This is a genomic window from Saccharothrix syringae, from assembly GCF_009498035.1.
Taxonomy (GTDB): domain Bacteria; phylum Actinomycetota; class Actinomycetes; order Mycobacteriales; family Pseudonocardiaceae; genus Actinosynnema; species Actinosynnema syringae.
Genome location: NZ_CP034550.1, coordinates 1,988,455 through 2,046,125 on the forward strand (window position 1 = coordinate 1,988,455; position 57,671 = coordinate 2,046,125).

At 71.6% G+C, this 57,671-nt stretch carries 54 protein-coding genes, 1 tRNA gene and 1 pseudogene (2 of these 56 only partly in view); 37 read left to right on the forward strand and 19 right to left on the reverse strand.

From position 1 onward, the window contains the following. Positions 1–452, forward strand: partial view of a helix-turn-helix domain-containing protein gene (locus tag EKG83_RS09445; protein ID WP_033433612.1) — the 3' portion only. It extends 1,402 nt beyond the left edge of the window; the window shows 452 of its 1,854 coding nt (coding positions 1,403–1,854); the start codon falls outside the window, past its left edge; its stop codon occupies positions 450–452. Positions 453–500: 48 nt separating this feature from the next. Here the strand turns inward: EKG83_RS09445 and EKG83_RS09450 are convergent, their stop codons facing one another. Further along, on the reverse strand, positions 501–1,808 hold the full coding sequence (locus tag EKG83_RS09450) for an alpha/beta hydrolase family protein (protein ID WP_051766517.1): 1,308 nt from the start codon (positions 1,806–1,808) through the stop codon (positions 501–503). Between the two features lie 342 nt (positions 1,809–2,150). Between EKG83_RS09450 and EKG83_RS09455 the strand changes: the two genes are divergently transcribed. Beyond that, positions 2,151–2,417, forward strand: a complete 267-nt coding sequence (locus EKG83_RS09455; protein ID WP_033433614.1) for a hypothetical protein — start codon at positions 2,151–2,153, stop codon at positions 2,415–2,417. A 329-nt stretch (positions 2,418–2,746) separates the two neighbouring features. On the opposite strand, the gene secA2 is transcribed toward EKG83_RS09455, so the two are convergent. Then, positions 2,747–5,065, reverse strand: a complete 2,319-nt coding sequence (gene secA2, locus EKG83_RS09460; protein ID WP_084716856.1) for an accessory Sec system translocase SecA2 — start codon at positions 5,063–5,065, stop codon at positions 2,747–2,749. A 234-nt stretch (positions 5,066–5,299) separates the two neighbouring features. On the opposite strand from secA2, the gene EKG83_RS09465 reads away from it, so the two are divergent. Beyond that, positions 5,300–6,184: a hypothetical protein gene (locus EKG83_RS09465; protein ID WP_033433615.1), complete on the forward strand. Its 885-nt coding sequence runs from the start codon at positions 5,300–5,302 to the stop codon at positions 6,182–6,184. A 159-nt stretch (positions 6,185–6,343) separates the two neighbouring features. Here EKG83_RS09465 and EKG83_RS09470 read toward each other — a convergent pair whose 3' ends face one another. Both EKG83_RS09470 and EKG83_RS09475 read right to left on the reverse strand, forming a co-directional pair. Beyond that, complete coding sequence (locus EKG83_RS09470) at positions 6,344–7,639, reverse strand: MFS transporter (RefSeq protein ID WP_033433616.1); 1,296 nt, start codon at positions 7,637–7,639, stop codon at positions 6,344–6,346. Positions 7,640–7,650: 11 nt separating this feature from the next. After that, positions 7,651–10,620, reverse strand: coding sequence for an acetyl-CoA carboxylase family protein (locus tag EKG83_RS09475; protein WP_033433617.1), 2,970 nt, complete (start codon positions 10,618–10,620; stop codon positions 7,651–7,653). A 147-nt stretch (positions 10,621–10,767) separates the two neighbouring features. Here EKG83_RS09475 and EKG83_RS09480 point away from each other — a divergent pair, with 147 nt between their 5' ends. Genes EKG83_RS09480 through EKG83_RS09490 form a run of 3 tightly spaced genes read left to right on the forward strand, consistent with a single transcriptional unit; the run spans position 10,768 to position 13,185 of the window. Beyond that, complete coding sequence (locus tag EKG83_RS09480) at positions 10,768–11,688, forward strand: sporulation protein (RefSeq protein WP_033433618.1); 921 nt, start codon at positions 10,768–10,770, stop codon at positions 11,686–11,688. Between the two features lie 11 nt (positions 11,689–11,699). Continuing rightward, entirely contained in the window at positions 11,700–11,972 is a 273-nt protein-coding gene (locus EKG83_RS09485) for a GlsB/YeaQ/YmgE family stress response membrane protein (protein ID WP_033433677.1), read from the forward strand. Positions 11,973–12,006: 34 nt separating this feature from the next. Then, positions 12,007–13,185 (forward strand): PIN-like domain-containing protein, encoded by a 1,179-nt coding sequence (locus tag EKG83_RS09490; protein ID WP_033433619.1) that lies wholly within the window; start codon positions 12,007–12,009, stop codon positions 13,183–13,185. Here EKG83_RS09490 and EKG83_RS09495 read toward each other — a convergent pair. Beyond that, on the reverse strand, positions 13,182–13,799 hold the full coding sequence (locus EKG83_RS09495; RefSeq protein ID WP_051766518.1) for a TetR/AcrR family transcriptional regulator: 618 nt from the start codon (positions 13,797–13,799) through the stop codon (positions 13,182–13,184). The genes EKG83_RS09490 and EKG83_RS09495 overlap by 4 nt on opposite strands. Before the next feature lie 76 nt (positions 13,800–13,875). Here EKG83_RS09495 and EKG83_RS09500 point away from each other — a divergent pair, with 76 nt between their 5' ends. The 8 genes from EKG83_RS09500 (at position 13,876) to EKG83_RS09535 (ending at position 21,682) form a co-directional block, all read left to right on the forward strand. Further along, positions 13,876–15,021 (forward strand): acyl-CoA dehydrogenase family protein, encoded by a 1,146-nt coding sequence (locus tag EKG83_RS09500; protein WP_033433620.1) that lies wholly within the window; start codon positions 13,876–13,878, stop codon positions 15,019–15,021. 23 nt (positions 15,022–15,044) lie between these two features. After that, the gene (locus EKG83_RS09505; RefSeq protein ID WP_033433621.1) at positions 15,045–16,247 is read left to right on the forward strand and encodes an acetyl-CoA C-acetyltransferase; all 1,203 of its coding nucleotides are present in this window, start codon (positions 15,045–15,047) and stop codon (positions 16,245–16,247) included. After that, positions 16,247–17,008, forward strand: coding sequence for an SDR family NAD(P)-dependent oxidoreductase (locus EKG83_RS09510; protein ID WP_033433622.1), 762 nt, complete (start codon positions 16,247–16,249; stop codon positions 17,006–17,008). The genes EKG83_RS09505 and EKG83_RS09510 overlap by 1 nt, the downstream gene beginning before the upstream one ends. An 86-nt stretch (positions 17,009–17,094) precedes the next feature. Continuing rightward, positions 17,095–18,300 (forward strand): hypothetical protein, encoded by a 1,206-nt coding sequence (locus EKG83_RS09515; RefSeq protein WP_033433623.1) that lies wholly within the window; start codon positions 17,095–17,097, stop codon positions 18,298–18,300. Next, a complete protein-coding gene (locus EKG83_RS09520) occupies positions 18,297–19,760 on the forward strand; it encodes a vWA domain-containing protein (RefSeq protein ID WP_033433624.1) in 1,464 nt (487 codons plus the stop codon). Before EKG83_RS09515 ends, EKG83_RS09520 begins: the two co-directional genes overlap by 4 nt. Continuing rightward, positions 19,747–20,496, forward strand: a complete 750-nt coding sequence (locus tag EKG83_RS09525) for a hypothetical protein (protein ID WP_033433625.1) — start codon at positions 19,747–19,749, stop codon at positions 20,494–20,496. The genes EKG83_RS09520 and EKG83_RS09525 overlap by 14 nt, the downstream gene beginning before the upstream one ends. A 23-nt stretch (positions 20,497–20,519) precedes the next feature. Continuing rightward, complete coding sequence (locus tag EKG83_RS09530; protein WP_033433626.1) at positions 20,520–21,104, forward strand: TetR/AcrR family transcriptional regulator; 585 nt, start codon at positions 20,520–20,522, stop codon at positions 21,102–21,104. Beyond that, the gene (locus tag EKG83_RS09535) at positions 21,101–21,682 is read left to right on the forward strand and encodes a DinB family protein (RefSeq protein ID WP_033433627.1); all 582 of its coding nucleotides are present in this window, start codon (positions 21,101–21,103) and stop codon (positions 21,680–21,682) included. The genes EKG83_RS09530 and EKG83_RS09535 overlap by 4 nt, the downstream gene beginning before the upstream one ends. Positions 21,683–21,773: 91 nt before the next feature. Here the strand turns inward: EKG83_RS09535 and EKG83_RS09540 are convergent, their stop codons facing one another. Beyond that, entirely contained in the window at positions 21,774–22,355 is a 582-nt protein-coding gene (locus tag EKG83_RS09540) for a TetR/AcrR family transcriptional regulator (RefSeq protein WP_033433628.1), read from the reverse strand. Positions 22,356–22,456: 101 nt separating this feature from the next. Here EKG83_RS09540 and EKG83_RS09545 point away from each other — a divergent pair, with 101 nt between their 5' ends. Further along, a complete protein-coding gene (locus tag EKG83_RS09545; protein WP_033433629.1) occupies positions 22,457–23,380 on the forward strand; it encodes an NmrA/HSCARG family protein in 924 nt (307 codons plus the stop codon). A gap of 49 nt (positions 23,381–23,429) precedes the next feature. Here EKG83_RS09545 and EKG83_RS09550 read toward each other — a convergent pair whose 3' ends face one another. Both EKG83_RS09550 and fabG read right to left on the reverse strand, forming a co-directional pair. Then, positions 23,430–23,882: a MaoC family dehydratase gene (locus EKG83_RS09550; protein ID WP_033433630.1), complete on the reverse strand. Its 453-nt coding sequence runs from the start codon at positions 23,880–23,882 to the stop codon at positions 23,430–23,432. 6 nt (positions 23,883–23,888) lie between these two features. Beyond that, on the reverse strand, positions 23,889–24,650 hold the full coding sequence (gene fabG / locus EKG83_RS09555; protein ID WP_033433631.1) for a 3-oxoacyl-ACP reductase FabG: 762 nt from the start codon (positions 24,648–24,650) through the stop codon (positions 23,889–23,891). A 105-nt stretch (positions 24,651–24,755) separates the two neighbouring features. Here fabG and EKG83_RS09560 point away from each other — a divergent pair, with 105 nt between their 5' ends. Together EKG83_RS09560 and EKG83_RS09565 are read left to right on the forward strand one after the other, a co-directional pair. After that, positions 24,756–25,589, forward strand: a complete 834-nt coding sequence (locus EKG83_RS09560; RefSeq protein WP_051766519.1) for an SDR family NAD(P)-dependent oxidoreductase — start codon at positions 24,756–24,758, stop codon at positions 25,587–25,589. Positions 25,590–25,594: 5 nt separating this feature from the next. Next, positions 25,595–26,551: a quinone oxidoreductase family protein gene (locus tag EKG83_RS09565; protein WP_033433632.1), complete on the forward strand. Its 957-nt coding sequence runs from the start codon at positions 25,595–25,597 to the stop codon at positions 26,549–26,551. Positions 26,552–26,588: 37 nt separating this feature from the next. Here EKG83_RS09565 and EKG83_RS09570 read toward each other — a convergent pair whose 3' ends face one another. Continuing rightward, positions 26,589–27,071, reverse strand: coding sequence for a DUF6319 family protein (locus EKG83_RS09570; protein WP_084716857.1), 483 nt, complete (start codon positions 27,069–27,071; stop codon positions 26,589–26,591). A 104-nt stretch (positions 27,072–27,175) separates the two neighbouring features. Here EKG83_RS09570 and EKG83_RS09575 point away from each other — a divergent pair, with 104 nt between their 5' ends. Further along, complete coding sequence (locus tag EKG83_RS09575) at positions 27,176–27,511, forward strand: DUF6401 family natural product biosynthesis protein (protein WP_033433633.1); 336 nt, start codon at positions 27,176–27,178, stop codon at positions 27,509–27,511. Positions 27,512–28,132: 621 nt separating this feature from the next. Further along, positions 28,133–28,699 (forward strand): hypothetical protein, encoded by a 567-nt coding sequence (locus EKG83_RS09580; protein ID WP_033433634.1) that lies wholly within the window; start codon positions 28,133–28,135, stop codon positions 28,697–28,699. Positions 28,700–29,600: 901 nt separating this feature from the next. On the opposite strand, the gene EKG83_RS09585 is transcribed toward EKG83_RS09580, so the two are convergent. The 5 genes from EKG83_RS09585 to EKG83_RS09605 all read right to left on the reverse strand — a co-directional run bounded on the left by EKG83_RS09585 (position 29,601) and on the right by EKG83_RS09605 (position 33,793). Beyond that, positions 29,601–30,458, reverse strand: coding sequence for a mechanosensitive ion channel family protein (locus tag EKG83_RS09585; RefSeq protein ID WP_084716858.1), 858 nt, complete (start codon positions 30,456–30,458; stop codon positions 29,601–29,603). Positions 30,459–30,549: 91 nt separating this feature from the next. Further along, a complete protein-coding gene (locus EKG83_RS09590) occupies positions 30,550–30,783 on the reverse strand; it encodes a hypothetical protein (protein ID WP_033433682.1) in 234 nt (77 codons plus the stop codon). Between the two features lie 19 nt (positions 30,784–30,802). Further along, positions 30,803–31,984 (reverse strand): S8 family serine peptidase, encoded by a 1,182-nt coding sequence (locus EKG83_RS09595; protein WP_033433635.1) that lies wholly within the window; start codon positions 31,982–31,984, stop codon positions 30,803–30,805. Positions 31,985–32,123: 139 nt separating this feature from the next. Continuing rightward, positions 32,124–33,305 carry a cation:proton antiporter gene (locus tag EKG83_RS09600; protein ID WP_033433636.1) on the reverse strand — a complete coding sequence of 394 codons (1,182 nt, stop codon included), beginning with the start codon at positions 33,303–33,305 and terminating at the stop codon, positions 32,124–32,126. A gap of 5 nt (positions 33,306–33,310) precedes the next feature. After that, positions 33,311–33,793 (reverse strand): cation:proton antiporter regulatory subunit, encoded by a 483-nt coding sequence (locus tag EKG83_RS09605; RefSeq protein WP_033433637.1) that lies wholly within the window; start codon positions 33,791–33,793, stop codon positions 33,311–33,313. 17 nt (positions 33,794–33,810) lie between these two features. Here EKG83_RS09605 and EKG83_RS09610 point away from each other — a divergent pair. From EKG83_RS09610 to EKG83_RS09640, 7 genes and pseudogenes are all read left to right on the forward strand, one after another. Continuing rightward, a pseudogene (locus EKG83_RS09610) lies at positions 33,811–34,905 on the forward strand (DUF1015 family protein); the annotation flags it as partial. Positions 34,906–34,992: 87 nt separating this feature from the next. Then, positions 34,993–35,721, forward strand: coding sequence for a (d)CMP kinase (gene cmk / locus EKG83_RS09615; protein ID WP_084716871.1), 729 nt, complete (start codon positions 34,993–34,995; stop codon positions 35,719–35,721). Next, positions 35,718–36,365, forward strand: coding sequence for a lysophospholipid acyltransferase family protein (locus EKG83_RS09620; protein ID WP_033433638.1), 648 nt, complete (start codon positions 35,718–35,720; stop codon positions 36,363–36,365). The genes cmk and EKG83_RS09620 overlap by 4 nt, the downstream gene beginning before the upstream one ends. After that, complete coding sequence (der, locus tag EKG83_RS09625) at positions 36,362–37,771, forward strand: ribosome biogenesis GTPase Der (RefSeq protein WP_033433639.1); 1,410 nt, start codon at positions 36,362–36,364, stop codon at positions 37,769–37,771. Before EKG83_RS09620 ends, der begins: the two co-directional genes overlap by 4 nt. Positions 37,772–37,792: 21 nt before the next feature. Beyond that, entirely contained in the window at positions 37,793–38,449 is a 657-nt protein-coding gene (locus tag EKG83_RS09630; protein ID WP_033433640.1) for a response regulator, read from the forward strand. Beyond that, entirely contained in the window at positions 38,443–39,549 is a 1,107-nt protein-coding gene (locus tag EKG83_RS09635) for a sensor histidine kinase (RefSeq protein ID WP_033433641.1), read from the forward strand. The genes EKG83_RS09630 and EKG83_RS09635 overlap by 7 nt, the downstream gene beginning before the upstream one ends. Positions 39,550–39,728: 179 nt before the next feature. After that, positions 39,729–39,802: transfer RNA gene (locus EKG83_RS09640), tRNA-Pro, on the forward strand. Between the two features lie 119 nt (positions 39,803–39,921). On the opposite strand, the gene EKG83_RS09645 is transcribed toward EKG83_RS09640, so the two are convergent. Beyond that, complete coding sequence (locus EKG83_RS09645) at positions 39,922–41,091, reverse strand: tyrosine-type recombinase/integrase (protein WP_033433642.1); 1,170 nt, start codon at positions 41,089–41,091, stop codon at positions 39,922–39,924. Positions 41,092–41,110: 19 nt separating this feature from the next. Further along, positions 41,111–41,698, reverse strand: a complete 588-nt coding sequence (locus EKG83_RS09650) for a hypothetical protein (protein WP_051766520.1) — start codon at positions 41,696–41,698, stop codon at positions 41,111–41,113. A 40-nt stretch (positions 41,699–41,738) separates the two neighbouring features. Between EKG83_RS09650 and EKG83_RS09655 the strand changes: the two genes are divergently transcribed. From EKG83_RS09655 to EKG83_RS09685, 7 genes are all read left to right on the forward strand, one after another. After that, positions 41,739–42,065, forward strand: a complete 327-nt coding sequence (locus tag EKG83_RS09655; protein WP_084716859.1) for a helix-turn-helix transcriptional regulator — start codon at positions 41,739–41,741, stop codon at positions 42,063–42,065. Further along, positions 42,055–42,282, forward strand: coding sequence for a helix-turn-helix transcriptional regulator (locus tag EKG83_RS09660; protein ID WP_033433685.1), 228 nt, complete (start codon positions 42,055–42,057; stop codon positions 42,280–42,282). Before EKG83_RS09655 ends, EKG83_RS09660 begins: the two co-directional genes overlap by 11 nt. Positions 42,283–42,361: 79 nt before the next feature. Then, positions 42,362–43,468, forward strand: coding sequence for an AAA family ATPase (locus tag EKG83_RS09665; RefSeq protein ID WP_170191915.1), 1,107 nt, complete (start codon positions 42,362–42,364; stop codon positions 43,466–43,468). 377 nt (positions 43,469–43,845) lie between these two features. After that, a complete protein-coding gene (locus EKG83_RS09670; protein WP_033433645.1) occupies positions 43,846–44,208 on the forward strand; it encodes a hypothetical protein in 363 nt (120 codons plus the stop codon). Then, a complete protein-coding gene (locus tag EKG83_RS09675; RefSeq protein ID WP_051766521.1) occupies positions 44,205–45,911 on the forward strand; it encodes a relaxase/mobilization nuclease domain-containing protein in 1,707 nt (568 codons plus the stop codon). Before EKG83_RS09670 ends, EKG83_RS09675 begins: the two co-directional genes overlap by 4 nt. Positions 45,912–46,262: 351 nt before the next feature. After that, positions 46,263–48,146, forward strand: a complete 1,884-nt coding sequence (locus EKG83_RS09680; RefSeq protein ID WP_033433648.1) for a KAP family P-loop NTPase fold protein — start codon at positions 46,263–46,265, stop codon at positions 48,144–48,146. Continuing rightward, the gene (locus EKG83_RS09685; protein WP_033433649.1) at positions 48,146–48,901 is read left to right on the forward strand and encodes a hypothetical protein; all 756 of its coding nucleotides are present in this window, start codon (positions 48,146–48,148) and stop codon (positions 48,899–48,901) included. Before EKG83_RS09680 ends, EKG83_RS09685 begins: the two co-directional genes overlap by 1 nt. 101 nt (positions 48,902–49,002) lie before the next feature. On the opposite strand, the gene EKG83_RS09690 is transcribed toward EKG83_RS09685, so the two are convergent. Then, positions 49,003–49,506, reverse strand: a complete 504-nt coding sequence (locus EKG83_RS09690) for a hypothetical protein (RefSeq protein ID WP_033433650.1) — start codon at positions 49,504–49,506, stop codon at positions 49,003–49,005. Positions 49,507–50,192: 686 nt separating this feature from the next. Here EKG83_RS09690 and EKG83_RS09695 point away from each other — a divergent pair. Beyond that, on the forward strand, positions 50,193–50,960 hold the full coding sequence (locus EKG83_RS09695; RefSeq protein ID WP_033433651.1) for a TatD family hydrolase: 768 nt from the start codon (positions 50,193–50,195) through the stop codon (positions 50,958–50,960). Between the two features lie 50 nt (positions 50,961–51,010). Here the strand turns inward: EKG83_RS09695 and EKG83_RS09700 are convergent, their stop codons facing one another. Together EKG83_RS09700 and EKG83_RS09705 are read right to left on the reverse strand one after the other, a co-directional pair. Next, entirely contained in the window at positions 51,011–51,889 is an 879-nt protein-coding gene (locus EKG83_RS09700; RefSeq protein ID WP_033433652.1) for a phosphotransferase family protein, read from the reverse strand. After that, positions 51,886–52,905 (reverse strand): XRE family transcriptional regulator, encoded by a 1,020-nt coding sequence (locus tag EKG83_RS09705; protein ID WP_228122545.1) that lies wholly within the window; start codon positions 52,903–52,905, stop codon positions 51,886–51,888. The genes EKG83_RS09700 and EKG83_RS09705 overlap by 4 nt, the downstream gene beginning before the upstream one ends. A 459-nt stretch (positions 52,906–53,364) precedes the next feature. Between EKG83_RS09705 and EKG83_RS09710 the strand changes: the two genes are divergently transcribed. The 3 genes from EKG83_RS09710 to EKG83_RS09720 form a co-directional block, all read left to right on the forward strand. Beyond that, on the forward strand, positions 53,365–53,919 hold the full coding sequence (locus EKG83_RS09710; protein ID WP_051766523.1) for a DUF4254 domain-containing protein: 555 nt from the start codon (positions 53,365–53,367) through the stop codon (positions 53,917–53,919). 618 nt (positions 53,920–54,537) lie between these two features. Then, positions 54,538–54,720 (forward strand): FxLD family lanthipeptide, encoded by a 183-nt coding sequence (locus EKG83_RS09715; RefSeq protein ID WP_033433654.1) that lies wholly within the window; start codon positions 54,538–54,540, stop codon positions 54,718–54,720. A gap of 64 nt (positions 54,721–54,784) precedes the next feature. Continuing rightward, on the forward strand, positions 54,785–57,671 hold the 5' portion of the coding sequence (locus EKG83_RS09720; RefSeq protein ID WP_033433688.1) for a lantibiotic dehydratase. 170 nt of this gene lie beyond the right edge of the window; 2,887 of the gene's 3,057 nt are visible here — the first part of the coding sequence; its start codon is at positions 54,785–54,787; its stop codon lies beyond the right edge, outside the window.

Here is a 57,671-nt window from a genome sequence, read left to right on the forward strand (position 1 = left end):
TCGGCAAGGCGGTCGGCGCGCCGGTGACCGTGGGGTCCGGCGGACCGGCCGACGGGCCCGGCCGGGTGGCCGCCGCGCACGCCGAGGCGGTGCGGTGCCTGCTGGCGCTGCTGCGGCTGGGCAGGCGCGGCACCGGCGGCACGCTCGCCGACCTGGGGTTCGTCGGCGTGCTGCTGGGCGACCGGGCGGACGTGGCCGGGTACGTGCGGTCCACCCTGGGGCCCCTGCTGGACTACGACGCGAGCCGCGGCACCGAGCTGGTGCGCACGGTGACCGCCTACTTCGCCTGCGGCGCGAACCTCAGCCGCGCCAAGGACGAGCTGCACGTGCACGTGAACACCGTGGTGCAGCGGCTGGACCGGGTGGCCAGCCTGCTGGGGGAGGACTGGCAGTCACCGGACCGCGTGCTGGAGGTGCAGCTCGCGCTGAGGCTGATGCGGGTGCTCGGGTAGCCCCGCCGCTCGGCCCCCGGTGCGGGTCGAGCGGCGGGGCACCGGATTTCAGGCGAGCGCGCACTCCGCGGAGCTCACCGCCGCCGGTCGGCCGACGGTCGCCGACGCCGGCGGGCGGTGACCCGAGAGCCACCCCTCCAGCGCGGCGAACGCCGCCCGGTGGCACGGCGCCAGCGGCCGCAGCCGGTCCGGGAACGCGTCGAACAGCGAGTCCACGTGCGTGCCCCCCTCGATCCGGTAGTAGCGGAACAGCGCGCCGCGGCCCGCGCGCCGCACCATGTCCGCGTACACGTCGGAATCGCGGGAGATGGGGAGCAACACGTCCAAGGTGCCGTGGAGGGTGAGCAGCGGGCGGCCGATGCGCCCGGTGAGCGCGATCCGCTCGACCGCCCGCTGGGCCTGCGGGCGGGTGGCGTAGTCGTAGTCGGCGTCGCAGGCGGGGGTGCCGGGTGCGCAGAACGGCGTGCCCGCCTCCAGGTCGCCGTCCCACGCCGGGTCCAGCTCCTCGCGGTAGATGCGCTGGGTGAGGTCCCAGTAGACCTGGTGGTGGAAGTCCCACAGGAACTCGGACCCGGCCGGGAAACCGGCGGCGACGACCTGCTGCCGGTCGCCGGTGCGGTAGCCGGCGAGGGCGGGCGGCAGGAACGTCAGCAGGTTCGGGCCGCGGGCGGTCCAGAGGGTGCCCTCCCAGTCGACGCCGCCGTCGTACAGCTCGGGGTGGTTCTCCAGCTGCCAGCGCACCAGGTAGCCGCCGTTGGAGATGCCCGTGGCGATGGTCCGCGCCGGCGGGCGGCAGTAGCGCTGCGCGACGACCGCCCGGGCCGCCCGGGTCAGCTGGGTGACCCGGTGGTTCCACTCGGCGATCGCGTCGCCGGGGCGCGTGCCGTCGCGGTGGAACGCGACGCCGGTGTTGCCCTTGTCGGTGGCGGCGAAGGCGTAGCCGCGGGCCAGGGCGAAGTCGCTGATGGCGCGGTCGTTGGCGTACTGCTCGCGCACGCCGGGCGAGCCCGCGACGACCAGGCCGCCGTTCCAGCGCTCGGGCAGGCGGATCACGAACTGCGAGTCGTGCGCCCAGCCGTGGTTGGTGTTGGTGGTGGAGGTGTCGGGGAAGTAGCCGTCGAGCTGGGTGCCCGCCACGGGGGTGGGCGCGGGCAGGTCGGCGGCGGTGAGCCCGGCCCAGTCGGCGGGGTCGGTGCGACCGCCCGCGGTGGACAGGTCGTCGAGGCGGGTGAGTTCCTGGTGCTCGGCACCGGGGACGCGCAGGGGGCCGCACCCCGCGGCGTGCGCGGGTACCGCCTGCACCGTGGTGGCGAGGAGCGCTGCGATCAGCGGAACGGCGATGTTCACCCGTGGCACCGTAGGTCCGTTCGCGGTGCGGGGTAATGGGTCGCGCCGCCATGACGGGGGTCACCGGTGTGGTGCGGGCAGCCACTCGGGCGGGGTGGGTTCGACGACGGTGGGTCAGGGCGTTGTGCCGTCACCTGTACGGGTTACGGCCAGGCGGGGGTGGTTCCGGATCAACTTCGGTCCGAAGGCGTTTGGCCTGGGGCCGAAGTGGTTACTCGCCCGCGCGTGGCGGCCTTGAGTCCCACGAACGGGGTGTTTTGGCCCCTCTGCGCGGGGTAGCTGAGTTGACGCAGTGAAGTTCGCACCTCCAGGTGATTTACGTTCACCCGGCGTGAGGTGTCTGCTTCCGGGGTGACTGAGCAACGGCGCTCTACGCGCACTGACCAGGAGTGGGACCTGATCCGGCGCATCCAGAACCTCGCGTCGCGAGCCGAACGCACCGCGTTCGACCACTCGAACCTCGTGGGCCCGCCACCGTCCCAGCAGCACCTGGACATCCTGGCGGAGATCCGCGCGCTCACCGAGCAGGCGGTGGCGCAGCGGATGCCGAGAGCGGCGGGCCTGCCCCGCCAGGCCGATCCCGTCGAGGACTCCCAGCTGACCGCCCCCCTCACCTGAGGCGGGGCAGCTTCCCCGGTCCGCTGGAACCCGACCGCCGAGGACCCGCCCGCAGCGGGTCGGCTCACCCCGTCCCCACCTCCCATCCCCGACCCCCTCGCCCCCGACCCCGCCGCCCGACCCCGTGCCCGCCCGCAGCGGGCCCGTCCGGATCACCGGGTGCCCGCCCGCGGCGGGTCCCGTCCCCGGTCGCGGGAACCGCCCGGGCCGTCCGGCGCCGATGACCGCCCCTCCCGGACGACGAAGGGCGCGAGCCCCGCGGCGGTCCGACCGCCGCAGGACCCGCGCCCCGCCCCTCGTGCCCCGTCGCCCGGCGCCCCGCGCCCGCCTCAGCGGCGGCGCACCAGCTTCACCAGGCCCTTGAACGTCTCCTCCAGCCCGGACGAGAACGGGTTGTCGTTGACCAGGTAGGTCCACGTCGTGTTCGGCCGGTGCACGCCCGCCTCCGCCAGGTGCACCCCGTCCTCGTCGATCTGGACCTTGGCGAAGGTCTCCTCCGCCTCGTCCCACGCGTCCGGCACGATCTTGTGGTAGGCCGGGATCGCCTCGCGGTGGAACTCGTCGAGCGGGTTCTGCCGGGCCAGCGCCCGCAGGTGGATGCCCTCCCGCAGGTCGGTCAGGAACACCAGGTGGTCGCTCCACCGCTGGTCGAGGTGGTGCAGCGCGATCAGCCGCGCCGCGGAGACCTTCAGCTCCTCGGGCAGCTCCGCCAGCTCCTCGGCCCGCTCCGGCCGGCGCTTGGACAGCTCGTGCCACGCGGCGTCGGTGCGCAGCACGTTGTCCCGGAACTCCAGGATCAGCTCGCGCTGGTGCTCGATCAGCTTGTTGTACCGCCACGTGTTGCGGTGGATCTCCAGCTGCACGCCCTCGGCCACGCGCTGCGCGTGCTCGACCGTGTGCAGGGTGCCCGCGTCGGTGACGCGGCCGTCGTCGTCGATCTCGGTCGGCTCCTCGTGGTCGGGCACGTACTGCGTGACCAGGTCGTCCTGGAGCGAGGAGAAGAACACCGAACCGCCGGGGTCGCCCTGGCGGCCCGCGCGGCCGCGCAGCTGGTCGTCCAGCCTGCTGCTGGAGTGCCGCCCGGTGCCGATGACGTAGAGGCCGCCCAGCTCGGCGATGCGCTCGCGGTCGGTCGACTCGTGCCCGCCGAGGCGGATGTCCGTGCCGCGGCCCGCCATCTGGGTGGACACCGTGATGCGCTCGAACGAGCCCGCGTCCGCGATGATCGCGGCCTCCTCGGCGTCGTTCTTGGCGTTGAGGACCACGCACTCCAGGCCCGCCTCGGCGAGCTTGCGGGACAGCCGCTCGGACTCGGCCACGTCCAGCGTGCCGACCAGGATCGGGCGGCCCGTGGCGTGGACCTCCTCGATCTCCTTGACGATGGCGGCTTCCTTCTGCTCCAGCGTCGCGTACAGCCGGGGCGCCTCGTCCTCGCGGACGGTCGGCACGTTCGGCGGGATGACCAGCACTTCCAGCTTGTAGAAGTCCCGCAGCTGCTCGGCGACGGCCACCGCGGTGCCGGTCATGCCGCACACCGTGGGGTAGCGGCTGAGCAGGGCCTGGACGGTGATCGAGTCCAGCACCTCGCCCGCGTCGGTGGTGGCCACGTTCTCCTTCGCCTCGACCGCGGCCTGGAGGCCGTCGGGCCAGCGCTGGAGCTTCGCGATCCGGCCGCGGGTGTCGTTGATCAGGTGCACCTTGCCGTCGCGGACGATGTAGTCCACGTCGCGGTGCAGCAGGACCTGCGCGTGCAGGGCCACGTTGACCTTGGACAGCGTGGTGGAGACGTGCTCGTCGGAGTACAGGTCGATGCCGCCGAGGGCGCGCTCGACCAGCTCGCTGCCCGCGCCGGTCAGGTAGACGTTGCGCTCCTCGTCGTCGATCTCGAAGTGCAGGTCGCGGCGCAGCCGCTTGACCAGGTCGGCCAGCGCCGGGTCGACCGCCGGGCCGGCGGTGGAGCCCGCGAGCACCAGCGGCACGCGCGCCTCGTCGACCAGGACCGAGTCGGCCTCGTCGACCAGCGCGACCCGCGGTTCGGGCACGATCAGGTCCGCCACGTCGGTGACCAGCCGGTCGCGCAGCACGTCGAAGCCGATCTCGCTGACCGGGGCGTAGGTGACCTCGGCCTGGTAGGCGGCGCGGCGCTCCTCGGGCTTGGAGCTCTGGTTGATCCAGCCGACGCTGACCCCCAGCAGCTCGTAGAGCGGGCCCATCCACTCGGCGTCGCGCTGGGCGAGGTAGTCGTTGACCGAGACGACGTGGACCCGGTCGCCGCGCAGCGCGAAGCCGGCGGCGGCGATGGCGCCGGAGAGCGTCTTGCCCTCACCGGTCGCCATCTCGACGACGTGGCCTTCGAGCAGCCCGAGCGCGCCGAGGACCTGCACGTCGAACGGCCGCAGGCCCAGGGCGCGGTCCGCGGCCTCGCGCCCGAGCGCGCAGACCTCCACCAGCTCGGGACGGCCGAACTCGGACCTGCCGCGCAGCTCGGCGGCCGCGGCGGTCAGTTCCTCGTCGCTCAGCTGTTTCACGCGCTCGGCCCGCTCGTTCACCTCGTCGAGCAGCTTGCGGTAGGGCGTGAGGTCGGCGGAGCCGGGCTTCTGCGCGAACCGGCGCATCCGCTGCTTGAACCGTCCCAGGAGAGTGGTCACGGCACGGCAACGTACGGCAAGCCCGCAACGTTCCGCACGTCACCCGGTTGACCGTTCACTCGGGGGAGGGCGTTGATCTTGCCGGGCAGGTCCGTAGAAGTGCGGGCGGTGTTGCGGCCGAGCGGGCGAAATTCGGGCGTTCCCGGACGAGGCGGTCCGCTCGGCACTGCGCACGGTGACTACAGATCGATACCCTCTGGCTCCATCGGGTGACTGCGTCTCCCAGGGGGCGAGGTGCTGGACCGGTTCGTGCAGTGGCTGGACGACCTGCTGGCCGAAGAAGGCGCGGCGGCTGTGGTCAGGGCGGTGCTCGGCTTGATGTCCTTCGCCATGCTGCTGGCCGCGGTGTTCGGGAACGCCGCCGTCAAGGCCGGCGCGTTCGTCGTCACGACGCTCGTGGTGCTCTCGCTCGGCCTTGTCCTGCTCTCCAGGCAGCGGGTGCTGAAGAGGCGGGTCGAGGAGAACGTCGCCCTGGTGGCCAAGTACTCCAAGATGGTCGCGGACGACCGCCACCCGTCCTATCAGGTGATCAAGTGGGAAGAGCACCTCGTCGTCGAGGCCAACGGTGACGCGCGCAAGTCGCTCACCATCCGCGCCAAGGTGGTCAACGACCTCCAGGTCCTGCGCCTGGTCGAGGGCTGCCGCTGGCCGCAGCCCGCCCGCTACCGGTCGCGGGTGCGGGTTGACGTGCGGAAATTGCTGGTCGGAGACCTGCCGGGGGCGAGTTTGAGCACCACCAAAGCCTGGGTCGAGGACGGCAAGTTGGTGCTGATCGTGCACTTCCCGCGCCCACCGCGACTGGGTAGCGAGATCAACATCGCGATCGGGTTCGAGTGGCCGGGGCGATGTGAGCCGTTGGTGCGCAACAGGGTTCCCGAGGACTTCGTCATGCGCTTCCAGACGCCCGTGGTCTACGCGTCCTACAAGGTGGTCCTGCCCCGTGGTACCGATGCTTACGTGGAGCCCGTCGGTTTCGACGAGAACGAGAACGGCTTCTTCGCCGGGCCGAGTGCTGAGGAGAACGGCCGGCCGGTGTTCCTCTTCGACGGTTTCGACCTGCCCGAGCGGCGCACCATCGGAATGCGGCTGGAACTCAAAGGGCGGGGCGTCACAGTGTGACGCCCCGCCCTTTCGAGTGACCCACTACCGATTATTGACCGTCATTGCCGCTTTCACCGCCGGGGAAATCCTCGGTGAAATAATTTTCATTTTTCTGCATCGTCGACACGGGTGCGCAGATTAGTTCCAGGTGGTGTCGAATAGCAAATCGAGTCTAAGTCACTTCTTGTCTCCCCGGTGCGTCTCCGGCAACCCGAGCACGGAGGCCAGCGTCACCAGCCCCATCACCAGCAGGAACGCCGACACCGACAGCGACGACCCGGTGGCCGCCAGCAGCGCCGCCATGATCACCGGCGTCCCACCGCTGACCAGGATCGACGCCAACTGGTACGCCAGCGACGCCCCCGAGTACCGCAGGTGCGGCGCGAACAGCTCGGCCAGGTACGCGGCCACCGGCCCGTACACCAGGCTCGACCCGATCCCCGACACCGTCAGCGCCACGAACAGCAGCCCCAGCGACGCCGTGTCCACCAGCCAGAAGTACGGGAACGCCCACACCGTCATCGCCACCGCGCCGACCACGATCAGCGGCCGCCGGCCGTGGCGGTCGGACCAGCGGCCCGCCAGCAGGATCACCGGCACGGACAGCAGCGACGACAGCAGCGTCACCACCAGCACCGGGTTGCGCGCCAGCCCCAGCTCCCGGGTCGCGTAGTCCAGCACCCCGGCGATGCTGACGTAGAACACCGCGTTGGACGCGAACATCAGCCCGGCGCCCAGCAGCACGGGCCGCTTGTGGGTGCGCAGCACCTCCGACAGCGGCGCGACCGGCGCCTCGCCCCGCCGCTCCTTGATCTCCCGGAACACCGGGCTGTCCTCGACCTTCAGCTGGATGAACAGCACCACGGGGAACAGCAGCGCGCTGGCCAGGAACGGCACCCGCCAGCCCCAGGTGGCGAACGACGCGGCGGGCACCACCGCGCCGACCACCAGGAACGCCACGTTGCCCAGGATGACCCCCAGCGGCACCCCGGCCTGGCCGAAGGTCCCGGCGAACCCGCGCCGCGCCGGACCCGCGGTCTCGGTCAGCAGCAGCACCACGCCGCCCCACTGCCCGCCGACGGCGATGCCCTGGAGGAACCGCAGCAGCACCAGCAGCACCGGCGCGCCCACGCCGATCGACGCGCTGGTCGGCAGCAGCCCGATCAGGAACGTCGCGGTCGCCATCAGCGCCAGGCACGTCACCAGCGCGGGCTTGCGGCCGAGCCGGTCGCCGACGTGCCCGAACACCAGCCCGCCCAGCGGCCGGGCGACGAACCCGGCCCAGAACGTGCTGAACGACAGCAGCAGCCCGACCAGCGGCGACGCCTCCGGGAAGAACAGCTTGGGGAACACCAGCGCCGCGGCGGTCGCGTAGATGAAGAAGTCGTACCACTCCAAGGAGGATCCGACGAGCCCGGCGGCCATGAGCTTGCGCAACGTGCGGCGCTGGTCGGGCGGGGCGGTCGTGACCATGCTTATCCCTCTCACCAGGTGTCCACGAAGGGACGTTTCTTGCCGGTCCGCGCGGGCACGGGCCCGCAGGTCAGCAGCGAACTGATCCAGCGCCGGGTGTCGGCGGGGTCGATGACGTCGTCGATCTCGAACGCGGACGCCACGTTCAGCGCCTTGCCGTGCTCGTAGGCGGCGGCGACCATCGCCTCGAACGCCTCGCGGCGCTGCGCGGGGTCGTCGATGGCGTCCAGCTCCCGCCGGTAGCCCAGCCGCACGGCGCCCTCCAGCCCCATCGGGCCGAACTCGCCGCTGGGCCACGCCACGGCGAACCGGGGCGCCCGCAGGCTGCCCGCGGCCATCGCCTGCGCGCCCAGCCCGTAAGCCTTGCGCAGCGCCACGAAGCCGAACGGCACGTCGAGGTTCGCGCCCGCCACGAGCAGGCGGGTCAGGTGCCGCACGGTGGCCGTGCGCTCGGCGTCCGGCCCGACCATGAACCCCGGCGTGTCGCACAGCGACACCACCGGCAGGTCGAACGCGTCGCACAGGCGCAGGAACCGCGCGCCCTTGTCGGCGGAGTCGGAGTCGATGGCGCCGCCCAGCCACGCCGGGTCGTTGGCGATCAGCCCCAGCGGCCTGCCCTCGACGCGCACCAGGGCGGTGACGATCCCGCGCCCGAACGCCGGGCGCAGCTCCAGCACCGACCCGGTGTCGGCCAGCGCGTGCACCACGGTGCGCACGTCGTAGGCGCGCACCCGGTTCTCCGGCACGGCGTGCCGCAGCACCCGCTGGTCGCCGCACTCCCAGGCGGGAACCGGGCCCTGGAAGTAGGACAGGTACTTCTTGGCCACCGCGACGGCCTCGGCGTCGTCGGACACCAGCACGTCGACCACGCCGTTGGGCACCTGGACGTCGACCGGGCCGACCTCCTCGGGCCGGAACACGCCCAGCCCGCCGCCCTCGATCATCGCCGGGCCGCCCATGCCGATGGTGGCGTCGCGGGTCGCGATGACCACGTCGCACGTGCCCAGCAGCACCGCGTTGCCCGCGAAGCAGCGGCCCGAGGCCACGCCGACCAGCGGCACCAGCCCGGACAGCTTGGCGAACAGGTGGAACGCCTGGCAGTCCAGCCAGCTGACCCCGCCGTGGTCGGTGTCGCCGGGCCGCCCGCCGCCGCCCTCGGCGAACAGCACCACGGGCAGCCGCTGGTCCCGGGCCAGCGCGAACATCCGGTCCTTCTTGGCGTGGTTGCGGATGCCCTGCGTGCCCGCGAGCACCATGTAGTCGTAGGACATGGCCACGACCTGCCGGCCGTTCACCCGGCCCACGCCCGCCACCAGCCCGTCCGCGGGGGTGCGCTCGACCAGCTCGTCCAGCGACCGCCGGCGGCGCTGCGCGGCGATCGCCAGGCCGCCGTACTCGACGAAGTCGGTGCACAGGTCGGCGATGTTCTCCCGGGCGGTGCGCCGCCCGGCCGCGTGGCGCCTGGCCTCGGCCTCCGGGCGGGCGAAGTCGTGCCGGGCCAGCACCTCGGCCAGGTCCGGCCGCACCTCGTCCGGGTCGACCTCGCCCGCCTTCTCCTCCACGGCCACGTCCACGCCCTCGGCCAGCAGGGCGCCCTCGGCGACGGTGTCGCCGACCGACACCAGCACCCGCGCGTCGCCGACCCGCACGACGTGCTGCATCTTCATCGCCTCGACGACGACGGTGCCGTCCTCGACCGCCACGACCGTGCCCTGCACGGGGGCGCGCGCCCCGGTGTCCTCGCGCGGCAGCGAGTCCACCAGCCCGGTGTGCGCCCGCCAGAAGTCCGGGTGGTCCAGCAGGTCGCGCAGGAACGCGATGTTGGTCCGCGCTCCCTCCACGGCGAACTCGTCCAGCGCCCGCCGGGCCCGCTTGAGCAGGGTGTCCCGGTCGTCGGCGTGCACCACGACCTTGGCCAGCAGCGGGTCGAAGCCCAGGCCCGCGCGGTAGCCGACCGAGGCGTGCGTGTCGACCCGCACGCCCGGCCCGGTGGGCGGCGTGAACGTCGTCAGCCGGCCGGTCGAGGCCAGGCCCACCCGCAGCTGCAGGGCCCAGCCGCGCGGGGTGTGCGCGAGGTCGGGCTCCACCTCGGCGGCCAGCAGGAGCTGCGCGCGGACCAGGTCGAGCCCGGTGACCTGCTCGGTGACGGTGTGCTCGACCTGGAGCCGCGGGTTGGCCTCCAGGAACGCGAACCGCCCGTCCGGCGCCACCAGGAACTCCACCGTGCCCAGGCCCGTGTACCGCACGGCGCGCGCGATCGTGGCGGCCGCGTCGTGCAGCGCGCTCCGCAGCCCGGGGGACAGGTGCGGCGCGGGCGCGACCTCGACCAGCTTCTGGTGGCGGGCCTGGAGCGAGCAGTCGCGGTCGCCGAGCACGGTCGTGCCGACGAGCTGCACCTCGACGTGCCGGGCGGGTTCCAGCAGCTCCTCCGCGTACACCGCGTCGTCGCCGAACGCGGCCAGCGCCTCGGCCCGGCACCGCTGCACCGCGGCGTCGAGGTCGGCCAGGTGCCGCACCACGCGCACGCCCTTGCCGCCACCGCCGGCCGCGGCCTTCACCACCACCGCGCCGTGCGCGCGGAAGAACTCCTCGAACCCGTCGCCGGCGCCCGCCAGGACCGGCACGCCGACCTCGGCGGCCAGCTCCCGGGCCCGCCGCTTGTCGCCCAGCAGCTCCAGCACCTCGGGCGGCGGGCCGACGAAGGTCAGGCCGGCCTCGGCGCACCGCCGGGCGAAGCGGGCGTTCTCGGCCAGGAAGCCGTAGCCGGGGTGCACCAGGTCGCAGCCCGCGGCGGCGGCGACCACCGCGTCGACGTCGAGGTACGCGCGCCCGTCGGGCAGCCGCACCGCGCGGTCGGCGAACCGGGCGTGCGCGTCGTCGGAGTCGGTGACCAGCGCGACGGTGCCCCAGCCCAGGTCGGCGGCGGCCCGCAGCACGCGGACGGCGATCTCACCCCGGTTGGCGACGAACAGCGTGGGCACTTCGACCTCCTGAGCGACCGCTTAGTATGTGACCCCGGTCGCATACTGACACCTGGACTTAGCGTTAGTCCAGAGGGAACCGATCCACCCACCGAGGCGTCCTTGGGGCATTCGGGTCGCAGGGCGTGGAGTTCAGGAGGCACCACCGTGGTTTTCAAGAGGATGTTGCGCGCGTTCGGGGTCGGCGGTCCCACGGTCGACACGGTGCTGGCCAACCCGAACGTCCGGCCGGGCGAGCTGCTCGGCGGCGAGGTCCGCATCGCGGGCGGTGACCACCCGGCCGACATCGACCAGGTGAAGCTCTCGCTGGTCACCCGCGTCGAGGTGGAGAGCGGCGACAACGAGCACAACCGCACCGTCGAGTTCGCCCGCGTCGTGGTGGGCCAGCGCATCACCGTCGGACCGGGCCAGAACCTCGTGCTGCCGTTCCGGTTCCCGGTGCCGCTGGAGACCCCGCTGACCGTCGTGCACGGCCGGCCCCTGCACGGGATGACCATGGGCGTGCGCACCGAGCTGGAGGTGCGCGGCGCCGTCGACCCGGGCGACCTCGACGCGTTCAACGTGCACCCGCTGCCGTCGCAGGAGCACGTGCTCAACGCGTTCGGCGCCCTCGGCTTCGGCTTCCAGCGGGCCGACTGCGAGCAGGGGCGCATCCACGGCGTGCCGCAGCAGCTGCCGTTCTACCAGGAGATCGAGTTCCGGCCCCCGGCCCAGTTCGCGCACCGGATCAGCCAGCTGGAGCTGACCTTCGTGACCGACCCGCACCACCTGTACGTGGTGCTGGAGGCCGACCGCCGCGGCGGGCTGTTCCGGCAGGGCGGCGACACGTTCGGCCACTTCGCCATGTCCCACGACGAGGCGCTGCGCACCGACTGGGCCGCGTTGCTGCACCAGTGGACGGACCAGGTCGCCCACCGCCGCGGCGGCCACCACGGCGGTGGCCACGGCGGTCACCACGGTGGGATCGGGGCCGGCGGGGTGGTCGCGGGTGCCGCGGCGGGCGTGTTCGGTGGGATGATGATCGGTGAGGTCCTGGACGAGGTCGGGGACTTCTTCGAGGGCGAGTGACGGGAGGCGCCGTGGGCGTCGACGGTGTGTTCAGCGCTCTGGCCGCGGGACTCGTGATCGGCCTGCTCGGCAAGCTCGTCGTGCCGGGCAGGCAGGCCATCCCGCTGTGGTTGACCGTCGCGGTCGGCATCGTGGCGGCGTTCCTGGGCACGGCGGTCGCGCGGGCGTTCGGGGTCGAGGAGACCTCGGGGCCGGACTGGATCGAGATGGCCGTGCAGGTGGGCATCGCCGCGCTGGGCGTCGGGCTGGTGGCCGGGTTCCACGGCACGAAGTCGAGGCGCTGACGGGTCCCGTTCGCCTGCCGGGGAGAATGCCGGCGTGGCCGACGAGTCAGCAGAGCCGAGGGGCATCCTCGACGGGTTCGGCGCCTACCGCACCGCCCGTCCCGACCACTACCGCGACCTGTTCACCCGCGGCATGGTCGTGCTCGACACCGGGGTGCTGCTCGACTGCTACCGCTACACCGCCGCCACCCGCGCGGACTTCGTGCGCGCCCTGCGCCGCGTCCGCGACCGGTTGTGGGTGCCGCACCAGGTGCTCGCCGAGTTCTGGCACGGCCGCGAGGCGGCGCTGGCCGCCGCCGGGAGGGCGACCGCGCGGGCGGTCGAGCGGGTGCGCCTGGCCGAGGAGCAGGCGCTGCGGGAGCTGCGGACCTGGGCGGACCGGGTGTCCTGCGACCCCGGTGAGCTGGCCGGGCTGGAGCGGGTCCTGCGGGACGCCCACGAGCAGGTCGCCGCGCGCCTGGCCGAGGTCACCCGGGTGGTCGACGCGGAGGAGGACCCGGTCGTCGCCGACCTCGACGGGCTGCTCTACGGCCGCGTCGGCGAGCCGCCCCCGCCGGGGGAGCGCGAGGACGACCCGGTGTGGCGGCAGATTCTCGCGGAGGCCGCCCGGCGCCGGCGGGACGTCCTGCTCGTCGCCGACGACACCGCGCGGGACTGGTGGCGCCTGGACGAGGACGGCACCGCCCGGGGGCCGCGGCCCGACCGGTACGAGGAGCTGCGGGCGGTGGCGGGCGTCCGGTTGTTCCTGATGCGCCCGGAGACCTTCCTCCGGCACGTGCGCGAGCACGTCGGGGAGCAGGCGCGGGAGAAGCCGGTCGACGAGGTCGAGCGCGTGCGGCGGCAGGAGCACGCCTCGGCGCTCCAGGTGCTGGCGCTGGACTTCGTGGAGGTCTTCCTGGCCCGCGACCTGATGCCGGACTACCACACCGGTGAGGGCCACGTGCTGCTGCGCGCCGGGGAGGCGGGCGGGCGGTGGCGGGCCTTCCTGGTCGACCCGCCGTTCGCGGACCCGGCCGCGGCCGCGAAGTGGGTCGGCAGGCTGGTGCGCGGGCACGCCGAGGCGGGCGACAACGACGTGGTGGTGTTCCGGGACCGGCCCGGGGACCGGCTGCTCGACGGGCTGGCCAACCTCGACGTCGCCGCGATGTGGCGGGCCGGCGACGCCTGGGAGGGCTCCGGGGCGGCCCGCGAGCGCGGCTGGTTGGCGCCCTAGGGCGCCTTCGCGCCGACCATCCGCAGCACCAGGTCGGCGTACAGGTCGCCGATCTCCGCGGGCGTGCGCCCCCGGTCCGGCTGGAACCACCGCGCCACGTCGATGCACAGCGACAGCACCGCCAGGGTCGCGCCCCGCACGTCGGGCACGTCGAACGCCCCGGCCGCCACCCCGGCCTCGACCATCTCCCGCACCGCGCCCTCGATGCCGCGCCGCAGCTCGGCGACCTCGGCCAGGTGCTCGGGGGTCAACGCGCTCAGCTCGTACTGCACCACCCGCGCCGTGGTCCGGTACTCCGCGTGCCACGACGCGAACACCCGCACCGCCGACGCCAGCCGCGCCACCGGGTCGTCCCCGGTCACCGCGGTCAGCAGGGACAGCGACGTGGCGTGCCCGATCCGCGAGATCTGGAACAGCAGCTCCTCCTTGGACCGGTAGTGGATGTAGACCGCGGCGGGCGACATGCCCGCCTCGGCGGCGATGTCGCGGGTCGTGGTGCCGTGGTAGCCGCGCGCGGAGAACGCGGCCGCCGCCGCGATCAGCATCCGGCGCGCGGCGGGCGGGGTGACCGACGCCCACGTCGAATCCAGTCGTTCGAACTCGTCACGCGGCATGGCCCCTCCTTGACACGAAGACGGACGATACCTCAGGCTAGAGGCTAAGCAACCGCTTAGTATGGAGGCTGGAGAAGTGCGTCGCACGTTGTACGGACCCGACCATGAGGCGTTCCGCGAGTCCGCGAAGGCGTTCGTCGACCGCACCCTCAAGCCCAACCACGACAAGTTCATCGAGCAGCGGCACATCGACCGCGAGGTGTGGCTGGAAGCCGGTCGCCAGGGCCTGCTCGGCCTGGAGGTCCCCGAGGTCTACGGCGGCAGCGGCGCGGGCGACTACCGCTTCAACGCCGTCCTCGGCGAGGAGCTGTCCAAGGTCAGCGCCGCCATGTCCTCGTGCCTGGGCATCCACTACGACGTCGTCGCCCCGTACCTGGTGGACCTGTGCACCGAGGAGCAGAAGCAGCGCTGGCTGCCGCGCTTCTGCTCGGGCGAGACGATCACCGCCATCGGCATGACCGAGCCCTCCGGCGGCTCCGACCTCGCCGCGCTCAAGACCACCGCCGTGCGCGACGGCTCCGACTGGGTCCTCAACGGCTCCAAGACCTTCATCACCAACGGCTTCTCCGCCGACCTGGTGGTGGTCGCCGCCCGCACCAGCCCGGAGAAGAAGGCCCGCGGCATCACGCTGTTCGCCGTGGAGACCGGCATGGAGGGCTTCGAGCGCGGCCGCAAGCTCGACAAGGTGGGCCAGCCCGAGTCCGACACCGCCGAGCTGTTCTTCGAGGACGTCCGCGTCCCGGCGGACAACGTCGTCGGCGAGGTCGACCGCGGCTTCATCCACATGATGGAGCGCCTGCCGCAGGAGCGCGTCGGCTCCGCCATCGCGAACCTCGCGCACGCCAAGCAGATCCTCGAAGAGACGATCGCCTACACCAAGGAGCGCAAGGCGTTCGGGCAGGCGATCGGTTCCTTCCAGCACAACAAGTTCCTGCTCGCCGAGCTGGTCACGAAGGTCGACGTCACCCAGGCGTTCGTCGACCAGTGCACCGAGGCCCACGTGCGCGGCGAGCTGACCGCCACCGACGCGGCCAAGGCGAAGTACTGGAGCGCGGACGTGCAGAACGACGTGCTCGACGCCTGCGTGCAGCTGCACGGCGGCTACGGCTACATGACGGAGTACCGGGTGGCCCGCGCCTGGATGGACGCCCGGGTGACGAAGATCTGGGCCGGTTCCAACGAGATCATGAAGGAACTCATCGGCCGCGAGCTGGGCCTCTAACCACCGAGCAAGAGGAGAAAACCGTGCCCGAGGCTGTCGTCGTCGCCACCTCGCGGTCCCCGATCGGCAGGGCGCGCAAGGGGTCCCTGGTGGACCTGCGCCCGGACGACCTGGCCGCGCAGGTCGTCCGCGCCGCCCTGGACCAGGTGCCCGCGCTCGACCCGCGCGAGATCACCGACCTGCACCTGGGATGCGCCGAACCGCAGGACGAGCACGGCCAGAACGCGGCCCGCCGCGTCGCCGTCCAGCTCGGCCTGGACACCGTGCCCGGCACCACGGTCAACCGGTTCTGCGCCTCGTCCGTCCAAACGGCGCGGATGGCCTTCCACGCCATCAAGGCGGGCGAGGGCCACGCGTTCATCAGCGCCGGCGTGGAGTGCGTGTCCCGCTACCGCCACGGCGACCCCCACCACAACCCGCTGTTCGACGAGGCCCGCGCCCGCACCGAGCGCACCGCCGAGACCAACGAGACCTGGCACGACCCGCGCGAGGACGGGCTGCTGCCGGACTACTACATCTCGATGGGCCAGACCGCCGAGAACGTCGCCACCCTGCTCGGCATCAGCCGGCGCGAGCAGGACGAGTTCGGCGTGCGCTCGCAGAACCTGGCGGAGAAGGCCATCGCCGACGGGTTCTTCGCCCGCGAGATCACCCCGGTGACCCTCCCGGACGGCACGGTGGTCGACACCGACGACGGCCCGCGCGAAGGCGTCACCTACGACGCCGTCGCCGCGCTCAAGCCGTCGTTCCGGCCTGGCGGCACGGTCAACCCCGGCAACTGCTGCCCGCTCAACGACGGCGCCGCCGCCGTGGTGGTCATGAGCGACACCCGGGCCCGGGAGCTGGGCCTGGCCCCGCTGGCGCGCATCGTGGCCACCGGCGTCTCGGGCCTGAGCCCGGAGATCATGGGCCTGGGCCCGGTCGAGGCGACGAAGCAGGCCCTCGGCCACGCCGGCATGGCGATCGGCGACATCGACCTGGTCGAGATCAACGAGGCGTTCGCCGTGCAGGTGCTGGGCAGCCAACGCGCGCTCGGCATCGACGTCGACCGGCTCAACGTGCACGGCGGCGCGATCGCGCTGGGCCACCCGTTCGGCTCCACCGGCGCCCGCATCATGACCACCCTCATCAACGGCATGCGCGCCCGCGACGCCCAGTTCGGCCTGGAGACCATGTGCGTCGGCGGCGGGCAGGGCATGGCGATCATCCTCGAAAGGCTCAGCTGATGGGCATCCTCGACAGGTTCCGGCTGGACGACCAGGTCGCGATCGTCACCGGCGCGTCCTCCGGCCTGGGCGTGGCCTTCGCCAAGGGGCTGGCCGAGGCGGGCGCGGACGTCGTGCTCGCCGCCCGCCGCGCCGACCGGCTCAAGGACACCGCGCGACTCGTGGAGGACGCGGGCAGGCGCGCGCTGGTCGTGCAGGCCGACGTGGCGCGGCCCGAGGACTGCCGCGAGGTCGCCCGCGCCGCCGCGGGGTTCGGCGACGTGCGGGTGCTGGTGAACAACGCGGGCATCGGCACCGCCGTGCCCGCCTCCCGGGAGACCCCCGAGCAGTTCCGCAACGTGCTGGACGTCAACCTCCACGGCGCCTACTGGATGGCGCAGGCCGCCGCCGCGGTGATGACCGGCGGCGGGTCGATCGTCAACGTCTCCAGCGTGCTCGGCCTGGTCACCGGCGGCCTGCCGCAGGCGGCCTACTCGGCGTCCAAGGCGGGCCTGCTCGGCCTGACCCGCGACCTGGCCCAGCAGTGGACCGGCCGCAAGGGCATCCGGGTCAACGCGATCGCGCCCGGCTACTTCGCCTCCGAGATGACCGGCCAGTACCCCGAGGGCTACCTGGAGGGCCACATCGCCCGGCTGCCCATGGGCCGGGTGGGCGACCCCGAGGAGCTGGCCGCGGCCGTGGTGTTCCTGGCCTCCCCCGCCGGCGGCTACACCACCGGTGCGACCTTCGTGGTGGACGGCGGCGTGACGCTGGGAGGCTGAACGGACGCATGTTCGGGGTTCCGCCCCCGCGCGGTCGGTCCGCGCCCTAGCCTGGCGCCACGAGCACCGACCGCACGGGGGAGACCGTGGTCGCCACGAGCACGCGAGCAGAGCCCCAGTTCACCATCGCCGACCCGTGGGCCGCCTTCCGCCAGAAGCGCTTCCTGCTGCCGTTCGGCACCTCGGTCGTCACCGCGCTCGTCGGGGCCCTCCTGCTGGTCCTGTCCGGTACGGCGTGGCTGCCGTTCCGCGACGTCACCGTGGTGCGGGTGATGATGGCGTCCAAGCGGGACTTCTTCGAGGACGCCGAGGTCCGCCGCATCATGCAGTCCCACGGCATCCGGGTCCAGGTCACGCCGATCGCCTCGCGCGAGCTGGTCTACCGGGACGACCTGGACGACTACGACTTCGTCCTGCCCTCCGGCCAGTCGGTGGCCAACGTGGTCCGCGAGCGCCGCCGGGGCAAGGTGATCAACACCTACCGGCCCTTCTTCAGCCCGATCGTGCTCGGCACCTACCGCGAGTACGCGAAGGCGCTGGAGGCGGCCGGCGTGGCGAAGCGGCAGGACAACGGCGGGGGGTTGTACTACGACCTGTCGCTGCCCAGGTTCGTCGACCTGGTCGAGGCCGGCACGACCTGGAGCAAGCTCGCGGAGGAAGCGCCGCTCTCGGAAGGACTGCCGAGGAACGGCAACCGGATCATCGCGCAGACCCCGGACCCGTGCCTGGCCTACTCCGGCGCCACCTTCCTGGGCATGGTGGCGTTCGCGCGGAACGGCAACCAGGCCCCCGCCGACGAGGAGAGCGCCGCGCGGCTCGCCAAGGAGATCAAGCCGCTGTTCGACATCGAGGGCCAGCACGGCGACGACCTGGGGCCCAAGTACGTCACCCCGGAGGGCCGGTCGTTCGCCACGATCGTGGTCATCTACGAGCACCAGTACCTGGCGCACCAGTTCCGGTGGATCGACGGCACCGGGAAGCCGGACGAGGACCGGGTGCTGCTCTACCCCGAGGAGCAGCACGAGACCGCACCGGAACTGCTCGCCTTCACCCCCGCGGGCAACCGGGTCGGCGAACTGGTCACGCAGGACCCGGCCCTGCGCAGGCGCGCCGTCGAACTGGGGTTCCGCGTCTACGGCACCCAGGCGTCCCCCGCCGGCAGCGAGCTGACCGCCCACCTGGTCCGGCGCGGCCTGCCCGTGCCCGGCAGCGGCGTGGGCGACACCGAGGCGTGGCTGCCGGACCTGCCGCTGCTGGAGAGGATGATCGAAGACGTGGGCGGCTGCCGGTGAGGCGGCTCGCCGTGCTGCTGGTGGCCGCGCTGCTCGCGGGGTGCACGGGCGGTGCCCCGGAGACCACGACGCTGACCGTGCTGGCGGGCGCGGAGCTGGCCGACCTCGCCCCCGTGCTGGCCGACCTGCGCCGCGACACCGGGGTCGAGCTGCGCGTCGAGTACCGGCCGACCCTCCGGGCGGGCGAGGAGCTGGCCCGGGGCGGCACCGGGTACGACCTGGCGTGGCTGTCGTCCAACCGGTACCTCAAGCTGCGCGGGGCCGAGCTGCCGCTGTCCACCAGCGTGATGCTGTCCCCGCTGGTCATGGGGGTGAAAGCGGGCAAGGCGGCGCAGTTGCGCGACGCCTCGTGGGCCGACGTCGCGCAGCGCGCCGGCGCGGGGGAGCTGACGTACGTGATGGCCGACCCGCGGGTCTCCGGCGCCGGCCTGTCGGCGCTGATCGGCGTCGCCACGGCCGCCGCGGGCACCGGGGCGGCGCTGCGGCCGCAGGACGTGGCGTGCGACAAGCTCCAGGGGTTCCTGGCGGGGCGGGTCGCGTCGGTCCCGGCCGAGGACCCGGCCGAGGAGTACGTCACGCGGCAGGACGAGGTGGACGCGGTGCTCGCCCACGAGTCGACCGTGCTGTCCCTCAACGCCTCCGGGAAGCTGCGCGAGCCGCTGGAGGTGGTCTACCCGCGCGACGGGATCGTGCTGTCGGACTACCCGCTGATGCTGCTCGACCGCGGCAAGCGCGCCGCCTACGACCGGGTGGTGGCGTGGCTGCGGGCGGAACCCGCGCAGCGGGCGATCATGGAGCGCACGTTCCGCCGACCCGCGAACCCCGACCTGCCCCGCGATGCCCGGCTGCGCGCCCCGGTCGGCAACGCGCTGTACTTCCCGGCCACGCAGGACGTGGTGGACGCCCTGCTGGCCGCCCACGACCGCGCCGGCAGGCCCACCAGGGTGGTGTTCGTGCTGGACCACTCCACGTCGATGGAGGGACCGCGGATCGCCGGGCTGCGGCAGGCGTTCGAGGTGCTGAGCCGGGGCGGCGGGTTCGACCGGTTCCGGCTGGGCGAGACGGTCGTGGTGGTCCGGTTCGCCGGGACCGTGCTGGACGAGCGGGCGGTGACCGTGCGCGGGCCGGCGGACCTGGACGCGCTGGCCGGCCTGCTGGCGTCCGCGCCGCTGGCCGACCACACCGCGATCTGGTCGGCGCTCGACCACGCCTACCGCGGCGCGGGCGCCGGCGAGGGGAGCGTGGTGCTGATGACCGACGGCGAGAACAACGCGGGGATGAGCGCGGAGGAGTTCCTGGCCGCGTGGCCGGACCCGCCCGCGCCGGTCTACGCGATCCGGTTCGGCGAGGCGGACCCGGTGGCGCTGGACCGGGTGGCGCGGGCGACCGGTGGCCGGGTGGTGGACGCCGGCGCGGGGTCGCTGCTGGAGGCGGTGAGGGAGATCCGTGGGTGTCGGTAGCGGGGCCTGGTGGCCGTCGTGGGTCGGGTGGCTGCTGTGGGGGGTGACCGCGCTGGCCGTCCTGGTGACGGTCGGCGTGCTGGTCGTGGCGTGGCGGATCTACCGCGAGGACAGGTCCGTCGAGCACTCCCTCGGCGTGCCGGTCTACCTCGACGCGGCGGCGGTGGTGAACATCATGTCGTCGCTGGGGCTGCGGCCCGTGCCCCAGGGGATCACCCTGCGGGAGGTGCGCGCCAAGGACCGGAAGATCGAGGTGCGCGGCGTGGCCGCCGGGATGAACGACACCACCGAGGAGACCCGGCAGTACCAGGAGGTCCACGAGCCGATCGACCTGGTCACGCCCCTGCTCAAGGCGCTGTCGGACCGCCGCCAGCTGGTGCTCGTCGACCTGGTCGGGCGCCGGCTGTGGCGCAACCGGGCGGTGGACCGGCACCTGCGGTCGTCGGGGCGCCGGGGCGACACCACGCCGCTGTGGGGCGGCACCGCCTACGTCTCGCTGGTCGGCATGTTCCGGATGGAGTCCGAGGACGACGGCTCCACCGTCTTCCTCGCGCCCATCGGCGAACCGGGCGGCGGCGGGGACGTGCCGCACGTGCGCCTGGAGTGCCCGCACGAGTGGCTGCTCGACCGGGTCGTGCCCGACGGCGAGTTCTTCGGGTCCTGCCTGGGCCGGGTGCGGTCGTGGCAGCCGGAGGAGGGGCACCTGGTCGTGCGACCCATCGCGGTGTTCCAGTGATCGCCGCGTGCGATGCTTGGACCATGGCATCGGTACCGGAGCGGCTGGTCGAGGCCGCGACGCGGTTGTTCGCCGCCAAGGGCTACGACCGGGTCGCGGTGCAGGAGATCGTGGACCTGGCCGGCGTCACCAAGGGCGCCATGTACCACTACTTCGGGTCCAAGGACGACCTGCTCAACGAGATCTACGGCCGCCTGCTGCGGATGCAGACCGAGCGGCTGGAGCAGATCGCGGCCGGACCGGCCCCGGTGGTCGAGCGGCTGCACGCCGCCGCTTTGGACGTGGTGGTCACCTCGGTGGACAACTTCGACCAGGCGCGCGTGTACTTCCGCTCGGCCGAGCACCTGGCCGAGGACAAGCGGCGAGAGATGCGGGTCGCACGGCGCCGGTACCACGAGCGGTTCCGGGCGCTGGTCGAGGAGGGCCAGGCGGCCGGGGTGCTCCGCGCCGACGTGCCGGCCGACCTGACCGTGCACTACTTCTTCGGTTCGGTGCACCACCTGGGGCAGTGGTACAACGTCGGCGGGCCGCTGACCGCCAAGCAGGTCGGCAGGCACTTCGCGGACCTGCTGCTGGCGTCGTTGCGCCCCGTGGAGGAGGAGCGGTGAGCGAAGGGCCCAAGGCCGTGCTGCACCGGTACCTCCAGGTGGGCCGGGACGCCGCGCTGTGGAAGCTGGAGGGGCTGTCGGAGTACGACGCGCGCCGCCCGCTCACCCCGACCGGCACGAACCTGCTCGGCGTGGTCAAGCACCTGGCCTCGGTGGAGATCGGGTACTTCGGCGACGTGTGGGGCCGCCCGTTCCCCGAGGACCTGCCGTGGCTGGCCGAGGGCGCAGCGGAGAACGACGACATGTGGGCCACGGCCGACCAGTCGCGCGAGTACGTCACCGACCTGTACCGGCGGGCGTGGGCGCACTCGGACGCCACCATCGGCGAGCGGGACCTGGACGCGCCCACCGAGGTGCCGTGGTGGGGCCCGCAGCGGCGGCACACCACCCTGCACACCCTGCTGGTGCACATGATCGCCGAGACGCACCGGCACCTGGGGCAGTTCGACATCCTGCGCGAGCAGGTGGACGGCGCGGTCGGCCACCGGCGGGAGCTGGACAACATGGCGTCCGGTGACGAGGCGGCGTGGGCGGAGTACCGGGCCAAGCTGGAGGATGTCGCCCGGCGGTTCCGCTAAGAGCTCCGCCGGCTTCCCCGGGGACAGGACGGCTGGACCGCCGGTTGCCCGGTCGCGGCCCCCGGGCGGGGGCTGGCTCACCCCCGCGGGCTCACCCCCGCGGGCTCAGCCCGGTCACGGCCAGCCGGAACAGGCGGTCGGCGCGGGCGGCGGGCTCGGGGTGGTGCTCGGTGGCCAGGACGACGCCCACGGCCAGGGTGATCAGGTCCGTGACGGTAACGCCCGCGGCCACCGCGCCGTCCCGCGCGGCACGCTCCAGCAGCGGGCCCGCCGCCTGCTCCAGCGCCGCCGAGCAGCTGTTCTCGTGCACCGGGTCGGGTTCGGCGCCGTCGTAGGCGAGCGCGGCCGCCAGCCCCCGGGCCGAGACGCAGTAGGCGACCACGTCGTCCAGCCACTCCAGCAGCGCGTCGCGGCTGTCGGCCGCACCGGTCAGCTCGTGGGCGCGGGCGCACAGGGCGTCGATCCGCGTGCGGGACACCGCTTCCAGCAGCGCGTGCCGGGTGGGGAAGTGCCGCCGCACGGTCGCCGAGCCGACCCCCGCCGTGCGGGCGATCTGCTCCAGCGACGCCTGCGCGCCGTGGGCGGCCACCTCCTGCTCGGCCACGGCGAGGATGCGCGCGTAGTTGCGCCGGGCGTCGGCGCGCCGGTGGTCGGTGCGCTGCTGGTCGGGCATGGCGTCGTCTCCAGGCTTGCTAAGTGGCGGGCCCCGCCATATCGTACTCGGGCAGAAACGGCGGGCCCCGCCGTTTCGTGGTCGAGTCCCCGAGGAGTGCCATGTCCGCCGATTCCGCCCCCGTCCTGGTCACCGGTGCCACCGGCAGGCAGGGCGGTGCCACCGCCCGCGCCCTGCTCGCGGCGGGCGTCCCCGTCCGCGCCCTGGTGCGCGACCCGGGCGGTGACCGGGCCAGGGCCGTCGAGGCGCTGGGCGCCGAGCTGGTCGCCGGCGACCTGGGCGACCGCGACTCCGTGGTCCGGGCCGCCGAGGGTGCCCGCGCGGTGTTCTCCGTGCAGATGCCCCCGTTCACCGGGGAGGGCTTCGACTTCGCGACCGAGGTGGTCTGGGGGATCAACCTCGTCGAGGGCGCGAAGGCCGCCGGGGTGGAGCAGTTCGTGCACACCTCGGTCAGCGGCGCCGGTCAGCACACCGGGGTCCCCGGCTGGGCCGAGGGCCGCTGGGCGTCGATGGAACCGACCCTCGGCGCCAAGACCGCGATCCAGGACCACGTCCGCGCGGCCGGCTTCCCCCGCTGGACGTTGCTCAAGCCGGCCTTCTTCATGGAGAACTTCCTGCCCTCCATGAAATTCCTGTTCCCGCGCGGCGTCGAGGGCGGCCTGGTGAGCCTCGTCAAGCCCGACACCCGGCTGTCCCTGGTGGCGGTGGACGACATCGGTCGGGCGGCCGCGGCGGCCGTCGCCGAACCGGAGCGGTTCCACGGGGTCGAGCTGGAGCTGGCGGGCGACCACCTGTCGATGGCGGGGGTCGCCGAAGTCCTCTCCCGCGTCCTGGGCGTGCCGCTGTCCGCGCCGGACATGACCGAGGAGGAGGCTTTCGCCGCCGGGATGCCGGGGATGGGCGCCTCGCACGAGTGGCTGAACGTGGCGGGCCAGCCGGCCCGCCCGCACCACGCGGCGGAGTTCGGCATCCGGCTCACCGGTTTCGGGGCGTGGGCGGAGGAGCGCGTGCGGGCCGACGCCTGAAGTGGAAGCCCCCTCGGCGCCCGGGGGCGCCGGGCGCCGAGGGGGTTGCTCAGGCGACCAGCAGCACGACGGTCTCGGCCACGCAGCCGGGCTTGGGGTTGCCGTCGATCTCGACGGTCACCCGCACCACGGCCTGCTTGCCCTGCGCCACGTCGGCCACCTCGACCAGCTCGGCGCCGGCGCGCACGCGCGAGCCGACGACCACGGGGCTGGGGAAGCGGACCTTGTTCAGGCCGTAGTTGACGCCCATCTTCAGGCCCTGGACGGTGTAGACGTCCCGGACCAGCATGGGGATCAGCGACAGGGTGAGGTAGCCGTGGGCGACGGGCGCGCCGAACGGGCCCGCGGCCGCCTTCTCCAGGTCGACGTGGATCCACTGGTGGTCGCCGGTGGCGTCGGCGAACAGGTTGATCTCGTCCTGGGTGACCTCGTGCCACTCGCCGAAGCCCAGGTGCTCGCCCTTGGTGGCGGCGAACTCGTCGAGGTTCGCGAACACGCGCATGGCTTGTCAGTCCTTCGGTCCGCCGGCGACGTAGATGACCTGGCCGGAGACGAACCCGGCGCCCTCGCTGACGAGGAACGAGGCGGTGTGCGCGATGTCCTCGGGGGTGCCGACCCGGCCGACCGGGATGGCGGCCGCCGCGCCCTTCTTGAAGTCCTCGAAGTCCACGCCGACGCGGGCGGCGGTGGCGGCGGTCATGTCGGTGGCGATGAAGCCCGGCGCGATCGCGTTGACCGTGACGCCGAACTTGCCCAGCTCGATCGCCAGCGTCTTGGTGAAGCCCTGGAGGCCCGCCTTGGCGGCCGCGTAGTTCGCCTGGCCCCGGTTGCCCAGCGCGGAGGTGCTGGACATGTTCACGATCCGGCCCCAGCCCGCCTTGGTCTGGAACGCCTGCACCGCCCGGCTCATCAGGAACGACCCGCGCAGGTGCACGCCGATGACCGCGTCCCAGTCGTCGTCGGTCATCTTGAACAGCAGGTTGTCGCGCAGGATGCCCGCGTTGTTGACCAGGACGGTCGGCGCGCCGAGCTCGTCGGCCACGCGCCGCACCGCCGCGTCGACCGCCGTGGCGTCGCTGACGTCCACGCCCACCGCCAGGGCCGTGCCGCCGGCCGCGCGGATCTCCTCGACGGTCTCGGCGCAGCTGCCCTCGTCGAGGTCGAGCACGGCGACGGCGAGGCCGTCCCGGGCGAGCCGCGTGGCCACCGCGGCTCCGATGCCCCGCGCGGCGCCGGTGACGATCGCCACCCGTGCGTTGGTGTCGACCACGGTTGGTCCTCCTTGATCTGCGGGCCTAAGCAACCGCTTAGTAACCTACCCGCGCGGTCGCCTTGACGCCAGCGTCGGGCGCGGGAAGCATACCGACTGGTCGGAATGTCCAACAGGGGAGACGCGGTGGAGTTCTCGGGCAAGGTCGCGCTGGTCACCGGAGCCGCCAACGGGATCGGGGCGGGGGTGGCCCGCCGCCTCGCCGCGGGCGGCGCGTCCGTCGTGGTCGCGGACGTGGACGACGCGCGCGGCGAGGCGGTGGCCGCGGAGGTCGGCGGCGCGTACGCGCACTGCGACGTCCGGGACCCGGCGCAGTCGGCGGCGGCCGTCGAACTGGCCGTGTCGCGCTTCGGCGGCCTGGACTTCGCCGTGCTCAACGCGGGCATCGGCACCGGGTTCGGCCTCGGTGACGACTTCGACCCCGAGCGGTACCGCAACGTCATGGGCATCAACCTCGACGGCGTCGTCTACGGCGTCCACGCGGCCCTGCCCGCGCTGCGCGAGCGCGGCGGTCGGATCGTGGCCACCGCCAGCATGGCAGGTCTGATGGCCATGCCGATCGACCCCCTCTACGGCGCCAACAAGGCCGCCGTGGTCGGCCTGGTGCGCGGCCTGGGCCCGGTGCTGGCCGCCGAGGGCGTCACGGTCAACGCGGTGTGCCCGTCGTTCGCCGACACCGACATCATCTCCGGCTTCCGCGACGCGCTGGAGTCCGCCGGGATGCCCGTGCTCGGCGTGGAGGACGTGGTGGACGCCTTCGTCGCCGTGTTGCGGGACGGCCGGCCCGGTGAATGCTGGTTCGTGCAGGCCGGCCGGCCGAGCGCGCCGTTCAGGTTCCCCAACCCGCCCGGACCGCGCACGGCCACCGGCGAGCGCGTCACCTTCCACCACGACGTCTCGGCCACCCCCGACGTCCCCACCACCGGCAAGGAGAGCTGAGCCCCGTGCGAGCCGTCCAGATCACCGAGTTCGGCGGACCGGAGGTCCTGACCGAGGTCGAGCTGCCCGACCCCGTCGCCGGACCGGGTGAAATCCTCGTCGACGTCAGCCGCGCGGGCCTGAACTACGCCGACACGCACCAGGCCGAGAACAGCTACCTGTCGAAGATGGAGCTGCCGCTGGTGCCCGGCGGCGAGGTCGTCGGCACGGCCGGCGCGCGGCGCGTGGTCGCCCTGACCGCGGGCGGCGGCGGGTACGCGCAGAAGGCCGTGGTGCCGGGGGCCACCGCCTTCGACGTGCCCGACGGCGTGGACGACCTGACCGCGTTGAGCTTGGTCGTGCAGGGCGCCACCGCCTGGCTGCTGCTGCGCCGCAGCACGCACATGGAGCCGGGGGAGAGCGTCGTCGTGCACGCCGCCGCCGGCGGGGTCGGGTCGCTGGCCGTGCAGCTGGCGAAGAAGTGGGGCGCCGGGCGCGTCATCGCCACGGCGAGCACCGAGGAGAAGCGCGCGCTGGCCCTGGAGCTGGGCGCGGACGTCGCGGTCGACTCCACCGCGCCGGACATGACCGGGGCGCTGCGCGAGGCCAACGGCGGCCGGCGGGTCGACGTCGTGCTGGACATGACCGGCGGCGCGGTGACCGACCAGAGCGTGGCGGCGCTGGCGCCGTTCGGGCGGCTGGGGTTCTACGGGATGGCGAGCCGCGAGCAGCCGTCGCCCATCGCGCCCGGCAAGCTGCTGGTGCGGTCCACCGCGGTGGCGGGCATGTGGCTGCCGCACGCGTTCAAGCTGCCCGGCCGGGTCGTGCACCGGGCCATGGCGGAGCTGTTCGACCTGGTGCTGGCGGGCGAGCTGCGGGCCGTGCCGGGCGGGGAGTACGGGCTGTCCGAGGTGCGCCGGGCGCACGAGGACCTGCGGGCCCGGCGCACCACCGGCAAGCTGGTGCTCGACCCGTCGCGCTGAGGCTGGGGGGCCGCTCGCCGCGGCCCCCTCGCCCCCGTCAGTCGTCGCTGAGCTCGGCCAGGGCCGCCTTGACCCGGGCCAGCTCGGCCTCCAGCTCCTCCATGCGGGTGCGGTGCTGGGCGCGGGCCGTCTCGATGACCTCCTCGATGCCGCCCGCGATGTCCTCGTGCAGCTCCTTGGCCGCCCGCGCCACCGCGGCGGCCGAGATGCTCAGGCCCTGCACGACCCGCTTGGTGCCGTGCACCAGGTCGGCCTGCCACTCGCCGTCCGCGGTGCCGGTCACGGTCAGCGTCAGCTCCACCGTGCGGGTCTTCTTCGCCGTCGACTTGGGGCGCTTGGCCGGCTTGGCCTCGGCCTCGTCGGTCTTGGGCTCCTGGGTCTTGGGCTCCTGGGCCTTGGGCTGCTCCTCGACCCGGGGCTGCTCCTGGGGCACGGCTGCGACCTCCTCCTGCACGGGCGCGGCGGCGGGCGCCTCGGCGTCCACCTTCACTTCCTGCTCTGCGAGCGTGTCCGCCTGCACGATCCTGTGGTTCCTCTCTGCGCATCCGGCTCGACCCGCCGTGATCGTAGAACACCTGTTCGAGGGTGGGTCGATTGCCCCGCACAGCGTAGGGTGTCGGCCTTGTGAGCGTGTGGAGGGACTTCTCCGCTCGCCGGTTCCTGGACCGGTTGAGCGACCAGCTCGGCATCGCGGTGGTGCTGGCACCGGGCGTGCTGGCTGCCGTGGACCAGCACGGAGCGGCGGTGCGCGACATCCTGGCGCACGGCGTGTCGGCCTCGGCGGTGGCCGCCGGGGCGGTGCTGCTGGCCGGGTACGCGAGGGGCGTGCTGGACGAGGCGGTGGAGCAGGGGTGGCGGTTGCCCGCCATCGTGGACTGGGCGAACGCCGACTGGACGACCCTGAGACTGGCCGCGGTGTGCCACCTGGCGAGGCGCGAGGAGCCGGCGCTGGGAGCTTGACCCCGTGGTGGTGCCGACCCGTCCACCCGCCGGCCGCGGCAGCGGCGGACCGCCGCTTTCGAGGTGATTGAACCTTTTTCACCTTGCGGCGACCTCGTGGTTCTGCAGGACGTGGACGGCCTTGGCCAGGCGGCCGGACACCCGCGGGATCCTGCCGTCCGGCGAGGCGATCATCTGCGGGTTCACCTCGTGCATCCGGCGTTTCGCCCCGCGCAGCGCCTGCCGTCCCGGGTCGGGCCTGCGCCACGCCGAGCTGGACCGTCGGCGGTGGGGGCGGACCGGGCCGGAGACGAAGGTCGGCGTCCGGTGTGACAACGGCGGTGCGGCACCGACACGCCGACGATCGCCGGTTCGTGGCCCCCTTGTCCGTCAATGCACCCCGACCAGGATGAAAAACGTTCATTTTCGAGAAATGTCCGTGGGGCGGGGTTGGGGCAATCGGGTGAAGTTGAGGTTCGGCGTGGAATTGGTGTGACATCGACACCCGTCGGAGCGACTACCAGGGTGAAGGGTCGACTCCGCCGTCGACGTCGGAGCGCCCTCCCGGAGATCCGACCAACAATGAAGCTCCCGGGTACCGCGCCACATGTGCCTGACAGGACGCTGCGGAACCCAGGCGGAATGGAACCGGCCATGAAGCGCATTTTTGTCGTCCTCGCCGCACCCCTGACCCTCGTGCTCGGCCTCGGCTCCGGCACCGCCGCCGCCGAACCGACTGCCCTGAGCGATCTGGCCGCTGCGCCCGCACCGGTGGGCATCGTGTGCGCTGGTGCGCAGACGACCGACTACGCCCCTCCGCTGACCAACACGACCCGGAACACGAAGACCAAGAGCACCGAGAACTTCAACTGCTCTTCGCTCGCCGGTGTCAGCAGCGCCACGAGCACCCACACCGCGACCAGCCCTCAGAGCTGCGTGCTCGCTCTCGTCCCGCCCACCAACACCAGCACCCGGACCTACACCTGGAACACCGGGCAGAGCAGCACGGTCACCTTCTTCAGCTCGACGGTGGCGACCCTCGCCAACGGCACCAAGGTGACTACCTCCGTAGGCACGGTGACCGCCGGGTTGGGGGAGGGGAGCACGGCCACCCGCGTGGTCACCCTGCCCAGCCTGAGTCTCACCGCCTGCGCCACTACCGGCATCGACAGCCTCACCGGCCCCGCGACCCTGGAAATCCTCCCCTGAAGCGGGAAAGGCGGTTCCCCTCCCTGATCGCGCACGAGGCTGTCTCCGCGACCCGCGACCCGCGACAACGCGGCACACGCCGCTGCAAGCCGAGACTCTCAGCGCCCGTCAGCCCGGCGAGGCTGTGTTCTGTTCCCCGGGAAACCGCGTCGCCGCAGGATGAAAAAGATCCATTCGACTGATCGCCGAATAACCGGATGATCCCGGCTGAAATCGATGGACGGAAGCCGGTGAACGTTCGCCGCCGGGATTGTCGGACCTCGCCGGCAAAATGAAAGCAGGGGTCCCCTGGGCGGGCAGGGTTCCGGCAAAGTAGTTTGTGCTGTTCAGGGTTTGAATGCGGGTGGGCACGGCGCTCCGGGGTGATCATGTGAGTGTCTGTGTCGCATGGTCCGGGGAGTGCCGTGTCCGCCTTGTCGTCCTGTCCGGTGTCCGGTGTCCGGTGCCGTCGGTGGCGGTGGCGGTGGACGGCAAGTCGGTGGCCGGGACGTTCGGTCGGGCCGGTGGCAGCGGGGTGCACCTGCCGGCGGCGTTGCGTCATGCCGGCCGAGGGGCTACCCCCACCCCGATTCGCCGCCCGGGGACGACATGCCCTGCCCGGTCTTCGAGGACCGAGGACACGGCCGCACCGAACCGCGCGCCGTCCGGGTCGCCCCGCTCGGGGACCACGGCTTCGGCGACGTCGACCTCCCCCACGCCCGCACCGCGTTCCCCGTCGGGCGCTACCGGGCCTGCCACGCCACCGGCCGGCGCGGCGCCTTCGCCGGGCTCGGGGTCGGCAGCCCGACCGGCGACGACGCCCACCCCGCCCGCCCAGGGGACCCCGGCACCGCGTGCTCGCCCGGACCTCCCGGACCCGACGAGCCCGACTCCGCCGAGCCCGGACCAGTCGACCCCGGCCCTACCGAGCCGGGTCCTGCGGCGGGTACTGGGGCTGCTGCACCGGCATCCCCACCGGCGGCGTGGGCATGGAGGCCGCGTGCGCCGGCGTCTCGGTCACCCGCTGCGTCTGCCCGGCCGGGGCCTGCGTCCGCTGCACGTCCTCACGCCCGCGCTGGTACGCCTCCGCGTGGGCCCTGGCCTGCGGCGCCTCCTGCTCGGCCCGGCTCAGCCACCCCTCCCACCGCTGCTGCATCGGCCGCACCAACCCGCCGCCGACGCCGACCACCAGGATTCCGCCGACCGTCGCCAGGATCGCGATCAGGATGGGCGTGGTGACCGTGGTGGCCACGCCGATCTGGTTCAGCGCCGCGATGACGCCCAGCCCGATGATGAACCACGAGGCGACCTTGCCCAGCACCGGCCCGTAGGACAGCCCGCCCAGCGCGCGGCCGGTCAGGTCGCGCACCGCGCTCGCGACGGCCGCGGCCACCACGACGATCACGATGGCCACGATCGCCCGCGGCAGCCAGGCGACGATGGCGGTCAGCAGGTCGCTCACCGGGTTCGAGCCGAACAGGCCGAACGCGATCTGGAGGGCGATCAGCAGCACCGCGTAGTACACGATCTGCGCGACCAGGCCCGAGGCGTCGAACTTGGAGCGGGCCAGGGCGTCGCCGATCCCGCCGCGCTGGACGGCGCGGTCGAAGTGCACGCGCTCCAGCACCTTGTTCACCGCCGTGCGCAGGAGTCGGGCGACGACCCACCCGATGAGCAGCACGAGCAGGAACCCGACGAGCTTGGGCACGAAGGTGACCACCGAGCGCAGGGCGTCACCGGTGGCGTCACCGATGCCCTGCGCCACGAGCAGTTCCGTCATCGTCTTCGACCTCCTCGGACGAGGGTTGTCCCGTCGATCCGGTTACCCGAGGTCTCCCCGCCAAACCTGTCGTCAGCCCGCCGTGGAAGTGTCACTCGCCGGGGGGAAGACCCACCTCCCGCTCCACTTCGACGGTGGCGACACCGGGCACGGTACCGAGCACACCACTCGCCTGGGGGTCAACCGATCCGGTGACCACGCCCAGCGTCTCCATCACGTCGTCGACGTGCATCCCGGCGTCGCGCAGCGCCGAGACCACGGCGGGCAGGTCGGCCAACCCGTCGTCGGCGACCGAGACAACCACCTTGTGCCGAGCAGTTGCCACGGTCGCCTCCAACGCGTCCTCAGGGAGCCTGCACCAATCCTCCACCCACGTCCGTGGAAGGCAACCCCAGTCGACGGCCGGACTGCGCCAGCCGCGCCCACAGCTCCCAGCCGCGGGCGCCGTACTTCTCCGCCAGCAGGGCCGCCACGCCCGCGACGTGCGGCGTGGCCATGCTGGTGCCCGCGATGCGCTTGTAGAGCCCCTTGCCGGAGTCGGTGTTCCAGCTGGAGTAGATGTCCATGCCCGGCCCGACCAGGTCGACCTGGCCGATGGTGTCGACCGTGCCGCAGGAGAACGGCGCGATGGCCCGGCTCACGTCGATCGCGCCGACGGACAGGATCGACGGGCAGTTGGCCGGGTGGCCGACCGGGTTGACCGCGCCCGGCCGCCTGCTCTCGTTGCCCGCGGCGGCGACGATGAGCGACCCGCGGGCGATGGCGCGCGTGGCGGCCTGCTCGAAGATCTGCGAGTACGGCGTGTTCGGCCGCACGGCCGCGCCCAGCGACATGGAGATGACCGCGCACCCGTTGGTGACGGCCCACTCGATGCCGGCCAGGATGCCGCTGTCCGTGCCGCTGCCCGCGTTGGACAGCACCTTGCCCGCGTAGATCTCGACCTCGGGCGCGACGCCGTAGCCGGGACCGGCGGCGGGCTTGCGCGGGCCGCCCGCGGTGCCGATGCAGTGCGTGCCGTGGCCGTGCGCGTCGTCCACGGTCTCGCCCTGGATGAACGACTGGGTGACCACGGTGCGGCCCGCGAAGTCGGGGTGCGCCACGGTGAAGCCGGTGTCGAGCACGGCGAGGCGCACGCCCTTGCCGGTGGCCGCGCAGATGCTGGCGCCCACGGCCTGCAGGCCCCACGTGAACACGGACTCGTCGACCGCGGCCGCGGCGGCCTGCTCGGTGGAGGTGTAAGCCTGCACCACCCGCTCGGCCTCGACCACGGAGATCGGGCCGGTCGACTCGGCGGCGCGGGAGAGCTGGGCGACCTGCTCCGGCGTCGCGTCGACCACCGCGACGCCCAGGTCCTGGAAGATGACGCCGTCGGTGGCGGCGAGGTCGGCCGCGGTGGGCCGGTCGGCGGTGCTGGCGGCGCTGATCCCGGCGACCCGGTTCATCTCCAGTGCGCCGGCCGCGACCGACCGGTCTTCGAGGAGCACCAGGTAGCGCCCCGTGGTCTCGGTGCCCGTTGGCTGTGACATGACGACCCCCTCCGGGGTTTGGCGGCTGTCAGGTGTAGCGCCGGACCACGCCCGCGCTCAAGCGCCCGTACGGGTTGGAATCCGTGAAGGCGTGGTCCGTACGCAGTACTGGAGGGGCCGGGGGGCCGATAAATACAGGTCAGGCCGTTGTCGCCTGCTCATCACGCCTTCGGGTGAACTTGGCGATCGGCTCGACCACGCGGGCCGCCACCGGGCCCAGCACCGCCATGAGCAGCACGTACGCCGTGGCCAGCGCCGCCAGCCGCCCGTCGACCGCGCCGGAGGACACCGTGAGCGAGGCGATGACGATGGAGAACTCGCCGCGCGCCACGAGCGCGGCGCCCGCGCGGGCGCGACCCATCCGGCCGATGCCCTGGCGCCTCGCGGCCCACCAGCCGGTGGCCACCTTGGTCGCCGAGGTCACCACCGCCAGGGCCACCGCCAGGCCCAGCACGGGCGGGATCGACGCCGGGTCGGTGTTCAGCCCGAACACCACGAAGAACATCGCCGCGAACAGGTCCCGCAGCGGCTCCAGCATCCGGGTGGCGTTCTCCGCGGTGGACCCGGAGATCGCGATGCCCAGCAGGAACGCGCCGACCGCCGCCGACACCTGCAGCTGCGAGGCCAGGCCCGCCACCAGCAGCGCCGCGCCCAGCACCTTGAGCAGGAACACCTCGGGGTCGGGGCTGTCGACCAGCGCGGAGACGTAGCGGCCGAACTTGAGCGCGACGACCAGGACCACGGTGATGGCGGCGAGCGAGATGCCCACCGCGCTCAGCCCGCCCAGGAAGCTCACGCCCGCCAGCACGGCGGTCAGGATCGGCAGGTAGACCGCCATCGCCAGGTCCTCGAACACCAGCACCGACAGCACCACCGGGGTCTCCCGGTTGCCCAGCCGGCCCAGGTCGCCGAGCACCTTGGCGATGATCCCGGAGGAGGAGATGTAGGTGACGCCGGCCATCGCCAGCGCGCCGACCGGGCCCCAGCCCAGCACCAGCGCGGCGACCGCGCCGGGCGCGGCGTTGAGCACGATGTCCACCACGCCGGCCGTCCACGACCGCTTCAGGCCGGTCATCAGCTCGGCCGCCGAGTACTCCAGGCCGAGCAGGAGCAGCAGGAGGACCACGCCGATCTCGCTGGACAGGTGCGCGAAGTCCTCGATGCCGTGCAGGGGGATCAGGCCGCCCTCGCCGAACGCGAGGCCGCCGATCAGGTAGAGCGGGATCGGGGAGATGCCGATCCGCCACGCCATCTTGCCGAGCAGGCCCAGGCCGAAGAAGACCGCGCCGAGCTGGACCAGCGCGATTGCTGTGCTGTGCAAGGTGCTCAGCCACCGCCCAGCAGGTCGCCGGCGGCGGTCAGGCCCTCGGCGGTGCCCACGACCACGACCAGGTCGCCGCCCGCGAACACGAAGTCCGGGCGCGGCGAGGGGTGCACCGCGCCCGAGCGCACCACGGCCACGATCGACGCGCCGGTGCGGGTGCGCAGCTCGGTCTCGGCCAGCGGGCGGCCGTCGAACCGGGAGCCGGGGATGACCGGGAACTGCCGGGTGGACACGCCCGCCACGTCGCGGTGCTGCTCGTCCAGGTGCGCGACCAGTTGCGGCGCGCCCAGCAGGCCCGCCAGCGTGGCGGCCTCGGCCGGGGTGAGGGCTATGGATGCCATGCAGTCGTCGGGGTCGTCCCGTCGGGACAGGATCAGCTCGAACTTGCCGTCGCGGTGGGTGATGACACCGATGCGGCGGCCGGCGCGGATCATGAAGTCCTGGCGGGTGCCGATGCCCGGGAGCGGCGTTACCTCGACGTTCACGGTGCGATCCTAGACGGGTGAGTTCTCGGGTGCGCCCGATAAGTCGGGGATGGGTGGTTCGGGACGGCGTGCCGGGGCCGGACGTGGACGAGTTCGCCGAACCGGAGCGGGTCGTGGCCGCCCTGGCCCGCGCGCGGACCGGCACGCTGCTGGCCGTGCAGCACCCGCACCGCACGCCCGCCGCGCTGGCCGCGGGCGAGTCGGCGGTCGACGCGCTGCCGCGGGCCCGCGCCGAGCTGGCCCGGCTGCGCGCCACCGCCTACCGCGAGGTGCGCGACGTGGTGGCGCCCTACCGCGTGGACGGCCCGGACGGCACCGCCTGGGGCCTGCTGTGCGTGGCGGACCCGGCGGCGGTCGGCCACACCGAGGACGTCTACCCCGGCGTCGTCGCCGAGCGGGCCCGCGTGCTGGCCGGCCTGGGCTGCGCGACCAGCGCGGCGATGCTGGTGCCGGTCGGCCGGGACGTGTCGCTGACCGGCCTGGTCGCGGAGTTCGACGGGGAACCCGCGGCGTCGGTGGTCGACCCCGGCGGGCGGCGGCACCGGCTGTGGCTGGAGGGGCCCGGTGAGCGGCAGGACGCCCTGCTGGCCGCCGCGGGCGAGCACCCGCTCATGGTCGCCGACGGCAACCACCGGGTCGCCGCCGCGGCCGGGATGCCGGGGCTGCTCGCGCTGGTCACCGCGGGCCCGGACCTGCGCGTGGGCCCGATCCACCGCGCCGTGTCGGGCACCGGGCTCACCGCGGCGCGCGCCGCGGCGGCGTGGCGGGCGCTCGGGCTGGCGGTGACGCCGGTGGCCCGGGGCACGCGCCCGTCGCCGGGGGTGGTGGTGGCGGTGGCCGGCGACGGCGCGGTGGCCGTCCCGCTGCCCGCCGGGGGCGTGGACCACGCGTTCGTGGAATCCGTGCTGCTGGCCGAGGCGCTGGGCCTGGACCCGGAGGGGCCGCACGTGCGGCCGGTGACCGACGAGGCCGCCGACGCCGACCTGCTGCTGCTGATCGCCCCGGTGCCGCCGGCGGAGGTGCTGGCCGTGCACGCCGCGGGCGGTCGGATGCCGCGCAAGAGCACCTACTTCACGCCCAAGCCGCGCAGCGGTCTGCTGCTGGCCGACCTGGAGCTGCCACCTGGTGCGGGTGTGACGCCTCGCACCAGGCACAATTGCGGGGTTGACGACCGCAGTCGCGTTGAGGAGGACGACCCGGTGGCACACGGTGAGCTGCGTGGCGTGGTGGCCCTCGACGGGCCGTCCGGCACCGGCAAGTCCTCGGTCGCGCGCCGGCTCGCGGCGACCCTGGGCGCGCGCTACCTGGACACCGGCGCCATGTACCGGGCGGTGACGCTGGCCGTGCTGCGCGCCGGCGTCGACCCGGCCGACGACGACGCCGTGCTCGCGGTCGTCCGCCGCGCCGAGGTCGTCCAGGCAGCCGACCCCGACCGCTCCACCACGCACCTGGACGGCGAGGACGTCGGCACCGAGATCCGCGGCCCCGAGGTCACCCGCGCGGTGTCGGCGGTCTCGGCCGTGCCCGCGGTGCGCGAGCTCGTGGTCGGGCAGCAGCGCGACATCATCGCCGCCGCCCTGGCCGAGGCGGGCGGCATCGTGGTCGAGGGCCGCGACATCGGCACGGTCGTCGTCCCCGACGCCGCGCTGAAGGTCTACATCACCGCCGACGCCGAGGCCCGCGCCCAGCGCCGCGCCAAGCAGGACGCCGCGTCCGGCCGGGCGGTCGACCCGGTCGCCATCCTGGCCGACGTGCGGCGGCGCGACGCCCACGACTCGTCACGCGCGGTGTCGCCGCTGCGCGCCGCCGACGACGCCGTGGTGCTCGACACCACGTCGCTGGACCTGGCGGGCGTGCTGGCGGCGCTGCTGGAGCTGGTGGACGCGCGCGACCTGCTGGCGCAGCCGAGCGGGCGGGTGCGCCGGTGAGCGACCAGCTCCCGGGGGGCGCGCGGCCCCGCCTGCACGACTTCGCCCGCTGGATCGCGCGCCGGCCGTTCCGCGCGGCGTTCACCCGGACCCGCGTGCGCGGCGCCGAGCGGGTGCCGCCCACCGGACCGGTCGTGGTGGTGGCCAACCACAGCTCCGGGCTGGACGGGCCGATCCTGTTCGGCGTGGTGCCCCGCCGGGTGACGTTCCTGATCAAGCAGGAGATGTTCAAGGGCGTGGTGGGCACGCTGCTGCGCGCCATCGGCCAGCTCGCCGTGCGCCGGGGCGTGCCCGACCGGGCACCGCTGCTGGCCGCGCAGGCGGTGCTGCGCGACGGCGGCGTGATCGGCGTGTTCCCGGAGGGCACGCGCGGCGCGGGCGACGTGGCCGAGGCCCAGCAGGGCGCGGCCTGGCTCGCCCGGTCGACCGGCGCGGTGGTCGTGCCGATCGCCTGCCGCGGCACCCTGCGCCCGCCCGGGGCCGGGCGGAGGTTCCGGCCCGCGGTGGACGTGCTCGTGGGCGAGCCGTTCGAGCTGCCCGCCGACAAGGGTCGGCAGGGGCTCGCGAAGGCCACCGAGCAGGTCCGCGACCGCTTGGCCACCCTGGTGGCCGAGCTCGACAGCCAACGAGGAGAAGCACGATGACGGACTTGGACGGCACCTGGGCGGACGAGTCCGAGTGGACCGCGTTCGACGACGAGGGGCTGGGCGACGAGGGTTCCGCCGCGCCGCCGCAGCCCGTGCTGGCCGTGGTCGGCAGGCCCAACGTCGGCAAGTCGACCCTGGTCAACCGCATCATCGGCCGCCGCGAGGCGGTCGTGCAGGACGTGCCGGGCGTGACCCGCGACCGGGTCGCCTACGACGCGCTGTGGAACGGCCGCAAGTTCACCGTGGTCGACACCGGCGGCTGGGAGCCCGACGCCACCGGCATGATGGCCTCCGTGGCCGCGCAGGCCGAGCTGGCCATGCAGACCGCGGACGCCATCCTGTTCGTGGTCGACGCCACGGTCGGCGCCACCACCACCGACGAGGCCGCGGTGAAGCTGCTGCGCCGGTCCAAGCGGCCCGTGCTGCTGGTCGCGAACAAGGTCGACGACGAGCGCCTGTCGGCCGACGTGGCCTCCCTGTGGTCGCTGGGCCTGGGCGAGCCGATCCCGGTGTCCGGCCTGCACGGCCGCGGCTCCGGCGACATGCTCGACAAGATCCTCGACGCCCTGCCGGAGACCCCGCGCGAGACGTTCGAGGCCCACCGCGGCGGGCCGCGCCGGGTCGCCCTGGTCGGCAGGCCCAACGTCGGCAAGTCGTCCCTGCTCAACCGCCTCACCGGCGAGAACAGGTCGGTCGTCGACGCCACCGCGGGCACCACCGTCGACCCGGTCGACTCGCTGGTCGAGCTCGACGACGAGGTGTGGCGCTTCGTCGACACCGCCGGCCTGCGCAAACGGGTGAACTTCGCCTCCGGCGCGGAGTACTACGCGTCGCTGCGCACCAAGGCCGCGATCGAGTCGGCCGAGGTGGCGATCGTGCTGCTGGACGCGTCCGAGCCGATCAGCGAGCAGGACCTGCGCGTGCTGACCACGGTGGTCGAGTCCGGGCGCGCCTGCGTGCTGGCGTTCAACAAGTGGGACCTGGTGGACGAGGACCGGCGGCACGCCATGGTGCGCGAGCTGGAGCGCGGCCTGGTCCGGGTGCCGTGGGCCGAGCGGGTGAACATCTCGGCGCTCACCGGTCGCGCGGTGCGCAAGCTCGCCCCGGCGCTGCGCACCGCGCTGGACTCGTGGGACACCCGGGTGCCCACCGGCCGGCTCAACGCCTGGCTGAACGACCTGGTCGCGGCCACCCCGCCGCCCGTGCGCGGCGGCAAGCAGCCCAAGGTCCTGTTCGCCACCCAGGCCGCCACCCGGCCGCCCACGTTCGTGCTGTTCACCACCGGTTTCCTGGAGGCGGGCTACCGGCGGTTCATCGAGCGCAAGCTGCGCGAGGAGTTCGGCTTCCAGGGCAGCCCGGTGCGGATCTCCGTGCGCGTGCGGGAGAAGCGCCCGAAGAAGTGATCGGTTGCCCCGGCCCGCCGGATGCGGTTGCCTGACCACGTGCCGGTGCGACTGGTCCTGGCCGACGACGAGGCGCTGCTCCGTCGGGGGCTCAAGGTGCTGCTCGAAGCGGACGGCCGGGTCGAGGTGGTGGCCGAGGCCGCCGACGGCGCGGGCCTGCTGGAGGTCGTGCGCCGGCACCACCCGGACGTCGCGCTGGTCGACGTGCAGATGCCGGGCGTCGACGGCCTGGTGGCGCTGCGCGAACTGCTGACCTGGCCGGACCCGCCCGCGCTGGCCGTGCTGACCACGTTCGACCTGGACGACTACGTGGCCACCGCGCTCGACCTGGGCGCCCAGGGCTTCCTGCTGAAGGACGCGGAGCCCGACGCCCTGGTACGAGCGGTGCTCGACCTGGCCGCGGGCGGCGCGGTGCTGGACCCGAGGATCACCGCCCGCCTGCTGCCCAGGCTGCGGGCGGTGAGGACGCGCGGCAACCCGCTGCTGGACGGCCTGAGCGCCCGCGAGCGGCAGGTGCTGGCCCTGGTGGCCCACGGCAGGCCGAACAGCGCCATAGCCGCGGAACTGGGCCTGAGCGAGGCGACGGTCAAGAGCTACGTCTCCACGGTCCTGACGAAACTCGGGGTGGAGAACCGCGTCCAGGCGGCCCTGGTGGCACACCAGGTGGACGCGTGGTGATCCTCCTGGAACTGCTGGTGGTCACCGTGCCCGCGGCCATGGTGCTGATGGCGGGCGGCGTCCCGTTCACCTGGTCGGTCCCGGCGGCCCTGATCGCCTGCGCGGCGCTGCCACTACGACGCCGGAACCCGTCCCTGACCGCCCTGCTGTGCCTGCCGGCGCTGGTAGGAGGTTTGGGCTGGCCACCGACGGTGGTGGCGATGTACCGAGTGGGCCGCAAGACGAGCCCACCAGTAATGATCTCCTGGGTAGCCGCGGCCACCACCGTCCCGGCGACTTTCGTGGTGGTGCACGAGGCCCTGCCCCCCAACGCCGCGTTCCTGACGTTCGCCTTCGCCCTGTTCATGGCAGGCGCCCCCGCGGCGTTGGGAGCCCTGATCACCACCAGGCGAAAGCTGACCGCGAGCCTGACGGAAGCCTCGCGGGCCAGGACGGCCGAGCTGGAGGCGCGCGAGGAGAGCGCCAAAGCGTCGGAACGAGCCAGGATCGCCCGAGAGATCCACGACGCGGTGGGCCACCACGCCACCCTGATAGCGGTCGAGTCGGCAGCCCTGGCCGCCACCACGGAAGACGCGGAGACCCGAGAAGCGGCGCTGCGCCTGCGAGGTCTGGCCAAGGAGGCACTGGCCGAGATGCGAGCAGCCCTGGGCCTGCTCAACACCGAGCCGATCCCGGGGTACGAAGGAATCCCCCACCTGGTCGACAGGGCAAGAGCCGCAGGTCTCGCGGTCGCCTACCAGGACCGGACCACGGATGCGCCACCCCCGTCAACAGGCCGAGCCGCCTACCGCGTGATCCAGGAAGCGCTGACCAACGTCACCAAACACGCCCCGGGTGCCCCCGCAGAGGTGCTGCTGACCCACAACAGGGACCACCTGACCATCACCGTGACCAACGGTCCCCCCACCACCCCCGCACCCCCCACCTCGGGAGGCCACGGCCTGCACGGCTTGCAGGAACGAGTCACCCTGGCAGGCGGCAAGCTGACCACCACAGCCCGAACGGACGGCAGCTTCACCCTGGAAGCGACCCTCCCCTCAACCCCATCACAAGACGACTCGACTTTTGGCGGTAGTGCACACAGTCGGACGACCGCATAGTGGGTCGGACGTCGGCGAGGGGGAGCGGCCTGGCCGAGGGGAACGCGGAGGCCCGCCACGAGCGGGTCTCCGCCGTAACCGCTGGTAGAACGCCCTACGCGACCAAGTCGGGGGGTCGCGTAGGGGGCCTCTCGGGGGTGCGCTAAGCTATGCGAGCACCCCACAACGGGGGGTGTGGCCGGGACGTGGCGCAGTTTGGTAGCGCACTTGACTGGGGGTCAAGGGGTCGCAGGTTCAAATCCTGTCGTCCCGACGGTCGATAGAGGGCGAAAGCCCAGGTCAGGGCCTTGGATCACTTCGGTGAGACAAGGCCCTGACCCGTTTCAGGGCAGCGCTATCTCACAATTTCTCACGAACGCTCGTACTGCTTGTTCAGCCCAGGAGTTCGTCGAGCTGGTCCGCTGCCTGGCGCAGGTGCTCGACGTTCGGGTGGATGTAGACCCGCTTGGTGAAGCTGAGGTCCGCATGGCCCGCCCAAGCGCTGACGATCACATCGGGGACGCCCGAAGTGGCCAGGTACGTCAGGCAGGCGTGGCGGGCGTCGTAGGGCCGGACCTTCCTGACCTTCGCCTCGGCCATCAGCTTGTAGATGGCCCGCCGGAGTCGATCGGTCTTCCAAGGCTGTCCCAGCTCGTCGACCAGCACGAACCCGGACCGCTCGTACAGCTCACCGGCCCTGATCGCCTCTGCGGCCTGCCGAGCCTTGAACGCCTTCAGTGCGGCGTGCAGGGGCTTGGGGAGCGGGAGCTTGCGCTTGCCCTTCTCCGACTTCGGCCCCTTCTCCTCGACTTCGCCCTCGACCAGCGTGCGCGTCAGCTCGACCGACAACGTCCCGGCCTCCAGGTCGACGGCGCTCCACCTGAGCCCGCAGACCTCGGCCGGACGCATCCCGATCAGCGCCAGGAGCACGGGCGCGTGGAGCCGGTGGTCGCGGATCGAGGCCAGGAACTGTCTCACCTCCGTCTCACTCCAGGGCACCCGCTGGGCTGCCGCGGCCGCCGCCTTGCGCCGCGCCTCACGCGGGATCTGCGTGTACTGGGCGACGTTGCGGACCACCAACCTGCGCCGCATCGCCACGTTCAACGATGACCTGAAGCGCCCCAGCGTGAGCTGGACGGACCGGACGCTGAGACCGCTGCCGACCTTCCCGCCGCGCTTGCGACCGGAGGTGAGCATCCAGCTCACCAGTTCGTCCACGTCCTCCTCGGTGACGTCCTGGAGCCGCTTCCCGCCGAGTCGCTCCCGCACCGGCAGCAGCGCGTCGGCGTAGTTGGCGGCGGTGGCCTTCTCGACATCGACCGTCGTGGACTTCAACCAGGTGTCCAGCCACGCCGACACGGTGGTCTTGTCCGGCCCGACGAACGTCCCCTCGTCGGTCTGGTGCTTGACCTTCGCGTACTCGGCGCGGGCTTCCTTCTTGGTGTCGTAGGTCTTGGTGAGCTGCCTGCGCTTGCCGGTCGCCGGGTCGCGCCCGATGTCGATCACGAACCGGTACCTCGTCGTGCCGTCCTTCAACTCGATCTTCTTGATCGGGTCCCCCACGAGCTTGCAGCTCCTTAGTTCAGGCCCCCTCCGACGAGCCCAGAGGGGGCAGCAATCCGAGTTCACGGGCCCTGCGGATGTACCGCGCCGCCTGCGTCCGCGACCTGTTCATCACGTTGGCCACGGCCACCGCGGGTGCCCTGTTGCCGGCTGCCACGGCGTCGGAGTAGATCCGCGCCGCGCGCCGGGCGTCGTCGTCGGCCTGGTTGCGGATGCGTTCATCCGCGTCCGGCAACGAGGCTCCACGCTGCTCGACCGGCTGGATCCCGGGCGGCAGGGTCGCCAGCCACTCGTCCCGCACGGAGGCGGGCACCGTCGCTTTCTCGACCGCCGCACGCGTCATCTGGTCAATGAGGATCTGCCTCATGACCCCCGTCGTGACCGGTGCCGTCGCCTTGCCCCTCACCGTTACCGACAGCACGACCGGCCGGAGGTCGGGGCCGACGAACACCTCCATCGTCGCCGCGACGTCCGGCTCCTCCAACACGAAGTTGGCTTGGAAGCGAACCGGGATGGCGCTGTCAGGCGTCAGCGGCAGATAGCCATCGGGCGGCAACACGTCGACCGACACCCAGGCGATCCGGAAGTTCTTCGGTAGGCGAGGCACGGCAGAACGATACGCACCTCCTTCCTCGTCAGTGCCTTGGATGACCAACAAGGTATGCCATGGCTGCGGCATGAGTAAAGACCGTTCGCGTACCGTGGTCGGCATGTCTATCGGGGGGAAGACTCTGGCGGACCGCTCCGCCGAGCTTCAGAACTGGATCCGTACTGGTAGAACGCGTCGGCTCCGCGTCGATGCCGGCCTCAGCCAAGCGCTGGTCGCGCAGGACTGCGAAGTCACGCCGTCCACTGTGCACCGCTGGGAGACGGGGGATCGGCTGCCGCGTGGGCGCAACATCGCCGCGTACCACGCCTTCCTCGCTCGCCTGGTCGAGCGGGAGCAGCAAGGGGATGGCCGCGATGGGGAGTAGGCATGCCCCCGAGCGGCGTCCAACCCTGGCGGAGATCAAGGCGACGTGGCCGCCCGCCGTGGACGTCCCGACCGCCGCGACGGCGTTCGGGATGAGCCGCAGCAAGGCGTACGAGCTCGTCGCCCGCGACGAGTTCCCCGCCAAGGTGGCCAAGTACGGCGGTCGGATCATGGTGATCACGGAGTCGCTCGTGCGCGCGCTGTCCGCGGGGGACTGACGCCATGGCTGAGTTCGGTGGACAAACTCCGCCTGGCGCGCACGACGAACCACCGACCCGGCGCCTGCGGGTGAGGACGGTGCACGAGGTCGACATCAGGCAGACGCGGTTCGCGTGGCGGGACTACCTACCCGTCGGCGAGGTCGCCCTGCTGGTCGGCAAACCCGGCATCGGCAAGAGCACCGTCGTCGTAGACCTGGCGGCGAGATTGACCACGGGACAGCTCGACGGCGACTTCACCGGCGAGCCGCAACACGTCCTCTACTCCGTCACGGAGGACTCGGAATCCACGCTCAAGGCCCGGTTCATCGCGGCCAAGGGAGACCCGCAGCGGCTGCACCTGGTCGACGTCGTCTACGGTAATTCACCCGACGGCACGCCGCTCATCGTCAACCTCGACCTGGACGCGGTGCGTGAGGTGGTCGAGGCGTGGAGGCCCGCTCTCCTCGTGCTGGACGCGCTCAACTCGTCCCTGTCCGGACAGCTCAACGACAACTCCGTCGTGCGCCCGCAGTTGGAGAAGTTGAGGCTCCTGGCGCAGCAGACCGGCACGACTGTCCTGGGCATCGGGCACTTCCGGAAGGCGACAGCGGGTGTCGATCCGGTCGACGCCATCGGCGGTGCCGGGGCCTACACACAGGTCGTCCGGCACGCCTTGGGATGTGCTGCGGAGGACAAGGACAGCTACGTCCTGTCGGTCATCAAGTCGAATGTGGTGTCGGTGTCGAGCATCCCGTCGCTGTCCTACAGGACCATCTCAGCGACCGTCATGGCCGACGACGGAGGGGAGACCGCAGTCGGTCGGATCGTCTGGCAGGGGCACTCGACGGCCTCGGTCGTCGACCTCCTCCAGCGCTCCGCGTACGACGATGGGGACGAGCGCGCCGATGCTGCCGCGTGGCTCATCGACTACCTGAGGGAGCGTGGTGATGAGGCGCCGGTGCTGGAGTTGTTGGACGAAGGACATCAGGCCAGCTTCTCCAAGGACGCCCTGAAGCGTGCCAAGACCAGAGCCAAGGTGCGCTCCGAGAAGGCCGAGTTCGGTGGCGGCTGGGTGTGGCGGATCAGCCCGACAAGGCACGAAGGGAGCACACAAGGGAGCGAAGGGAGCAGTACGGGCGACACCGCTCCCTTCGCTCCCTCCGTGCGCTCTTCGCAGCACGACGACGCCCATCCGCCGCCGTAGCAAGCTAGAGATCAGGACACCCGAAGGGCGTCCTGACCAAACGGCACCGGCTTACCGCGCAGCCCACACGCCATCGACCAAGGCACTCCCGTGCCGTCGGCGACGGGCGAGGGCTGCGCGGTGGCCGACGCGGCAGCGAGGCCGGCCAAGGCGCCGTGCGCGAAGCCGATGCTGGCCCGGTCGGCACGGTGCCTGGCTCGACACCACAGGGCGCTGCACGGACCGCGCCGACTTGGCGGGGCACAGATCGGCAAGGCAAGGCTGGGGAGTGCCCAGCCAGTCGTTCGACGTTGAGAGCGAGCGGGCCCCGGAGCCCGCCTGTCGTTTCGGGGGGAACGATGAGCACGAGGAAGCAGGGTGTGCGTCGGCAGCGGCGTGTGCGCGGAGGCGCTGAGACCCGGATCAACATCCGCACCACGGTCATGGTGCGGGCCGCGTTGGAAGTGCGGGCGGCGGTGGCCAGGTTGTCGGTGCCGCTGTACCTGGTCGAGTGCGGGCTGCGTGAGCCCGACGGCTGGTCGCTGCACCAGCAGCGGTACTGGGTGGCCGAGTGGGAAGCCGCCGCGGTGAAGCTGTCCCGGTCGGGCAGCGCGCTCAAGCAGCTCGCTCGCCAAGCCGACAGCGGCCACGTCGTCGACCAGCAGCAGTTGCAGGCGGCGCTGACCTACCACCAGCGGGTCCTGGACGAGCTGCACCGGGTGCTCGACGCGGTGGACCGGCACCGAGGGACCGGGCGGTGATCGCCGAGGTCGCGGGCCGCGGCAAGCGCGGCTCCAACACCCTGGGGCTGCTGCGCTACCTGTTCGGCCGGGGCCGCTCCAACGAGCACCGCGACCCGCACGTCGTGGCGGCGTGGGATCCCGACTGGGTACGCGGTGGGGCCTGGGGCGAAAACGCGACCACCGCCCCAGGCCGCGTACGGCTGGCCCAGCAACTGGACGCCCTGATGGTAGGGCACCAGGTGGACCTACCCGACGGTCACGTCTACCACGTGGTCCTGTCCATCCCACCCGCCGACGTCACCACCGCCGGCTACCCACCCCAGCCGGAGGCGCACACCGACGAGGACGGGAAGCGCCCCACCCAGCAGCGGCTGCCGGACGAGGTGTGGCACGAGCTGGTCGAGTCCGGCATCGCAGCCCTGGGTCTGGGTGCCGACGACGACGGTCAGGGCGGCTGTCGGTGGGTCGCGGTCCACCACGGCCTCTCCACCAAGCGCAACGACCACGTCCACGTCGTGGTCAACGTGGTGCGAGGCGATGGCCGGGTCGCCAACCTGCACCGCGACTTCCTGCGGTGGCGCGACTGGTGCCGCCAGGTCGAGGGGGAACGCAGCTGGACCCGCACCGCCCCAGCTGGCGAGGGACGCTCCAAACCCACCTCGCGCATCGAACTCGTACGCGCGGACGCCAACGGGCAACGCACCGAGAGGGACCGGCTGCGCGACCTCGTCACGGCCGTGGCCGCCGAGGCCGCCGACGAGATCGGGTTCGTACTGGGCCTGCGTCGCCGTGGCGTGCTGGTCGCCGCCTGCCCCGGCACCGGGCCGGTCACCGGCTACAAGGTCGCCTTACGTCCCGAGCAGCACGCCGTCGAGCAGGACCGCCCAGAACCTGAGCCGCTGTGGTTCGCTGGCTCGACGCTGCGCCGCGACCTGTCCTTGCCGCGGCTCCGCGCCCGCTGGGTTGACTCCAGACCGCTTCTCGTCAGCAGACAGCAGAGGCTGTGGCGTGACATCACCGACCACCCCGTCGGCCCGCAGGACCGCACCGGCGGGACGAGCGAGCAGACCTTGCAGCGGGAGCTGAACCGAGCCTGCGCCGCGGTGGAAGCCGCCACCGGCACCGCAGAGGGCACCGTCCCAGCGTCAGACTTGGATCAACGCACCTGGCACCTGTTCGTCGAGCGCTCCGCTGACCTGGTGGCCGTAATCCGGCTCCATGACCCGCACGAACTCCTGGAGAAGGTCCACGACCAACTCACCCGGGCCGCCCAACTTCCTCGCCCTGGCCCAACAACCAGCTTTGCCGGTCCACTGGGTACCAAGCGACCGTCGACGCCAGTCATCACCGCGCAGGAGGCGCTGCGGCTGCTGGGCGACGCTGTCCGTGTCGCCGCCCGAGTCCGCGATGTCACGCCGGTCGTTCTGGCCCTGGTCGTGGTCGCTGTCTTACGAGTCATCGCAGCCGTGCAGGCGGTCGCCGAGCATCGCGCCATCCGCGAGGCTGCCCGCTACCAACTCAGCACCGCCATCGCTGTTCTGGAAGGGCACCCAGCCCGCAGCGACCTGCCTCCGGAGCAACCGACACTCCGTCAATCGACTACTGCGATCGGTCGGTCCGCCGGTCCATCGGGACGGCCACCCCTTCCTCGTGGCACAGCGACACGACCTCACCGACCTACTCTGCCCGACTCGACGAGGCGAGCGGGGCCGCAGCGCTGACCGCAACTGCGTGGCATTCAGTACCCAACCTGACTGCACACCGTGGGCCGAAAGGGCGAAGGTAAGACCTCCACTGTCTGTAGCGCGCCCGCCTTCTGCGGTGCGCCTGACCGACTACCTAAAGTGAAGGTGGGCAAGGGGAGTTCTGGGGTCTCGTTCTTGTAGCACACTCCTCACCAGCGTAAATGTCAAGAGTGGCAGCGTGGAGTCGTAAGAGCTGCTACTGAATCGCTACACGGGGCGTTCACCCGTTTGGGGTCTAACGCGGGAGGCTGCTCACAGGGTGTAGTGCCTGTCAACGTTCTTGCTCCAACCGGAGCAGTTCCGTCAGCGTCACTTGGTGGAGGTGGTATGACGGCATCCCTGCCTTCCGGCCTCTGGTCGGATGACCCTGCGACCGTAGACCTGCTGTCCTTCGATGCAGTCGCCCAGACTGTCGCCGACGCCTTGCTCGATGACTCGCTCGACCCCGTCGCCCTCGGGCTGTCCGGTAGTTGGGGAAGCGGTAAGACGACGGTGCTCGGCCTCGTGGCCCAAGAGCTTGACCGCCGAGGCACATCCGAGCAGAAGGTGCTGGTCATCCAGACCGATCCTTGGCGTTACGACCCGTCGACGGGGGCCAAGGAGAGCCTCATCGCCGAGGTGTTGGACGCACTCGCCGGAGAGGTCGACAGGTCGGCTACCAAGACCGACAAGGCGAAGGGGCTCGTGGCGCGGCTCAGCAAGCGCGTCGACTGGGCCAAGGCGATCAAGTTGGCCGCCAAGTCCTCGTTGACCTTGCAGATCCCGGATTTCGATGCGCTCGTCGAACTGGTGAAGCCCAAGGAGGAGGACAAGCAGTCGGTACGTGGCCTGGATGACTTCAAGGACGAGTTCGAGGAACTGCTGGCCTCTGAGGACCTCAAGCACATTCGGGCCGTTGTCGTCCTGGTGGACGACCTCGACCGCTGCCTACCTGAGACGGTCGTGCAGACCTTGGAGGCGATGCGCCTGTTCCTGGCCGTACCGAAGATGTCGTTCGTGATCGCTGCCGACGAAGAGCGGGTGGCGGACGCCATCCGGACCCGTTTCAAAGCGACCGGACGACCGGACGAGAGCGACGAGGAACGGCAGGACCCCGCCACCCTCTACCTGCACAAGATCGTTCAGACCACCATCCCGCTCCCGGCGCTGAGCCACTTCGACACCCAGGCTTACCTGCTCCTCCTCCAGATGCAGACAGCTGCCAAGCCGGACCAGCTCACCACGCTCATCGAGCGGTGCGCCCAGATCCGTCGGCAAGGCCGCGGTATCGATGACATCGGGCAGGTCGACGGGTTGGCAATGGACGACCAGTTGGCCTTCGCGGCGCGCCTGACGCCGCTGCTGTACGAGAAGCTGCGGGGCAACCCCCGCTACATCAAGCGCTTCCTCAACGACCTGCGCGTTCGTCAATCCGTGGCAGCTCGCCGGGGCATCGACTTGGACCCGGCCGTCGTCGCCAAGCTGATGACTCTTGAAGCCCTGATGAAGACCGAGTTCCAGCTCTTGCTGGGCTGGTTCGCCAAGGGTGAGATGCGGGACCACTTGGAGCGCTTGGAGGACGAGGCAGGGCGTCCCGCCTTGGCCAGCGCACCCTCCGTGAATGAACAGGGCGACGCCGACTCCGTCGACACGCCTCCGCAACCACGACGTGCAGGATCGACTCGACGTGCGAAGACTGCCACCTCAGGCCAGTTCTCCCAGGCGATGGTGCGGTGGGCCAAGCTCGCACCACCACTGCGCGGACTCGACCTGTCGCCGTACCTGACGCTGGCGGCAAGCTTCGCGGGCGTCACGCTGATCGACGACAGCCTGCCGGAGCGGTTGCGCGACATCGCGGCCAACCTGCTCTCCGACTCGCGTCGCGAGCAGAGGTCGGTCACTGACCCCGAGTTGAATGAACTGGGCGACGGCGACGCTACGGATCTCTTGCGCCACATAGGGCGAACGATGCGCGATCAGCCGACCAAGCAGAAGGCGGGTGTCAATGCCGTTCTGCGCCTCGCCAGGCTCCAGGCCGGTCTGGCGACCGCGGCCCGGGATGCCCTTCTGATGCTGCCTCCCAGTGAGGTCACCATGGCCACTCCGGTCCAGTTCACAGCAAGCGACTCCGCGCCCATTCGCAGCGTCCTCACGACCTGGAAGGGCAAGTTGCCCGACGGTCCGGTCAAGCGGGCGATCGACAGCGTGCTTACGGATCGAGGTACTGCCTGATGGGGACCAGCGGCGCCTACTCCGGTAGCGGAGGCAAGGACGGCAAGACAGTTCGTGACGCCGTCCGTAAGTACCTGGATGGCCTCTCAGGCCCTGACGGACCGCGGAAGAACGGCGATCGGCCTCCGCTCGACCCTGCTTCGCTCCAGCGCATCGTCAACCTGATCCGTCCTCGGGGGGCGAGTGGTGGAGGTGGTGATGGTCCAGGCGGTGGTGGTTCCGGGGGCTCGGGAGGGCCGCAGCGCACCACCGCCGCCTCTGCTCGCACCGCAGGGCGTGCAGCAGCTGCCGCCTATGCGTACAGCACGGGTGACGCGGCGACCCTGCAACGCTTGGGGCTGGATTACGAGGAGTTGCGGAGTCTCGGAGACGACGTTGAAGTCCTGCGTCGAATCGTCAACATGGCTTGCAGTACGCCGGACAGCAGCATCGAAGACCACGAACAGCGGTATGTGGCGGCGGATGTAGCAGAGTGGGTGATGGAGCAGGAACGGGGTGGCTACAGACCAACTCCCGACGAGGTGGTCCGCCAGACCATTGCGGTGATCATCGCCGAGGCGCTGCTGGTGGAGACGGGGAACCTGGTCAACGGCCACGAGTCGGCCGACGTGGCCGAGCAGGACATCCGAGACGCTGCGGAATTCATCGCTGTCCAAGCGGACCTGTCGGTGAACGGTGTTACTGAAGATGAAATCAGTCGAGCTGTGGAGGACGGTATTGAACGACTCCGTGGCATCGTGAGGGGTGGTAGTTGATGCCTCGGTTCACTCTGCGCTTGACTGCGGCAGACGATATTTCCGCAGCCGAAGCTGCCGCTTCCTTCTACTGGCTCGGTGACCAGAGGTCGTCGTTCATCTCAAGTATCGGGCCTGGGTTGGAGCAATTGGGTGCTGTACCTGCGCCCAACGTCGATGTGGTGCGGATCGCCCTGACGGTGCTTGCTGCGGATCGCTCTGTACCCAGGAAGGGAGGCGGATCTGATTGGAATCAGCGAGACATCCATCTTGAGGTTCCCGTCTCCGATGCGGTGATCTGGAACGCCGTCGCAGAAGACCTGGCGCAGACGCTTGGCTTCCTCAGTGGTGACCGGTGGAGCCTTCACTTCGAGCAGGAGCGGCCTGCCGTGGAAGTCCCCGTGCGGGTGGATGGCGGCGCTGTTCCTTCGCGCGTGGTCCTGTTGAGCGGTGGAGCCGACTCGGCCGTAGGCGGCCTGTATTCCCGCTCGCTGCTCAAAGATGATGAGCATCATGTCTTGCTGTCGCACTTCGCTAATACGATGCTCCGGCCTATCCAGATCCGCGTCGCCGAAGAGATCGAAAGACTGCTCCCCTGCGGCAGTCAGGAACACGTAGTAGTGCATTTGGGGCGTCGTAGTGAGCGAATTGATGGCACGCCGTACCCGTCGGAGTCGACTACTCGGTCTCGCTCGCTCCTGTTCCTTGCGCTCGGACTCGCAGTAGCTTCAGTTCACCGGGTGCCTTTGTGGGTGCCTGAGAACGGATTTGCGTCTATCAACCCACCGCTGGGCCGGGAGCGGCTCGGAAGTCTGTCCACTCGTACGACACATCCCAAATTCCTGAAAGATTTGTCCGCTGCTCTCTCGAAGGCTGGCGCTCATGCAGTCATCGAGAACCCATTCGCTCTTGCCACGAAGGGTGAGATGTACCGTCGAGTTGTGGACTTGATTGGCCTGGAAGAAGCATCCACATTCTTGAGTGCTACCCACTCGTGTGCCCTGACTGGCCAACGGGCTCATGGTTTCGGTAGTGAGCGCCCATGTGGAGTATGCTTCGGCTGTGTCCTCAGGCGCGCATCCTTCGCATCATCTGGCGTTGCCGATCGTAGTAATTACATTGCGCCGAGTGATGACTCTGCTGTGCAGGCTTGGCTCAATTCCAAGTCCGTGGAGCAGCAAGTCCGCAACTTCATTCGCAGGGGTGTGAGGATGCGAGACCTCGTGACACTGAGTCTGCCGGATGACTACTCGCTGCACGAAGCGTCCAGTCTCTGTGAACGCGGGATTCGCGAACTCCGGAGCTTGTACTCATGAGACGCTTGCTGGCGATCGACATGCACGCCCATGTCGAGGTCGATATTTCTGTCGATGACCTGCTTGAGTTGGACGCACTCGTCTTCGCTGTGACCCGTTCGCTGGATGAAGCCGAGAGGGCAGTCAAGCGGTCGGACTCGTGGACGGTCTGGGGTGTGGGGTGTCACCCTGGCCTTCTCGGTGTGCAGAAGGCATTCGACGAAAGGCGGTTCACCGAGCTCATCGCCGGCACGGCATACGTGGGAGAGGTTGGACTCGACGGCAAGTCGCGGGTTCCTATGGACATCCAGCGGAGAACCTTCGACTCGGTACTCGGCGTTCTCCAGGCCACCCCTCGGTTGACAAGTGTCCACAGCTTCGCCGCAGCGGAAGAAGTCGTTTCCTCCTTGGCTGCTCGACCGACGCAGGGTGTAGTCCTTCACTGGTGGTTGGGTGACGAAGCGCAGACCGAGCGGGCAATCGAGCTCGGTACCTACTTCTCGGTGAACGCTTCAATGCTGCGTCACGGGGATGTACTGGCAAGGTTGCCGCTCAACAGGGTGCTGACTGAGACTGATCATCCCTTCGGTGACAAGACAGGTGGGCGAGGTCGCAGGCCGGGTAGGGTGAAGATCGTCGAGGACGCTCTAGCCGTCCTGCATGGAATTCGGCCTGAGGAGGTTCGCAGGATCGTGTGGCAAAATCTGGCGCAGCTCGTCCGGGAAACCAAGTGCGGTGTACTGTTGCCGCGGTCCGTACGGACAGGAATCGTGGCGATTGTGTAGTACCCTCCGGGTAAGCGCTTAATACTTTACCTGGCGATACGTCCCCGTTATTACAATGCGGGTGTCCACTGCCATGGGCGTGGCGGGCACTTTTGAAGGCAAGCGACACGAAGTGCAGCCTCCCGGTGAACCAGGGGTTCCTCACCTGCGCGTTGGGCGACGTACAGCGCCATGCGCAGTTCGCGGATGTCTCGGAGCAGTTCGAAGCCGGTCCACGTGGTGACGTCGTGGCCGTAGCGGTCGCAGAAGTCGCGGTAGTCCTCTGCGGTGATCCAGTCGAAGCTGGTGTGCTTGATCGCGGTGCTGACGAGGTCCCACTCAGGTGGGCCGATGGAGCAGCGTTCGAGGTCGAGCAGCACCACCTGGCCGTCGTCGGTGGCCACTACGTTGCCGACCCAGGCGTCGCCGTGCACGACGCAGCGCGGCAGGCCGGGAGGCAGGCTGGCGTAGCGGGCTTCGAGGGATGCCAGGTGTTCGCGGAGCCAGCTCCGGTCTTCGTCGGTGAGCGTCGTGGCCGCGTCGATGCGCTCGGCGAGCCGGACGAACGGGGCCAGGTCGCCGAGGGGGAGGTCGGTGGGGACGGGAAGGTCATGGAGTCGGCGGATGGCGATGGCGACCTCGGCGGGAGTGCCGTGTCGGTGGGGAGGGAGCTCGTCCCAGAAGGTCACGGCCCTGCCCGTCACCTGCACCGGCTGGGCGATGTCTTTCAACGCCCGGACGGCCGGGACCTCGTGCTCGGCGAGCCACTGCGCGATGCGGACCTCACGAGTGGCAGCGGCGAGCTGGCCGGGCCGGGCGATGCGGGCCACTACGCCGCCGGGCAGGCGGAACAGGGCGTTCTCGCCCAGCCGGATCGGCTCGGCATCGGTGTGGTCGAGGCCGACCTCTGCGCAAGCAGCGGCCAGCACGGACGAGTGGTCGTCGCTCACCGTGCCACCACCAAGGTCGTGATGCGGTGCCGCAGGGCCTCCACCGCGGGGATGCTCCGGTGCCGCTGGCTGTAGCGAGCCAGCTCGCGCAGGTCGTCCACGGCGCGGTTGGAACGGATGGTCCCGGCGGCGTCCAGCGCCACTGAGCCGATCACCGCGGCCTCGCGCGGGTCGCCGGTGGCCATGGTCAGCGAGGCCAGCTTGATCTGCGAGATCGTGCGCGACCGGGCGTAGGCGGCGGTGTGCCCGGCTACGGCCGTGGAGAACCGGGCGGTGGCCTCGGCGGGGGAGCGGCCGTGGACGGCGATGTCGAACAGGGCGTGGCCGGTGTCGCCCGCGTGCTGGGCGGCGTCGTAGTAGCGCATCCACGACGCGTCGTTGGCCAGGTTGCTGTGTGCGAAGTGGTCGTCGGCGGTGCCGACGGCGATGAGCGTTTCCCGGACGCGGCCCATCTTGGCCAGCGCTCGTGCGTGGGCCGTGTGCAGCATGGCCCGCTCGGTCGCGGTGAGCCGGTCGGCGCGGACGAGGGCGTGCTCGGTGAGCGTCAGGCCCTCGTCGGGCTTGCCGATCCAGATGGCCTGTCGGGCCATCGAGGAGAGGATCTTGGCGCGCAGGTGCCAGTCCTCGGCCTCCTCGGCGCAGGCCAGGGCGAACTGGAACACGCGGCGGGCGTCGTCGTGGGCGTAGGCGTCGAAGGCCATGAAGGCGCAGGTGTGGGCGAGGTAGCCGACGGCGCTGTGCAGCGGGCCGTGCAGCTTGGCGGGGTAGTTGGCGCCGAGCAGGTCGGCGGAGAAGCGGAGTTGGGCGAGGACGGCTTCGCGGGCCAGGCCGCCGCCGTAGGTGTGGTCCCACCCGGCGAACACGCGCGCCGCGGTGTGGATCTGCTCGATCTCGGTCTGGCCGACGCGGGCGGGGGCCGCGGTCGGCTGGGTGCCCTCCAGCAGGGCGGCGACCGGGGCGAGCGCGAGGGTGCCGACGCCGAGGGCGGCAGTGCGCAGGAACTGCTTTCGGTCCACGGTCGCCAGCTTTACCACCGACCGGCGGCGGTTGCTGAAGCCCAGTGCGGCGTCGCTGGAGGCACCCAGGGTGACGCGAAGCGCCTCCCGGTACAGCGCGCTCGGCCAGCGGATGGCGCCGCGTTCGAGCTTGCCGATGTAGTTGGCATCCAGCTCCACCTTGCGCTGGTGGTGGTGCCAGACGTAGGCGTTGACCAGGTCGGCGAGCTCCTGCCGGGACAGGCACTCGTCGGGCTGGGTGGGCGAGGCGGTGCGTTCTCGCGCCTGCCGCAGCTGATCGTTCGCCGTGGGCACTGGTCCGGCCTCCCCGAGTGTGACCGGGGTCATGGTGGCACGCATCGTGACCGGACGGGTACTGCTCCCCGGGAGGGGAGGATTGCAACCCTCCCCGATTCCTCCCCTTGACATCCTCCGTTCCCAGTGCCCGCAGCGGCGCTGGCAGCGGGCACGGTTGGTTGCATGACGGAGACCCCGCTTGAGCAGGGCAGGACGGTGGACGCTGCTGCTGGCGCCATCCCGCGCGTCTCGCTGGTGGTCCGGGCGTTCAGCAGTCCCTGCGAGGTCGACGGCGATCACCCGGTGCTCGTCGTGGCGGCGGACCTGGGAGCTGAGCACCGGGCGCGTACCGAGGCCCAGAGGATCGTCAGCGACCCGTGCAGCGATGACCACGTGGTCGCCGCCGCTCTCCGTGCTCTCCACGACCACGACGTCACCCGATCGAGGCTTGCCGAGCAGGTCGACGTCTGGGCGACTGGGCAGTTCGGCGAGTCCGGTGCGCGGCTGCTGCACACCGAAAGCCTTGGGCAGTTGGTCGACCGGCTGGGCGCGCTGTGGGCCTGGTCCCGGCTGTTGGCCGAGGACGACGACCCGGCCGCACGCGATCCGGCGAGGCTGGCGCTGCACCGGCTGGGCGAGCTGTGCATCGGTTACGACGACCTGGTGACCGACCTGCTGAGCGGTCGGCGTCGGCTGCCGATCTATCAGGCGCTCACCAGATACGACGTGGCCGCGTGAGGCATGGACGGGACACGCGGTGTGGTCGCCGTTGTCGTGGCGGCCGACAGCCCCACCGGCCGTGTTGCAACGGCCATCGACGACCTCACCGCTCACTTGCCGACCGCTGGCCAGCAGTCCTCCTGCTCGGTCTGCTCGGCCAGGTCGTGGCCCTGCCCTCCGTTCCACAACGCGGCGCACCGGGTGATCGAGGCAGGCGTCCGGCTCGCCGACCTGGTGCCGGTCGACCTCCACCCGCGGCTGTGACCGCCGGCACCTCCACAGCAACCGCGCTGGTCCACCGAGGAGACCTCCAATGGCTGAAGTGCAGCTCACCGCTTTCAGCAGCACTCCGGCTGGCGCCGTGTGCGGAGATGACCAGGCGCGGTGTGGACCACTGCCCACCAGCACTTGGTCGCTGACGGGTCTCCCACGACCGCGAACGGTCGGCAGGCGGCAGCCGACCGACGGTCGTCCGTCGCCCTGCTGAGGGCCCCATGAGCGGGGAACGTGCCGTTGCAGGCGCGGCGCGTTCCCCGCTTCGAACCGCAAGCCACCGCTCACCACAGGCGACGGCGGTCCGCTCACCCGTGAGCAGCCGCACCGCATTCCACATCCGAACAACCTCTGGAGCCCACCATGACGGCACTGTCCCTCGTTCCCCCGGTCGACACCGCGGCGATCGGCGCGGTGAACCTGGACGCCGAGTTCGACCTGGACCTGCGGGTGTCCACCGACCCACTGCCCGGCATCTCCGACGGGTGCGCGACCGACGACGGGTGCGACCCCACCTGCGCCTCGTCCTGCGTCAGCAACGCCTGAGCCGAGTTGTCGCGGTCGGACCGGACGCGTGTCGCCCGGTCCGACCGCCGCCTTGGAGGACCAGATGCCTGCTTCGAACGCACCTCGGCTCTACCGGCACCAGGGGATCGGCCTGCTGCGCGCGGCAGCGATCCCGCTGAACGAGGTGCCGTCGTGGTGGCCCGACCCCGCTGACACCGAGACGTGCAGGTCGTGGATGCGCGAGGTCTGGTCGCGGGCGGACCTGGCCGAGGCGATCGGTGCAGCCAGCCCTGGGTTGGCGGCACGGGTGCAGGTTCTGTGCGAAGACCCCAACGCCCCGGGCAAGCAGGTGCGGCGCGCCACCCTGACCACGGTCCGCTACCTGCTGCGCGCGGTTGGTCGGCACACGCCGTTCGGATTGTTCGCGGGCGTGGCGCCGGTCCCGCTGCTCGACGCTCCGTCCAACGGCGTGCCGACGCGCTGTGGGAGCGGGCACCGCGTGATCGCGCGCGTCGACACCAGCTGGCTGGCCGACGTGATCGACCAGCTCGAAGCGCGACCTGAGCTGGTGGAGCGCTTGGACGTGGTGTTCACCGACCTCGCCGTCGAACGCGGCCTTCGGTTGGAAGCGCCGCACGGCCCCGCCAAGACCAGCGTTCGCCGTACCCGTGCCGTCGAGGCGATCCGTGAAGCCGCCACCACGCCGATCGGCTTCGGCGACCTCGTCACCGCCGTGATCGCTGCCTTCCCGCAGGTCGATCCTGCCGCAGTCGGTGGCACCCTGACCGCGTTGGTCCGCCAAGGACTGCTCATCACGTGCCTGCGTGCCCCGATGACGATCACCGATCCGCTGGAGTACCTGGTCAACCGCTTGAGGAGAGCACGGGCTGGCACTCTGGCCGCGACCGCTCCCGTACTGCGTGAACTGGAAGCGATCCACTCCGAACTCGTCCGGCACAACCAGGTGGGTGCCACGCGTGCAACGCAGGTACCCGTGCGGGCGACGCTCATCAGCCGCATGCGGACGGTCTCCTCAGCCGGGCGCGTCACTTTGGGGCTCGACCTGCGCCTGGACGTCAGAACAGCCCTGCCTGAGCAGGTGGTCAACGAGATCGAGCGCGCCGCCGACGTCCTGGTGCGGCTGAGCAACCAGCCAACCGGGCAGGCCGTGTGGCGCGAGTACTACACGGCGTTCTGCGCTCGCTATGGCACCGGAACCCTGGTGCCGCTGGCCGACGTGGTCGACCCGGACACTGGACTCGGCTTCCCAGCTGGCTACCCCGGCAGCCTGCACCCGATGCCGCCGGAGTCGGGAGCACCACGCCAAGAGATGCTCTTGGCGTTGGCTTGGGAGGCGGTTGTCGACCGCGCCGCCGAGGTCGTCCTCACCGACGAGGTGATCGACGCGCTGACCGTGGGAGGCAGCTCCGCGCAACGTCGCATCCCGCCGCACGTCGAACTCGCCGTCCGCATCCAGGCCGCCGGTCCGGAGGCGCTCCAGCGTGGCGACTACACGTTCACCGTGGCGCCGGGCCGCTCGGCCGGGACCTTCACCTCCCGCTTCACCAACGTGGTCGACGGCGCGGAACTGGGGGCGACGTACGCGGCCATGCCGACCGCGGTGGAGGGCGCCCTACCGGTGCAGCTCTCGTTCCCGCCGGTCCACCCCAACGCCGAGAACGTGTCCCGCGTCCCGGCCTACCTGCCGCACGTGCTCCCGCTCGGCGAACACGGCGAGAACGGCCAGTCCGCTGTCGTGAACCTGGACGACCTCGCTGTTACCGCCACCCACCACGGCCTCCACCTGGTCAGCCTGTCCCTGAACGAGGTGGTCGAACCGCAGGTGTTCCACGCGCTTGCGCTGGACAAGCAGGTCCCGCCGCTGGCCCGGTTCCTGGCCCACCTGCCTCGTGCGCTGACCGCGGCGTGGCACGAGTTCGACTGGGGACCGCACGCGGGCCGGCTGCCGTTCCTGCCCAGGGTGCGCTACCGCCACGCCGTGCTCGGCCCAGCGCGCTGGCGCCTCGACACCACCGACTTGCCCAGCACGACCGACCACGGCCAGTGGAGGAGGGCGCTCGAACACTGGCGACAACGATTGCGCTGCCCCGGCACGGTGGAGCTGCGCGACGGTGACCGCTCGTTGCGGCTCACCCTGGACGAGCCGGTGCACGCCGAGGTGCTCCGCACCCACTTGGCCCGCCATGGGCAGGCGATCCTGGTCGAAGTCTCTGACCAGGCCATGTTCGGCTGGGCGGGCGGCCACGTCCACGAGATCGCTGTGCCACTGGCCTCCACACGACCACCGACGCCTTCCCCGCGCGTCGCCGCCTTGCCGCTCGTGACCAACAGCGATCACGGCCATCTCCCCGGCACGGGGGACTGGCTGTACACCAAGCTCTACACCCATCCCGACCGGGTGAACGAGATCGTCGCCCACCGGCTGCCACAGCTCCTCGAAACCACTGGTTCGGCAGCACGAGCCTGGTACATCCGCTACCGCAGCCCACAGGAGAACGACCACCTGCGGCTGCGCCTGCGCACCTCCGGTCGGGAAGAACACCTGCGCGCCGTGGCTGCTGTTGGTGAGTGGGCGCAACAACTCCGCCGCGACGGCTTCGCCTCGCGCCTCGTCCTGGACACCTACCTGCCCGAGACGGGTCACTACGGGCACGGCCCGGCGATGGAAGCGGCCGAAGAGGTGTTCATCGCCGACTCGACCGCGGTCTCCAGCCAACTGCGGCACCTGCCCGACACCGCCGTCGCTCCCACCGTCTTGGCCGCAGTCGGCATGGTCGCCATCGCAGACGGCTTCCTCGGCAGCCGCGAAGAGGCGCTGCGCTGGCTGCTCGACCGCCCTGCACCGGGCACTGCGGACCGACACCACACCGCGAGCACGACCCGCTTGACCCTGGCCGACAACCTCTGCGAACTGCCCGGCTGGACCGACGAGCTGACGCAGGCGTGGAAGGCCCGAGCTGCTGCTCTTG

Coding starts and splice junctions, on each gene's coding strand:
- EKG83_RS09470 (WP_033433616.1), bottom strand. CDS start 7,639: ATGGTCACGACCGCCCCGCCCGACCAGCGCCGCACGTTGCGCAAGCTC.
- EKG83_RS09495 (WP_051766518.1), bottom strand. CDS start 13,799: ATGCCGCGTGACGAGTTCGAACGACTGGATTCGACGTGGGCGTCGGTC.
- EKG83_RS09510 (WP_033433622.1), top strand. CDS start 16,247: ATGGGCATCCTCGACAGGTTCCGGCTGGACGACCAGGTCGCGATCGTC.
- EKG83_RS09530 (WP_033433626.1), top strand. CDS start 20,520: ATGGCATCGGTACCGGAGCGGCTGGTCGAGGCCGCGACGCGGTTGTTC.
- EKG83_RS09540 (WP_033433628.1), bottom strand. CDS start 22,355: ATGCCCGACCAGCAGCGCACCGACCACCGGCGCGCCGACGCCCGGCGC.
- EKG83_RS09545 (WP_033433629.1), top strand. CDS start 22,457: ATGTCCGCCGATTCCGCCCCCGTCCTGGTCACCGGTGCCACCGGCAGG.
- EKG83_RS09550 (WP_033433630.1), bottom strand. CDS start 23,882: ATGCGCGTGTTCGCGAACCTCGACGAGTTCGCCGCCACCAAGGGCGAG.
- EKG83_RS09560 (WP_051766519.1), top strand. CDS start 24,756: ATGTCCAACAGGGGAGACGCGGTGGAGTTCTCGGGCAAGGTCGCGCTG.
- EKG83_RS09580 (WP_033433634.1), top strand. CDS start 28,133: ATGGAACCGGCCATGAAGCGCATTTTTGTCGTCCTCGCCGCACCCCTG.
- EKG83_RS09585 (WP_084716858.1), bottom strand. CDS start 30,458: ATGACGGAACTGCTCGTGGCGCAGGGCATCGGTGACGCCACCGGTGAC.
- EKG83_RS09595 (WP_033433635.1), bottom strand. CDS start 31,984: ATGTCACAGCCAACGGGCACCGAGACCACGGGGCGCTACCTGGTGCTC.
- der (WP_033433639.1), top strand. CDS start 36,362: ATGACGGACTTGGACGGCACCTGGGCGGACGAGTCCGAGTGGACCGCG.
- EKG83_RS09630 (WP_033433640.1), top strand. CDS start 37,793: ATGCGGTTGCCTGACCACGTGCCGGTGCGACTGGTCCTGGCCGACGAC.
- EKG83_RS09655 (WP_084716859.1), top strand. CDS start 41,739: ATGACCAACAAGGTATGCCATGGCTGCGGCATGAGTAAAGACCGTTCG.
- EKG83_RS09660 (WP_033433685.1), top strand. CDS start 42,055: ATGGGGAGTAGGCATGCCCCCGAGCGGCGTCCAACCCTGGCGGAGATC.
- EKG83_RS09680 (WP_033433648.1), top strand. CDS start 46,263: ATGACGGCATCCCTGCCTTCCGGCCTCTGGTCGGATGACCCTGCGACC.
- EKG83_RS09685 (WP_033433649.1), top strand. CDS start 48,146: ATGGGGACCAGCGGCGCCTACTCCGGTAGCGGAGGCAAGGACGGCAAG.
- EKG83_RS09690 (WP_033433650.1), bottom strand. CDS start 49,506: ATGCACTACTACGTGTTCCTGACTGCCGCAGGGGAGCAGTCTTTCGAT.
- EKG83_RS09695 (WP_033433651.1), top strand. CDS start 50,193: ATGAGACGCTTGCTGGCGATCGACATGCACGCCCATGTCGAGGTCGAT.
- EKG83_RS09710 (WP_051766523.1), top strand. CDS start 53,365: ATGACGGAGACCCCGCTTGAGCAGGGCAGGACGGTGGACGCTGCTGCT.
- EKG83_RS09715 (WP_033433654.1), top strand. CDS start 54,538: ATGACGGCACTGTCCCTCGTTCCCCCGGTCGACACCGCGGCGATCGGC.